General features: G+C 64.1%; 54 protein-coding genes, 1 pseudogene and 2 riboswitches (2 of these 57 running past the window's edge). Of the genes and pseudogenes, 17 read left to right on the top strand and 38 right to left on the bottom strand.

Annotated features, from left to right (window positions below; translation table 11 throughout):
- The 3 genes in view from dapC to AC25Z0_RS01845 are tightly spaced (at most 36 nt apart) and all read right to left on the bottom strand, a layout consistent with a single transcriptional unit that may run on beyond the window.
- Positions 1–886 carry the 5' portion of a succinyldiaminopimelate transaminase gene (gene dapC, locus AC25Z0_RS01855; protein WP_488132124.1) on the bottom strand. The gene continues 230 nt to the left of window position 1, outside the view, so 886 of the gene's 1,116 nt are visible here — the first part of the coding sequence; its start codon is at positions 884–886; its stop codon lies beyond the left edge, outside the window.
- Positions 887–894: 8 nt separating this feature from the next.
- A complete protein-coding gene (gene fdxA, locus AC25Z0_RS01850; RefSeq protein ID WP_488118561.1) occupies positions 895–1,218 on the bottom strand; it encodes a ferredoxin in 324 nt (107 codons plus the stop codon).
- Positions 1,219–1,254: 36 nt separating this feature from the next.
- A complete protein-coding gene (locus AC25Z0_RS01845; protein WP_488118560.1) occupies positions 1,255–1,686 on the bottom strand; it encodes a hypothetical protein in 432 nt (143 codons plus the stop codon).
- 176 nt (positions 1,687–1,862) lie between these two features.
- Between AC25Z0_RS01845 and efeU the strand changes: the two genes are divergently transcribed.
- From efeU to efeB, 3 genes are all read left to right on the top strand, one after another.
- A complete protein-coding gene (gene efeU, locus AC25Z0_RS01840; protein ID WP_488132123.1) occupies positions 1,863–2,720 on the top strand; it encodes an iron uptake transporter permease EfeU in 858 nt (285 codons plus the stop codon).
- A 61-nt stretch (positions 2,721–2,781) separates the two neighbouring features.
- Positions 2,782–3,963: an iron uptake system protein EfeO gene (efeO, locus tag AC25Z0_RS01835; RefSeq protein ID WP_488132122.1), complete on the top strand. Its 1,182-nt coding sequence runs from the start codon at positions 2,782–2,784 to the stop codon at positions 3,961–3,963.
- A 7-nt stretch (positions 3,964–3,970) separates the two neighbouring features.
- Positions 3,971–5,386 carry an iron uptake transporter deferrochelatase/peroxidase subunit gene (gene efeB / locus AC25Z0_RS01830; RefSeq protein ID WP_488132121.1) on the top strand — a complete coding sequence of 472 codons (1,416 nt, stop codon included), beginning with the start codon at positions 3,971–3,973 and terminating at the stop codon, positions 5,384–5,386.
- Between the two features lie 229 nt (positions 5,387–5,615).
- Here the strand turns inward: efeB and AC25Z0_RS01825 are convergent, their stop codons facing one another.
- From AC25Z0_RS01825 to AC25Z0_RS01775, 11 genes are all read right to left on the bottom strand, one after another.
- Positions 5,616–6,071: a hypothetical protein gene (locus AC25Z0_RS01825; protein WP_488132120.1), complete on the bottom strand. Its 456-nt coding sequence runs from the start codon at positions 6,069–6,071 to the stop codon at positions 5,616–5,618.
- Positions 6,072–6,225: 154 nt separating this feature from the next.
- Positions 6,226–8,136 (bottom strand): translational GTPase TypA, encoded by a 1,911-nt coding sequence (gene typA / locus AC25Z0_RS01820; RefSeq protein WP_488118556.1) that lies wholly within the window; start codon positions 8,134–8,136, stop codon positions 6,226–6,228.
- A 227-nt stretch (positions 8,137–8,363) separates the two neighbouring features.
- On the bottom strand, positions 8,364–10,046 hold the full coding sequence (locus tag AC25Z0_RS01815; RefSeq protein WP_488118555.1) for an ABC transporter family substrate-binding protein: 1,683 nt from the start codon (positions 10,044–10,046) through the stop codon (positions 8,364–8,366).
- Positions 10,047–10,075: 29 nt separating this feature from the next.
- Positions 10,076–12,292: an ABC transporter ATP-binding protein gene (locus AC25Z0_RS01810; protein WP_488132119.1), complete on the bottom strand. Its 2,217-nt coding sequence runs from the start codon at positions 12,290–12,292 to the stop codon at positions 10,076–10,078.
- Positions 12,285–13,220, bottom strand: coding sequence for an ABC transporter permease (locus AC25Z0_RS01805; RefSeq protein WP_488132118.1), 936 nt, complete (start codon positions 13,218–13,220; stop codon positions 12,285–12,287). Before AC25Z0_RS01805 ends, AC25Z0_RS01810 begins: the two co-directional genes overlap by 8 nt.
- Before the next feature lies 1 nt (position 13,221).
- Positions 13,222–14,205 carry an ABC transporter permease gene (locus AC25Z0_RS01800; RefSeq protein WP_488118553.1) on the bottom strand — a complete coding sequence of 328 codons (984 nt, stop codon included), beginning with the start codon at positions 14,203–14,205 and terminating at the stop codon, positions 13,222–13,224.
- 386 nt (positions 14,206–14,591) lie between these two features.
- Entirely contained in the window at positions 14,592–15,167 is a 576-nt protein-coding gene (locus AC25Z0_RS01795; protein ID WP_488132117.1) for a PH domain-containing protein, read from the bottom strand.
- Between the two features lie 111 nt (positions 15,168–15,278).
- Positions 15,279–17,024, bottom strand: a complete 1,746-nt coding sequence (locus AC25Z0_RS01790; protein ID WP_488132116.1) for a dipeptide ABC transporter ATP-binding protein — start codon at positions 17,022–17,024, stop codon at positions 15,279–15,281.
- Positions 17,021–18,007: an ABC transporter permease gene (locus AC25Z0_RS01785; protein ID WP_488132115.1), complete on the bottom strand. Its 987-nt coding sequence runs from the start codon at positions 18,005–18,007 to the stop codon at positions 17,021–17,023. The genes AC25Z0_RS01790 and AC25Z0_RS01785 overlap by 4 nt, the downstream gene beginning before the upstream one ends.
- The gene (locus AC25Z0_RS01780; RefSeq protein ID WP_488132114.1) at positions 17,997–18,926 is read right to left on the bottom strand and encodes an ABC transporter permease; all 930 of its coding nucleotides are present in this window, start codon (positions 18,924–18,926) and stop codon (positions 17,997–17,999) included. Before AC25Z0_RS01780 ends, AC25Z0_RS01785 begins: the two co-directional genes overlap by 11 nt.
- Positions 18,927–19,130: 204 nt before the next feature.
- The gene (locus AC25Z0_RS01775) at positions 19,131–20,747 is read right to left on the bottom strand and encodes a peptide ABC transporter substrate-binding protein (protein ID WP_488132113.1); all 1,617 of its coding nucleotides are present in this window, start codon (positions 20,745–20,747) and stop codon (positions 19,131–19,133) included.
- 268 nt (positions 20,748–21,015) lie between these two features.
- On the opposite strand from AC25Z0_RS01775, the gene AC25Z0_RS01770 reads away from it, so the two are divergent.
- Positions 21,016–21,423: a thiol-disulfide oxidoreductase DCC family protein gene (locus AC25Z0_RS01770; protein ID WP_488132112.1), complete on the top strand. Its 408-nt coding sequence runs from the start codon at positions 21,016–21,018 to the stop codon at positions 21,421–21,423.
- Complete coding sequence (locus AC25Z0_RS01765; protein ID WP_488132111.1) at positions 21,399–22,253, top strand: CPBP family intramembrane glutamic endopeptidase; 855 nt, start codon at positions 21,399–21,401, stop codon at positions 22,251–22,253. The genes AC25Z0_RS01770 and AC25Z0_RS01765 overlap by 25 nt, the downstream gene beginning before the upstream one ends.
- A 352-nt stretch (positions 22,254–22,605) precedes the next feature.
- Here the strand turns inward: AC25Z0_RS01765 and gcvP are convergent, their stop codons facing one another.
- The 7 genes from gcvP to AC25Z0_RS01730 all read right to left on the bottom strand — a co-directional run bounded on the left by gcvP (position 22,606) and on the right by AC25Z0_RS01730 (position 31,134).
- Complete coding sequence (gene gcvP / locus AC25Z0_RS01760; protein ID WP_488132110.1) at positions 22,606–25,536, bottom strand: aminomethyl-transferring glycine dehydrogenase; 2,931 nt, start codon at positions 25,534–25,536, stop codon at positions 22,606–22,608.
- 70 nt (positions 25,537–25,606) lie between these two features.
- Positions 25,607–25,984: a glycine cleavage system protein GcvH gene (gene gcvH / locus AC25Z0_RS01755; protein WP_488132109.1), complete on the bottom strand. Its 378-nt coding sequence runs from the start codon at positions 25,982–25,984 to the stop codon at positions 25,607–25,609.
- 45 nt (positions 25,985–26,029) lie between these two features.
- On the bottom strand, positions 26,030–27,181 hold the full coding sequence (gcvT, locus tag AC25Z0_RS01750) for a glycine cleavage system aminomethyltransferase GcvT (protein ID WP_488132108.1): 1,152 nt from the start codon (positions 27,179–27,181) through the stop codon (positions 26,030–26,032).
- 65 nt (positions 27,182–27,246) lie between these two features.
- A riboswitch (glycine riboswitch) is annotated at positions 27,247–27,354 on the bottom strand.
- Positions 27,355–27,452, bottom strand: a riboswitch (glycine riboswitch).
- A 182-nt stretch (positions 27,453–27,634) separates the two neighbouring features.
- Positions 27,635–28,510, bottom strand: coding sequence for a hypothetical protein (locus AC25Z0_RS01745; protein ID WP_488132107.1), 876 nt, complete (start codon positions 28,508–28,510; stop codon positions 27,635–27,637).
- Between the two features lie 144 nt (positions 28,511–28,654).
- Entirely contained in the window at positions 28,655–29,296 is a 642-nt protein-coding gene (locus AC25Z0_RS01740) for a response regulator (RefSeq protein ID WP_488132106.1), read from the bottom strand.
- A complete protein-coding gene (locus AC25Z0_RS01735) occupies positions 29,293–30,699 on the bottom strand; it encodes a sensor histidine kinase (RefSeq protein WP_488132105.1) in 1,407 nt (468 codons plus the stop codon). Before AC25Z0_RS01735 ends, AC25Z0_RS01740 begins: the two co-directional genes overlap by 4 nt.
- Positions 30,700–30,783: 84 nt before the next feature.
- Positions 30,784–31,134: a metallopeptidase family protein gene (locus AC25Z0_RS01730; RefSeq protein WP_488118539.1), complete on the bottom strand. Its 351-nt coding sequence runs from the start codon at positions 31,132–31,134 to the stop codon at positions 30,784–30,786.
- Between the two features lie 104 nt (positions 31,135–31,238).
- Between AC25Z0_RS01730 and AC25Z0_RS01725 the strand changes: the two genes are divergently transcribed.
- Positions 31,239–31,586: a LysR family transcriptional regulator gene (locus AC25Z0_RS01725; RefSeq protein ID WP_488118538.1), complete on the top strand. Its 348-nt coding sequence runs from the start codon at positions 31,239–31,241 to the stop codon at positions 31,584–31,586.
- Positions 31,587–31,722: 136 nt separating this feature from the next.
- Here the strand turns inward: AC25Z0_RS01725 and AC25Z0_RS01720 are convergent, their stop codons facing one another.
- Entirely contained in the window at positions 31,723–33,441 is a 1,719-nt protein-coding gene (locus tag AC25Z0_RS01720) for an ABC-F family ATP-binding cassette domain-containing protein (RefSeq protein WP_488132104.1), read from the bottom strand.
- A 246-nt stretch (positions 33,442–33,687) separates the two neighbouring features.
- Between AC25Z0_RS01720 and AC25Z0_RS01715 the strand changes: the two genes are divergently transcribed.
- Positions 33,688–35,421, top strand: coding sequence for an HNH endonuclease signature motif containing protein (locus tag AC25Z0_RS01715; RefSeq protein WP_488132103.1), 1,734 nt, complete (start codon positions 33,688–33,690; stop codon positions 35,419–35,421).
- 43 nt (positions 35,422–35,464) lie between these two features.
- Here the strand turns inward: AC25Z0_RS01715 and AC25Z0_RS01710 are convergent, their stop codons facing one another.
- Complete coding sequence (locus tag AC25Z0_RS01710; RefSeq protein WP_488119502.1) at positions 35,465–35,911, bottom strand: RidA family protein; 447 nt, start codon at positions 35,909–35,911, stop codon at positions 35,465–35,467.
- 198 nt (positions 35,912–36,109) lie between these two features.
- Positions 36,110–36,592: pseudogene (locus tag AC25Z0_RS01705) on the bottom strand (DJ-1/PfpI family protein); the annotation flags it as partial.
- Positions 36,593–36,725: 133 nt separating this feature from the next.
- On the opposite strand from AC25Z0_RS01705, the gene AC25Z0_RS01700 reads away from it, so the two are divergent.
- On the top strand, positions 36,726–37,058 hold the full coding sequence (locus AC25Z0_RS01700; RefSeq protein ID WP_488132102.1) for a metalloregulator ArsR/SmtB family transcription factor: 333 nt from the start codon (positions 36,726–36,728) through the stop codon (positions 37,056–37,058).
- A complete protein-coding gene (locus AC25Z0_RS01695) occupies positions 37,055–37,825 on the top strand; it encodes a DUF2071 domain-containing protein (RefSeq protein WP_488132101.1) in 771 nt (256 codons plus the stop codon). The genes AC25Z0_RS01700 and AC25Z0_RS01695 overlap by 4 nt, the downstream gene beginning before the upstream one ends.
- Here the strand turns inward: AC25Z0_RS01695 and AC25Z0_RS01690 are convergent.
- The 6 genes from AC25Z0_RS01690 to AC25Z0_RS01665 form a co-directional block, all read right to left on the bottom strand.
- Entirely contained in the window at positions 37,774–38,331 is a 558-nt protein-coding gene (locus AC25Z0_RS01690; protein ID WP_488132100.1) for a hypothetical protein, read from the bottom strand. The two genes, AC25Z0_RS01695 and AC25Z0_RS01690, sit on opposite strands and share 52 nt — an antisense overlap.
- An 86-nt stretch (positions 38,332–38,417) precedes the next feature.
- The gene (locus AC25Z0_RS01685; RefSeq protein WP_488132099.1) at positions 38,418–38,924 is read right to left on the bottom strand and encodes a GNAT family N-acetyltransferase; all 507 of its coding nucleotides are present in this window, start codon (positions 38,922–38,924) and stop codon (positions 38,418–38,420) included.
- Positions 38,925–38,993: 69 nt separating this feature from the next.
- The gene (locus tag AC25Z0_RS01680) at positions 38,994–40,256 is read right to left on the bottom strand and encodes an MFS transporter (protein WP_488132098.1); all 1,263 of its coding nucleotides are present in this window, start codon (positions 40,254–40,256) and stop codon (positions 38,994–38,996) included.
- Positions 40,257–40,263: 7 nt separating this feature from the next.
- Positions 40,264–40,860 (bottom strand): helix-turn-helix domain-containing protein, encoded by a 597-nt coding sequence (locus AC25Z0_RS01675; RefSeq protein WP_488132097.1) that lies wholly within the window; start codon positions 40,858–40,860, stop codon positions 40,264–40,266.
- 75 nt (positions 40,861–40,935) lie between these two features.
- Positions 40,936–41,337: a VOC family protein gene (locus AC25Z0_RS01670; RefSeq protein WP_488118529.1), complete on the bottom strand. Its 402-nt coding sequence runs from the start codon at positions 41,335–41,337 to the stop codon at positions 40,936–40,938.
- A 10-nt stretch (positions 41,338–41,347) separates the two neighbouring features.
- Positions 41,348–41,836, bottom strand: coding sequence for a helix-turn-helix transcriptional regulator (locus tag AC25Z0_RS01665; RefSeq protein ID WP_488118528.1), 489 nt, complete (start codon positions 41,834–41,836; stop codon positions 41,348–41,350).
- A gap of 135 nt (positions 41,837–41,971) precedes the next feature.
- Here AC25Z0_RS01665 and AC25Z0_RS01660 point away from each other — a divergent pair, with 135 nt between their 5' ends.
- The 4 genes from AC25Z0_RS01660 to AC25Z0_RS01645 all read left to right on the top strand — a co-directional run bounded on the left by AC25Z0_RS01660 (position 41,972) and on the right by AC25Z0_RS01645 (position 47,172).
- A complete protein-coding gene (locus tag AC25Z0_RS01660) occupies positions 41,972–43,663 on the top strand; it encodes an MFS transporter (protein ID WP_488132096.1) in 1,692 nt (563 codons plus the stop codon).
- Between the two features lie 3 nt (positions 43,664–43,666).
- On the top strand, positions 43,667–45,223 hold the full coding sequence (locus tag AC25Z0_RS01655) for an SLC13 family permease (RefSeq protein WP_488132095.1): 1,557 nt from the start codon (positions 43,667–43,669) through the stop codon (positions 45,221–45,223).
- A gap of 79 nt (positions 45,224–45,302) precedes the next feature.
- Positions 45,303–45,617 carry an SHOCT domain-containing protein gene (locus AC25Z0_RS01650; protein ID WP_488118525.1) on the top strand — a complete coding sequence of 105 codons (315 nt, stop codon included), beginning with the start codon at positions 45,303–45,305 and terminating at the stop codon, positions 45,615–45,617.
- Between the two features lie 4 nt (positions 45,618–45,621).
- A complete protein-coding gene (locus AC25Z0_RS01645) occupies positions 45,622–47,172 on the top strand; it encodes a leucyl aminopeptidase (RefSeq protein ID WP_488132094.1) in 1,551 nt (516 codons plus the stop codon).
- A 77-nt stretch (positions 47,173–47,249) separates the two neighbouring features.
- Here the strand turns inward: AC25Z0_RS01645 and AC25Z0_RS01640 are convergent, their stop codons facing one another.
- The 4 genes from AC25Z0_RS01640 to AC25Z0_RS01625 all read right to left on the bottom strand — a co-directional run bounded on the left by AC25Z0_RS01640 (position 47,250) and on the right by AC25Z0_RS01625 (position 50,086).
- Complete coding sequence (locus AC25Z0_RS01640) at positions 47,250–48,068, bottom strand: DUF1700 domain-containing protein (RefSeq protein ID WP_488132093.1); 819 nt, start codon at positions 48,066–48,068, stop codon at positions 47,250–47,252.
- Complete coding sequence (locus tag AC25Z0_RS01635) at positions 48,061–48,414, bottom strand: PadR family transcriptional regulator (RefSeq protein ID WP_488132092.1); 354 nt, start codon at positions 48,412–48,414, stop codon at positions 48,061–48,063. Before AC25Z0_RS01635 ends, AC25Z0_RS01640 begins: the two co-directional genes overlap by 8 nt.
- A gap of 58 nt (positions 48,415–48,472) precedes the next feature.
- On the bottom strand, positions 48,473–49,159 hold the full coding sequence (locus AC25Z0_RS01630; RefSeq protein WP_488132091.1) for a hypothetical protein: 687 nt from the start codon (positions 49,157–49,159) through the stop codon (positions 48,473–48,475).
- Between the two features lie 63 nt (positions 49,160–49,222).
- Positions 49,223–50,086: a serine hydrolase gene (locus AC25Z0_RS01625; protein ID WP_488132090.1), complete on the bottom strand. Its 864-nt coding sequence runs from the start codon at positions 50,084–50,086 to the stop codon at positions 49,223–49,225.
- A gap of 107 nt (positions 50,087–50,193) precedes the next feature.
- Between AC25Z0_RS01625 and AC25Z0_RS01620 the strand changes: the two genes are divergently transcribed.
- Positions 50,194–50,628, top strand: coding sequence for a hypothetical protein (locus tag AC25Z0_RS01620; protein WP_488132089.1), 435 nt, complete (start codon positions 50,194–50,196; stop codon positions 50,626–50,628).
- 12 nt (positions 50,629–50,640) lie between these two features.
- The gene (locus AC25Z0_RS01615) at positions 50,641–51,216 is read left to right on the top strand and encodes a GNAT family N-acetyltransferase (protein ID WP_488132088.1); all 576 of its coding nucleotides are present in this window, start codon (positions 50,641–50,643) and stop codon (positions 51,214–51,216) included.
- Between the two features lie 31 nt (positions 51,217–51,247).
- Here the strand turns inward: AC25Z0_RS01615 and AC25Z0_RS01610 are convergent, their stop codons facing one another.
- From AC25Z0_RS01610 to AC25Z0_RS01595, 4 genes are all read right to left on the bottom strand, one after another.
- On the bottom strand, positions 51,248–51,910 hold the full coding sequence (locus AC25Z0_RS01610) for a hypothetical protein (protein WP_488132087.1): 663 nt from the start codon (positions 51,908–51,910) through the stop codon (positions 51,248–51,250).
- 44 nt (positions 51,911–51,954) lie between these two features.
- Entirely contained in the window at positions 51,955–52,740 is a 786-nt protein-coding gene (locus AC25Z0_RS01605; RefSeq protein WP_488118519.1) for a Gmad2 immunoglobulin-like domain-containing protein, read from the bottom strand.
- Positions 52,741–52,971: 231 nt separating this feature from the next.
- Positions 52,972–53,451, bottom strand: a complete 480-nt coding sequence (locus AC25Z0_RS01600) for a DUF6194 family protein (RefSeq protein WP_488118518.1) — start codon at positions 53,449–53,451, stop codon at positions 52,972–52,974.
- 44 nt (positions 53,452–53,495) lie between these two features.
- Complete coding sequence (locus AC25Z0_RS01595; RefSeq protein WP_488118517.1) at positions 53,496–54,086, bottom strand: TetR/AcrR family transcriptional regulator; 591 nt, start codon at positions 54,084–54,086, stop codon at positions 53,496–53,498.
- Between the two features lie 98 nt (positions 54,087–54,184).
- Here AC25Z0_RS01595 and AC25Z0_RS01590 point away from each other — a divergent pair, with 98 nt between their 5' ends.
- The gene (locus AC25Z0_RS01590; RefSeq protein WP_488118516.1) at positions 54,185–55,042 is read left to right on the top strand and encodes an alpha/beta fold hydrolase; all 858 of its coding nucleotides are present in this window, start codon (positions 54,185–54,187) and stop codon (positions 55,040–55,042) included.
- Between the two features lie 130 nt (positions 55,043–55,172).
- Positions 55,173–56,783: the 5' portion of an FAD-dependent oxidoreductase gene (locus tag AC25Z0_RS01585; protein WP_488132086.1), read on the top strand. 501 nt of this gene lie beyond the right edge of the window; 1,611 of the gene's 2,112 nt are visible here — the first part of the coding sequence; it begins with the start codon at positions 55,173–55,175; its stop codon lies beyond the right edge, outside the window.

Here is a 56,783-nt window from a genome sequence, read left to right as displayed (position 1 = left end):
CGATGAGCGCGGGGCGCAACACGTCCCTGCGGGCGCGGTAGCGCTCCTTCTGCTCTGCCACATGCACGTCGTCGCCGAGCGCCGTCACCATGGCGTGCTGGAGAGGCGCTGGGAGCATGAGGCCGGCGTGCTTGCGAACGGTCAACACACGCTGCAGCACCTGGCTGCAGCCGGCCGCGAAAGCAGCGCGGTAGCCGGCGAGGTTCGACTGCTTGCTCAGCGAGTAGATCGCCAGCACGTTGTGACGGCTGCCCTCGATCACGCGAGGATCGAGGATGCTCGGGATCGGCTCGCTGGCCCACTGGCCGTCCCAGCCGAGCTCTGCGTAGCACTCGTCGCTCACGATCACGGCGTCGAGTTCGCGGGCGCGCCTGACAGCCGCGCGCAGGTAGTCGACGGTGAGCACGCGACCATCGGGGTTGCCTGGGCTGTTCAACCAGATCAGGGCAGTGGATGCCGGCCACTCAGCAGGGTCGTCTGAGGCCAGGGCATCCGCCCCAGCGATTGCGGCACCGATCGCGTAGGTGGGATAGGCGGCCTTCGGGTGCACGATCGTGTCGCCCTCGCCGATGCCGAGCATGAACGGCAGCAGCGCCACGAGCTCCTTTGAGCCGATGGTCGGCAGCACGTTCTTCTCGGTGAGCCCCGTCACTCCCCTGCGGCGGGCGTACCAGTCGATAATCGCCTGCTGCAGCTGCGGGGTTCCCGCCGTCTGTGGGTAGGCGTGGGCATCCGTTGCCTCGGCAAGCGAGCGACGGATGAGCTCTGGCGTCGCGTCGACTGGAGAACCGATCGAGAGATCGACGATGCCGTCGGCGTGGGCGCGTGCGCGCGTGGCAAACGGAACCATCTGGTCCCACGGGTAGTCAGGAAGAGCGGCGAGCACGTCGTGCTTTAGTGCTGGACCTGGGGCGGCAGAACCGCGATGACCGGGTGATCCTTCGGAATGACGCCAACCTTGGCGGCTCCACCTGGGGACCCAACGTCGTCGAAGAACTCGACGTTGGCCTTGTAGTAGTCGGCCCACTGTTCTGGCAGGTCATCTTCGTAGTAGATGGCCTCGACGGGGCAGACGGGTTCGCAGGCACCGCAGTCGACGCATTCGTCTGGGTGGATGTAGAGGGAACGCTCGCCCTCGTAGATGCAGTCAACCGGGCATTCATCGATGCAGGCGCGGTCTTTGACATCGACACAAGGAAGAGCGATGACGTACGTCACAGTGGTGTGGTTCCCTTCACGAGCTGGATAACCAGTCTAAGCCTTCTCTGAATGCGTGGCGGCCCTGTCAGCTCTCGGCGGCAGATTCGGCCAGGCCAGCGTGATGGCTGCAACCAGCGTCGGCACGATGGTCCAGATCGTGCCCGGCACACCGGCGGGAACGAGCACCGAACCGCCCGCGCTCTTGAGCGACAGAACGAAGATGGTGAGCAGCATCCCGAGGGCACATAGGCCGAGCAGGAGACGCCCCACCTGGATCAGGCGCAGGCCGATCAACAGCGCAGAGGCCCCAAGGACGGCCAGGATCAACCCGATCGGGAACGCCACGCCCGCAATCGACACCGTTGTCTGGTGCGCGATGGTGCCGAGGACGCCGTAGACGATGCCGACGAGGAGCACGATGGCAGCAGAGACCAGTCTGCTGGTGACCGTCGGCGGCTCAACGTCGAAAGTGCCCTGGTCAACCATCTGTGTTCCTCTGTTTCCTGACGCGCTGTTCCCTGGCGGGCTCGCGGTGGTGTGCCACCGCTGCGCGTATCTTCTTAGGGAAAATCTTAGCTGGACACCCCGGTCATCACGGGTTAGAGTCGTTTCCGCTTAGGATAGCCTTACCACTCTTCTCGTCGCCAAACCTGAAAGCTCCCGTGCTCGCAAATTACCTGATCGGCCTGCGTGAAGGTCTTGAAGCCGCACTCGTCGTAACGATTCTTATCGCGTACATCGTGAAGATCGACCGCCGAGACGTGTTGCCGCGCATCTGGGCAGGCGTCGGGCTTGCGGTCCTGCTCGCCCTCAGCCTCGGAGCGCTTCTCACGTTCGGCACCTACGGTCTGACTTTTGAGGCGCAGGAGACGATAGGCGGGCTGCTGTCAATCATCGCCACTGGCCTGGTGACCTGGATGGTCTTCTGGATGCTGCGCACGGCTCGTGACCTCAAGGGCCACCTGCACGGCAGCATCGACAAGCACATCGTCGGGTCTGGGCTCGGACTTGTCCTGGTGGCGTTCCTCGCCGTTGGCCGCGAGGGCATCGAGACAGCACTCTTCATCTGGGCCGCCGTGCAGGCGACCGGCGAGACCACGCTCCCCCTCCTTGGCGCAGGCCTCGGCATCCTGACCGCCGTCGTACTCGGCTGGTTCGTCTACAAGGGCATGCTGCGCATCAACCTGTCCCGCTTCTTCACCTGGACCGGTGTCTTCCTCATCATCGTGGCCGCCGGTGTGCTCTCGTACGGCGTGCACGACCTGCAGGAAGCAGGCGTCCTGCCCGGCCTGAACAGCCTCGCCTTTGACGTGAGCGGCGCTATCCCGCCTGGCAGCTGGTACGGAACCCTGCTGAAGGGCACCGTCAACTTCTCACCGGCCACCACCTGGCTCGAACTGATCGTGTGGACGCTGTACCTGGTTCCCACCCTGACCATCTTCATCGTGAAGAGCCGCTCAGGCGGTCCCGTGCCGCGCCAGTCGGCCACGCCGGAACTGAGAGTTCCGGCATCCGTCTGAAAATCGTTCCCACGCGCCACCGCATGCCGCGTGCTTCAGCCACAACCAGCAGGAGAATCCCTTGAGAAATCGCGCCATTTTGTTCGTTGCACCGCTTGCAGCGGCGACACTGCTGCTATCCGGCTGCGTCAAGAACGCCACAGCAGAGGGCGAAGGCTCGAGTCTCACGGTGTCATCGACGGCGAGCGACTGCGCCGTGTCTGCGAACACCGCCGCCAGCGGAACGGTGTCGTTCAGCGTGTCGAATGAAACGGATGAGGTCAGCGAGTTCTACCTGCTGGCTGACGACGGTCTTCGCATTGTCGGCGAGGTCGAGAACGTGGGCCCAGGCGTCACGCGGAACCTCGTCGTGCGAGCGCAGCCCGGCGACTACTTCACGGTCTGCAAGCCGGGCATGGTTGGCGATGGAGTCGGCAAGGCAGCGTTCACGGTGACCGGGTCTGACGTGTCACTCGCAGGCGACGAGCAGGAGCAGATCGACGCCGCAGCGGTCAACTACGTCGCGTACATCAAGGACCAGGTCGGCCAGCTGGTGCCAGGCACCCAGACGTTCCTCGACGCCTACCTGGCTGGGGATGACGAGACGGCACGCGCCCTGTACCCGACGACGCGCGCCAGCTACGAGCGCATCGAACCGGTCGCAGAGTCATTCGGCGACCTCGACCCGCAGATCGACTTCCGTGAGGCCGACGTCGCAGAAGGCGACGAATGGACCGGTTGGCACCGCATCGAGAAGGACCTCTTCCCGCCGACAGCCGCCGAGAACGGTGGCGCAGAGTACGTTGCCCTCACGCCAGAGGAACGCAGCTACTACGCAGACAAGCTCACCGCCAACACGCAGGAGCTCTACGACGCCGTGCACGCCGCCGACTACAGCGTGACGATCGACTCGATCTCCAACGGCGCGATCGGCCTGCTCGAAGAGGTCGCAAGCGGCAAGATCACCGGCGAAGAAGAGATCTGGTCGCACACTGACCTCTGGGACTTCCAGGCCAACCTCGAAGGCGCCCGGGTCGCATATGAAGGCGTTCGCGACATCCTGAAGGCGAAGGACGCAGACCTCGTCAGCACCCTCGACAGCCGGTTCGACAGCCTCGAGACGCAGCTCGCCGCCTACGGCAGCCTCGAGGGCGGTTTCACGTACTACGACGAATTGTCCGCCACGCAGGTGAAGGACCTCGCCGACGGTGTGAACGCCCTGAGCGAACCGCTCAGCACGCTCACCGCCGTTCTGGTTGGCTAGGCGTGAGATGACCGACGACACGACCGACGCCCCAGAGCCGACATCTCCGCATGTTGGCACTGAGGCGTCAGCGTCAGCGTCGGCGTCAGCGTCAGCGGATTCGACTGCAGCAGCTGATCAGCCGCACTCCCCCGCCCGGCAGGGCCACAACACGCAGAACCGCGGCCTGTCGCGACGCGGTCTGTTCGGGCTTGCCGGGATCGGCGTCGGCGCCGGCCTGGTCGGCGCTGCCGCAGGTGTGGCCGGCGACAGGGCGGTCATCGCGGCGACCAGCGCCCCGAACGGGTCAACGGTCTATCCGTTCTACGGTGCGCACCAGGCCGGCATCGTCACGCCGGCCCAGGACCGCCTGCATTTCGCCAGCTACGACGTCGGCAACATCAGCCGAGATGAGCTCATCGAACTCCTCACGGACTGGACCGTTGCCGCCGCACGCATGACGACGGGCGGCTCTGCGGGCACATACGGCCCGGCCACCGGCCCATACGACGCCCCGCCGGACGACACGGGCGAGGCGCTCGACCTGCCGGCATCCGGTCTCACCATCACGTTCGGGTTCGGCCCTGGCCTGTTCGCCACAGCGGATGGCGTCGACCGCTTCGGCCTGGCCTCCAGGCGGCCCGCCGCCCTGGTCGACCTGCCGCACTTCCAGGCCGATGCGCTTGTCCCTGCCCAAACGGGCGGCGACCTGTGCATCCAGGCCTGCAGCGACGACCCCCAGGTGGCCGTGCACGCCATCAGGAACCTGTCGCGAATCGCGTTCGGCCGGGCATCCATTCGCTGGTCGCAGCTGGGGTTCGGGCGCACGTCATCGACGAGCCGATCGCAGGTCACTGCTCGCAACCTCTTCGGGTTCAAGGACGGCACGGCGAACGTGAAGTCGGAGGACACCGCGGTGGTCGACGAACACATCTGGGCCAGCGGTTCTGACGGTGCAGCGTGGATGGCCGGTGGCTCGTATCTCGTTGCCCGTCGCATCCGCATGACGATCGAGACCTGGGATCGCACCTCGCTGCGTGACCAGGAGAACATCGTCGGGCGCACCAAGGGCGAGGGCGAGCCGCTTTCCGGCGGCACAGAGTTCACTGAGCCGGACTTCGCGATGGTCGGGCGCGGCGACGCCCCGATCATCCCTGTCGACTCCCACGTCGCGCTCTCGCACCCCGATCAGAATGACGGGGCGGTGCTGCTGCGTCGCGGCTACAACTTCGTCGACGGCAACGACGACCTCGGTCGGTTGAATGCCGGACTGTTCTTCATTGCGTTCCAGCGCGATCCACGCACGCAGTTCATTCCGATCCAGACCCGTCTGGCGGCCAACGACGCCATGAACGAGTACGTGAGACACGTGGGCTCCGGCATCTTCGCAGTGCCGGCAGGGGCGACGGAAGGCTCGTTCATCGGGGCTGAACTCTTCGCCTAGGCCGAGTTCCCTGTCGGGCCCGCGGACGGGCATCCGCTCAACTGTCGCCTCGAAACCACCCGCACACAGCTGGGCGCGCGAAAACGCCCCAGGCGCGCGATAAAACGCGCACCCACGGGGAAACCGCGCGCCAGGATTCGCCTGTGATGCGGCAGGGCGGTGATGCGGCAGGGCGGTGATGCGGCGGGGTGGGTGTGGCGCGCGCCGACGGCCTCGCCCGTCGCTGGGGCTACTTGTCGCCCTCAGCCACCGTGTAGAGCAAGCCGTCCGCGGTGCCAGCCACCACCACGGTGTAGTTCCCGTTGCTTGTGGTGAGAACTCCGGCTTCAGCGCCCTGGGCGGCAACGTCAACCGTGAAGCCGGCGTCCTCCAGCTGCGTGCGCGCGTCGGTGAGCGGATCACTGGCGCTCGACTTCACCGTGACGACCCACCCTGGTGACGCATCGGCTTTCGCTCCTGCGCCGAACATCAGTTCGCCGTCGATGACGGGCACCTCAGCCGGCCAGCCGCTGGGCAGTGAGCCGCCGAGGCTGACCTCTCCCCCTGATGCATCCTGGACGACACCGTTGACGAGTCCACCGACATCCGCCCCACAGCCCGTCAGTGCGCCGAGACCGGCACACGCAAGGACGGCGGCAATGGCGACGCTAGCTCCGCGGTGACGAGTGGTCTGTGTTCTGGTCATCCGTGTACTCATCTGTGTCCTCATTGGTCTGCGTTCCTCTGGCACCTGCATGATGGGGCACATGCGTACACCCAGCTTAACGAGTGAACGCGACCGCCCCAGCGAGATCGAGTCTCACCGGAACGGCCGCGTTCAGCCGATGCTAGGTACTGATTTACGCCTGGTCCTGCTTCTTCAGGCGTGAGGTGTTGCGTGCACGAGCCTGCGCTGCGAGCTCAACCTTGCGGATGCGCACGATCTCAGGGGTGACCTCAACACACTCGTCTTCACGAGCGAATTCGAGGCACTGCTCGAGGGTCAACTGGCGTGACGGGGTCATCGACTCGAAGGTGTCAGAAGTCGACTGACGCATGTTGGTCAGCTTCTTTTCCTTCGTGATGTTCACGTCCATGTCGTCTGCACGTGAGTTCTCACCGATGACCATGCCCTCGTAGACCTCTTCGGTGGGGTTCACGAAGAAGGTCATGCGCTCCTGCAGGGCGATGATGGCGAACGGGGTGACAACACCTGAACGGTCGGCAACGATCGAGCCGTTGTTGCGCGTGTTGATGGTGCCGGCCCAGGGCTCGTAGCCGTGCGAGATGGCGTTGGCGATACCGGTACCACGCGTGGTGGTGAGGAACTCGGTACGGAAGCCGATGAGGCCACGTGACGGAACGATGAACTCCATGCGAACCCAGCCGGTGCCGTGGTTCGCCATGTTCTCCATGCGACCCTTGCGAGCGGCGAGCAGCTGGGTGATGCCACCGAGGTACTCCTCAGGTGCGTCGATGGTCAGGTGCTCGAACGGCTCGTGAACCTTGCCGTCGATCTTCTTGACAACTACCTGCGGCTTGCCGACGGTGAGCTCGAAGCCCTCACGACGCATCTGCTCGACCAGGATGGCGAGAGCGAGCTCGCCACGACCCTGAACTTCCCAGGCGTCCGGGCGTCCGATGTCGACAACCTTGAGCGAAACGTTACCGACGAGCTCCTTGTCGAGACGGTCCTTGACCATACGAGCGGTGAGCTTGTGGCCCTTGACCTTGCCGATGAGCGGCGAGGTGTTGGTACCGATCGTCATCGAGATGGCGGGGTCGTCAACCGTGATGGTCGGCAGCGGACGGGGGTCGTCCGGGTCGGCCAGCGTCTCACCAATGGTGATGTCCGGGAATCCGGCGACGGCGACGATGTCACCGGGGCCGGCGCTCTCTGCGGGGTAACGGTCGAGTGCCTTGGTGATCATGAGCTCGGTCACGCGCACGTTGTGCACAGAACCATCGTGCTTGATCCACGCGACGGTCTGGCCCTTCTTGATGTTGCCCTGGAAGATGCGGAGCAGCGCGAGGCGGCCGAGGAACGGCGAGGAGTCGAGGTTGGTGACCCAGGCCTGCAGCGGGTGCTCGTCGTCGTAGACGGGAGCGGGGATGTGCTCGAGGATCGCTTCGAAGAGCGGCTCGAGGTCATCGTTGTCCGGCAGGGTGCCGTTTTCGGGCTTGTTCAGGCTGGCTGCACCGTTACGACCGGATGCGTAGACGACGGGAACGTCGAGGATCGCGTCGAGGTCGAGGTCTGGGACGTCATCGGCCATGTCGCTGGCGAGACCGAGGAGGAGGTCCTGGCTCTCTGCAACGACCTCGTCGATACGTGCGTCAGGGCGGTCGGTCTTGTTGACCAACAGGATGACGGGAAGCTTGGCCTCGAGCGCCTTACGGAGCACGAAACGGGTCTGCGGGAGCGGGCCCTCGCTGGCGTCAACCAGCAGGACGACGCCGTCGACCATGGACAGGCCGCGCTCGACCTCGCCACCGAAGTCGGCGTGGCCGGGGGTGTCGATCACGTTGATCGTGATGGGGCCATCGGTGGCGTGCTTGCCCTTGTACGAGATCGCCGTGTTCTTGGCGAGGATCGTGATGCCCTTTTCGCGCTCGAGCTCGTTCGAGTCCATGGCGCGCTCATCGACGTGCGAGTGGTCCGCGAAAGAGTTTGTCTGGTTGAGCATGGCGTCGACCAGGGTGGTCTTACCGTGGTCAACGTGGGCAACAATAGCTACGTTTCGAAGATTATTGCGCGTGGCAATCGCCATAGAAGAAATCCTTACAAAAGAATGGCTGCCGCAAAATGTCGCATGCGACGAAGAATGGAAGTGTGGTCAGAACTTGACCCAACGGAATATCTTACCGCACTCAATCTGTGCATTCGCGCCGAGACATAGTAGCCGCACTCTCGGCGGAAACAGAATCGGGATGACGCCTGCTGGCGCCATCCCGATTCTTACGTGCTTAGAGCGTGAGTTGTGCGTTGATCAACGAGCTATTTAGCCCAGCCGACGAGTGCCCAGTCGATGGTCTCGAACTGGGTGGCGCCGTAGTTCACGAGGCCGGACTTGACCGCGTACACGTTCGGCAGCGGTGCGATCGGCACGATGGGCACGTAAGCGGCAAGGACCTTGTCGATCTTGTCGGCGATCACGAGGCGCTTGGCCGGGTCGAGCTCCGCGTTGACCTCGTCGTACAGGTCGCCGAGGGACTCGTCGGTGATGCCGGTGAAGTTCGACTCAGAGTCGACGGGGTGGAAGAGCGCCTCGGACGAGGAAATCGGGTAGGCCGTACCCTGCCAGGAGAAACTGGTCATCTCGTAGTCGCCAGGGATGATGTAGTCGGAGAAGTACTTCGCAGACGGCACCTCGTCGAGCTTGACGGTGACGCCCACCTCCTTGAGGTCGGCCTGCACCTGGACCGCACGCTGCTTGTTCGTCGGCGTTTCGGCTGGAACGGTGATCGTGAGGGTCAACGGTTCGCCGTCCTTCTCGCGAAGCCCCTTGTCGCCTTCCGTGTATCCAGCCTCATCGAAGAGCTTCTTGGCGGCATCGACGTCGTACCCGATTGCTGCGTCGACGTTGTCTTCGTAGCCCTTCTGGCCCGGCATGAAGATGTAGCTGCCCTGGGTTGTGGCGTCGACACCGACCGGGGTATTCGCCGATTCAGAGAAGAGCTCGCGGTTGAGTGCGTGTCCGATGGCCTGGCGAACCTTGACATCAGCCAGGGGGCCCTTAGAGCCGTTCATGGTGAGGTGGGTCCACGTGAGTCCGCCTGACGCCTGAATTTCGGCGTCCTTGCGCTTCTTGGCCGTCTGGTACGCGTCGGCGTTCGACGTGATGGACAGAACATCGGTCTCGGAGTTGCCGAACGAGGTGGCCTGCGATTCACCGCTGACGACCTTCACGATCACCGTGTCGAGCTTCGGAGTTTCACCCCACCAGGCCGGGTTTCGTACGAGCGTGATGACCTGCCCGGTCTGGTCAATGTCCGAGATCTTGAACGGGCCGGACGACGGCACCGGGGTCGAGACATAGCCGGTGTTGAACGCGTCAGGGGTGGCTGCGACGGAAACCGGCAGGACGAGGCCAAAGATCGACTGCCAGTCGGCGCTTGCCTTGCTGAATGTGACGGTGAAGTCGAATTCGCTGTCGCCGGCGGGCTCGATGGCGGAGATGTCTTCATAGATGGCGGTCGACGCCGGTGAGTACGCTTCGTTGCTGCCGTTCAGGGCCTGCCAGGTCGCCACGTAATCCTTATACGTGATGGGGGTGCCGTCTTCCCAGACGGCCTTGGGGTTGAGCTTGATCTCGACAACCTGCGGGTCGCTGCTGACCACCTCAGCCGATGTCGCGTAGTTGGGATCGACGACGGAAGTGCCGTCCTCGGCGATCTTGATCGGCCCGCCGTAGGTCAACTGGACGGTGTTGTTCGTATCAACCTCGTTGCCGTCGACCTGCATGATGTTCAAGTTGGACGGCATCGAACCGATGGCGAGGTTGAGGGTGCCGCCATCCTGCACGTCTGCGGCGTCTGCCCTCACCCATGCTGTGGATGGAAGGTCACCGCCCGTCGACGTTTCTGTCTTTTCGGTATTGCCCGGCGCACATGCCGACAGCACGAGCGCAGCTGCGCTCAGTATTGTCACTGTCGCAAGAACGGTATTACGTCGTCGCATAGTGGTTCTCCATCTCTTGGTTGGAACTTCTACAGGTCGGGGGAAGCTGTGGGGAGCTGTGCCGTCTGGGCCACGGACACGTCAATCTCGTTCCGTTCAACGTGGTGGCAGGCGACGGTGACGTCGCCGTGGTGAGCCAACTCTGGGTCAACGCTCGCGCAGCGCTGCTGGGCCGTGGCATCGAGCAACGCGTAGAGCGGGCACCGGCTGCGGAAGTTGCAGCCGTCGATCACCGCGCTCGGGCTCGGGAGTTCGCCCTCGAGCAGGACGCGCTTTCGGTTGCGTTCGATCTCAGGGTCGGGGATCGGCGCCGCCGAGATCAGGGCCTGGGTATACGGATGCCGTGGGTTGGCAAATACCTCGGCCACCGGCCCGTACTCCACGATCCGGCCGAGATACATGACAGCAACCGTGTCGGCGATCTGGCGGATGATGGCCAGGTCGTGGGCGACGAACAGGTAGGACAGGCCGAGTTGCTCCTTGAGGTCTTCCAGCAGGTTGATGACACCGGCCTGGATGGAGACGTCAAGCGCAGACACCGGCTCGTCGAGGATCACCAGTTTGGGATTGGTTGCCAGGGCGCGGGCGATGCCGATGCGCTGGCGCTGGCCGCCGGAGAACTCGTGCGGGTAGCGGTCGGCCATCACCGGATCCATGCCGACGAGGTCGAGCAGCTCTGCGACGCGAGCGCGCCTGGCGTCTGGCTTGGTACCGTGCACGGTGAGCGGCTCACCGATCACATCACCGATCGGAAGCCGGGGGTCGATCGCTGCCATCGGGTCCTGGAAGACGATTTGCACATCGGTGCGCAGCTTCAGGCGTTCGGCCTTGGTCATCGTGGCGACATCGGCCCCGTTGACCAGGATCTGGCCGCCCTGTGGTGTCGCCATCTCCATGATCTCGAGGATGGTCGTCGACTTGCCGCAGCCGGATTCGCCGACGAGCCCCAACGTCTGGCCTGGCTGGATCGAGAACGACACCCCGTCGACCGCTCGCACTGTACCGACCTGCCGGCGGAAGATGCCACCCTGACTGACCGGGTAGTGCCGGATGAGATCAGTGACGGCGAGCACCGGCACAGCGAGCTCTTTCGCGTTTGGCGCAGGGGCGGCGAGCGGTTCTGGGCGCGGGAACACCTCTGCACGAGCCAGGCTGCCGTCGGCGATCTCGCCCGCGCGGTGGCAGGCGGCTGCGTGCGGTACTGCAACTGGGAGCAAGGGAAGCATTGGGCGCAGCTCACGTTCGAGGGTGTCCTCCGTCGTGTGCACCGCAAGCGCCGGCTCATCGGTGTGGCACACCGCCAGTGCGATCGGGCACCGCGGTGCGAACGGGCAGCCGGGAGCGAGCGCGGTCAGCGACGGCGGTCGACCTTCGAGCGGTACCAGCCGCTGCGTGCCTGCAGTCTGCATGTTCGGGACGGAGCGGAGCAGGCCAATGCTGTACGGCATGTGCGCTGCACTGAAGACATCAGCCGTTGTCCCGTACTCGACGAGCCGCCCGGCATACATGACGCCAATGCGATCGGCGTGACCTGCCACGACACCGAGGTCGTGGGTGATCAGGACGACAGCGGCACCCGTCAGCTCCTTGGCCTTCTCCAGCACCTCAAGGATCTGCGCCTGGATGGTGACGTCGAGCGCGGTGGTCGGTTCGTCGGCGATGATCAGGCGGGGGTCGTTCGCGATCGCCATCGCGATCATGGCTCGCTGTCGCATGCCGCCGGAGAACTCGAACGGATACGACATCGCCCGTCGTTCTGGCGACGGAATCCCGACGACCCCGAGCAGCTCGACGGCGCGAACGTGCGCGGCACGCTTACTGAGCGCCGAATCGTGCAGGAGCAGGGCCTCCGCAATCTGGGCGCCGACCGTGTACACCGGCGTGAGCGCAGACAGCGGGTCCTGGAAGACCATCGAGATGTCACGACCGCGGATGCCTGACAAGGCTTTGTCGTCCAGCTCCAGCAGCGATCGCCCGTCAAACGAGATCGAACCTGTTACCTCGGCCGAGCTCGGGAGCAGCCCCATGACAGCGAGGGAAGACACCGATTTGCCCGATCCTGACTCGCCGACAATGCCGAGGAACTCCCCCTCATTGACGTGATAGCTGATGCCGCGAACCGCGTTGACCGCAGGCCCTCCCCGCTGCGGGAAGCTGACCGAGAGGTTCTCGACCTCAAGAATCCGCTTCGAGGGACGCAGCAGCCCGGCCGGGCGCTGGCCGAGATCACGATCGAGATTAGTCACGGTTGACTCCAGAGGTCGGGTCGACGGCATCGCGCAGGGCATCGCCAACGAGGCTCACCGCGAACAGGGTCAGCACAAGCACACCGGCAGGGAACACGAACAGCCATGGACGGGTCACCGCTGCTGACGTGCCTTCTGCGAGCAGCGTGCCCAGCGAGACATCGGGGGCTCGAACTCCGAATCCGAAGTAGCTGAGGCTCGTCTCAGCCATGATCGAGGCCACAATGCCGAGGGTGGCGTCGATGATCAACAGCGAGGCGATGTTGGGGATGATGTGACGGCCCAGGATGGTGCGCGTCGGAACGCCCATGTACCTGGCCGCCTTCACGAAGTCCCTGTCACGAAGCGACTTGGTCTGCGACCTGACAACCTGCGCCATCACCATCCAGCTGAAGCCGGCGATGAACAGCGTCAGGAAGACCCACGACAGCGAGGTGAACAGCGGGCTCAGAATGACGAGCAGGATGAAGGATGGGAGCACGAGCAGCAGGTTGATGCACCACACAAACACGCTGTCAACGGCACCGCCGACGTAGCCGGCGATCGACCCGACGACGGCCGCGATCAGCGTCCCCAGCGGGCCGGCGATCAGCCCGATGATGAGCGACTTCTGCAGGCCATTCAACGTTTGTGCGTAGAGATCCTGGCCGATGTTGTTCGTGCCGAACCAGTGCAACTGGGTCGGTCCCATTCCCATGTTCAGCGGATCGCGCCCAGAGACATCGAACGGGTAGAACAGTGGGCCAAGGATCGCCCACAGGCAGATCAGGGCGATAGCGATAGCACCGACCCAGAATCGTGGCGTGTGGGACAGCCGCTGCCAGACGAGGCGTGACCGGGAGAGCGGCTTGCGGGATTGCACCACCTCCGTGGGGGTGGCCGGAGCTGGCCCTGGCAGCGTTGCGCTGGTTTCTTCCAACAGTGACATGTCAGCCCCTTACCCGTGGGTCGAGTGCGGCGTAAAGAATTTCGGACAGCGTCGACGAGAAGAGCACGAGTACCGCTAAGAAGAGCGTTGAGCCCGCGACGCCGTTGATGTCGTTCTGGGTGATGGATTGGAGGGTGAATTCGCCCATGCCGTGGAACGAGAAGACGATCTCGAGCATGATCGAGCCGGCAATCAGCGTGCCGAAACTGTAGGCAAAGAACGTCGACATCGGGATAAGGGCAACGCGCACGCCGTGGCGCACGAGCGCTGAGTTGCGGGATCGCCCCTTGGCCCGTGCCGTGCGGATGTAGTCAGCAGACAACACATCGAGCATCACGCTGCGCTGATATCGCGAGTAGCTTGCAGCGCCCATGAGGGTGAGCGCGATGGTTGGGAGCAGCAGGTGCCCTGCCCTGTCGGATGCCAGTACCCACCACGGTCCCGTCAATCCGGCGGTGTACTCCCCCGTGAAGTTGATCAGTTGCACACCACCGACCTGATTGACCAGCGTCGCGCCGATCATGAGCAGCACGCCGATCACAAAAGTCGGCATGGCGAAGATCAGGTAAGAGGAATACGTCACGAGCTGGTCGCTGAGGCTGTACTGCTTGACCGCTCCCCAGACGCCGAGCACCACGCCGAGGATGGCGCCGAGGAGCGAGCCGATGAGAAGGAGCCGCAGGCTCACCCCTGAGCGGGAGATCATTTCATCGATGACAGGCTTGCCGGCCACAGAGGTGCCGAGCGACCCGTGCAGGATGATGTTAGTCACCCAGTCCCAGAGGCGCTGCAACACCGGAACATCAGGATTGACACCCAGGCTGTTCAGGGTGTTGGTGATCGACTGCTCGCTCGGTCGCGGGTTCCGGCCGTAGTACTTGGCTGCCGGATCCAGCGCGATACTCGACACGATGTAGGCCAGGCAGGTCGCTAACGCCGAGAGGATGACGTAGTTGACGAACCGTTTGGAGATGTAGAGGAGCACGAACGGCTACGAGATTCGAATCATCCTGCCGGTTCTGACTTCCAGATTCGGTGGCGCCACGCGAACAACCTCGACAGACGAACCACGTCGGACAGTTCCACATGGGGCAAGTGACACAGGAGTCTCCTTTGCATTCCGCGTACGGAACGTCGGCGAACAAAACCGTGCAGTCGTGTAACTTCTTCGCACGTGACTGTGATTCTATGGCCGAAAAACTCGTCGTCTACCCCTGGTTAGGTGGCGTAACATAATCGACTCACAACCGTTACACATCTGGCGCTCATGAGCACAGGGACGCAACACTCTTGCGTCATTTTCTGAGAATTTGCACAGATATTGAGGATTCGGAGAAACGCACGCGTGTTCCGCCCTCCGCGCGAACTGCGTTACAGCCCGCCGATGGCCGACTGGATGGCCAGGATGACGACAATCACCACGCCGGTCACGATGGCCGTCCATTGCGGGTGCCATTCGATGGGTTCCACGTCGGCAGCACCGACCGGGTATCGCGCCATGAATCCGTCGACAACGTCCTGCACGGCGACCGAGTCCCGCTTCGTGCCGACCTGCTGCGGGCGTCCGCGTCCAGGCTTGGCCACCGGCGCGCCCCAGCTCTTGATCAGCCGGCCATCTCGCGTTTCGACGACGAGCTGGTAGCGAGTGGTGACATCGGCTACCTGGTCCCACGCGATGTGCGCGGTGCGCAGGATGTTCACCACGGTGATTCCCGAGGCGTCAAGCCGAACGGATGGCCGCAGGAACACCACAACGCCAATCCAGACGATGAGCGCCAAAGTGGGCAACGCGGCGAAGGCCACGTCGAGCCTCCCCCTGACGAGCGAGTCGCCGAGCAGCACAGCGCAGACGACCGCGAGAACGTAGAACGAGAGCTGCGCCGTGGTCGACTTCAACACCACCGGCTTGTCAGCGGATGCCATTGCCTGTGAATCGTCGGATTCCATCGAAATTCCCCTGTCGAGAGCCGGCGTTGCTGCTGGCGTGACTGATATGGAAAACGGGCGGGAAGAGCATCAGCCCCTCCCACCCGTTTCCGCGTGGTACTGCGTCGGCTGCTATACGCCGAGCATGATGTTCGCACCCGGGATTGCGTCGAGCAATGCCCGCGTGTAGTCCTGCTGCGGGTTGTCGAAGACGTCGTCGACAGACGCCTTTTCGACGATCTTGCCCCGCTGCATCACGCACACCTGGTCGGCGATCACGCGGACGACGGCGAGGTCGTGTGTGATGAAGAGGTAGGTCAGCCCCAGCTCAGCCTGCAGGTCAGACAGCAACCGCAGAATCTGGGCCTGAACGAGCACATCGAGAGCCGACACGGCCTCGTCGAGGATCACGATCTCGGGCTTCAACGCCAGCGCACGAGCGATGGCAACGCGCTGGCGCTGGCCACCTGAGAGCTCGTTCGGGTAGCGCGTGGCGAGCGATGTCGGCAGCGATACCTGGTCGAGCAGCTCGTTCACACGGGCGCGACGTGATGCCCTGTCGCCGACCCTGTGCACGTTGAGCGGCTCTGCGATCGTGTTGCCGATGTTGCGCAGCGGGTCGAGGGAGCCGTACGGGTCCTGGAACACCGGCTGCATGGTGCGGCGCAGTGACAACAGCTGGCGACGGTTCAGCGTCGACGAGTCGACACCCCCGATCTTGACGTGGCCTGCGGTGATGCCCTCAAGCTGGAGCAACAGCTTCGCAACGGTGGACTTGCCGGAGCCCGACTCGCCTACCAGCGCCATCGTCGTGCCACGTTCGACAGAGAATGACACATCGTCGACGGCCCTGAAGTTACGGCTCTCGCCCTTCTCCCCGCGGATCTTGTATTCCTTGACGAGCGAAACAACCTCAATGGCGGTGTCGCGGGGAACGCTCAGTGCGAGCTTCTCAGCACGAACTTCCGCGTTCTCAATGAGGTCAACCGTCTCGACGACGCTGGGCGCCGTGTAGTTCAGCTTGGCCAGCGGCGTGTGCGTCGACTGGATGCGACGAGACGCAAGGCTCGGCGCCGCAGCGACCAGGCGCTGCGTATACGGGTGCTGCGGGTTCTGCAGGATTTCCTTCGACGGCCCCGACTCGACGACGCGACCCTTGTACATCACGACGAGCTTCTCAGCACGCTCTGCAGCGAGGCCGAGGTCGTGCGTGATGAACAGCACAGCGGTGCCGAGGTCGCGGGTCAACGTCGCCATGTGGTCGAGGATGACGCGCTGCACCGTGACGTCGAGAGCGGATGTCGGCTCATCGGCGATCAGCAGGCGCGGGTTCGACGACAGGCCCATACCGATGAGCACGCGCTGGCGCATTCCACCGGAGAACTGGTGGGGGAACTGGCGCATGCGCTTGTCGGCGTCGGACAGGCCGGCTTCCTTCAGCACCTCGATAGCGCGCTTCTTGACGTCCTTGCCCTTGGCGATACCGTTCGCACGGATTGCCTCCTCGACCTGGAAGCCGATGCTCCACACCGGGTTGAGGTTCGACATCGGGTCCTGGGGTACGAAACCGATCTGGCGGCCGCGGACCTCTTCCATCTCCTTTTCGGAGAGTTTCGTGAGGTCGCGTCCTTCGAACAGGATCTCGCCACCCGTGATCCGGCCGGAGCCGGGGAGCAGGTTGATGATGCCGTGCGCGGTCGTCGACTTGCCTGAGCCCGACTCTCCGACGATGGCGAGGGTGTCGCCAGGCATCATCGTGATGTTCACGCCGTTGACCGCTGGAACGAGGCCGTTCTGCGTCTGGAACCCAACCTGCAGGTTCTTGATCTCGAGCAGCGGCTGCTGCCCGTGTACTGCTGCGTCTGGCGTCTGGCTCATCGCAGTGCCCTCGCCTTCGGGTCAAGTGCGTCGCGAACAACCTCGCCGAGCGAGATGAAAGCGAAAACGGTAATGGACAGGGCGATCGACGGGTAGATCAGCGTCTGCGGCGCGGTGCGCAGGTCCTTCTGGGCCTGGCTGATGTCGTTACCCCACGACATGACGTCGCCACCGAGGCCAACACCGAGGAACGACAGGGTCGCCTCTGCCACGATCGCGGCGGCCAGCGAGATGGTCGTGATCACGATCACGGGAGCGATCGAGTTCGGCAGCACGTGCTTCAGGAGAATCTTGAACCGGGAGAGTCCGAGAGCGGTCGACGCCATGACGTAATCGGCATTCTTGACCCTCAGGATCTCGGCCCGCAACACTCGCGCTGTAGACGGCCACGCGAAGATACCGATGGCCAATGAAATCGACCACACGCTCCGGTACTGGGACAGCACCGACATGATGACGACGGCAGCGAGGATGTAGGGAATCGAGAAGAAGATGTCACCGATGCGTGAGAGCGTCGCGTCGACCCATCCACCGTAGAAACCGGCGAATGCTCCGAACACAATGCCAAGCACCGTGGTGAGAACGATCACGATGATGCCGACGGCCACGGAGGTGGACGTACCGTGGATGATCCGCGAGTAGACGTCACAGCCCTGCTTGTTGAAGCCGAGCGGGTGTCCGGCAGTCGGTGCCCCGTTGCTGTTGCTCAGGAAGCAGTTGTTGTTCGGCAGGGTCTGCGTGAACAGGCCAGGAAGTAGCGCAACCAGCACCACAAGCACAATCAAGGCTGCGGAGATCCAGAACATCGGACGGCCCCTGAGGTCGCGCCAGGCGTCGATCCAGAGGTTGCTGGGCTTCTCAGCGACCTTGACGGCGTCGATGCTGACGAGAGGAGTTTCCTCCAGCGGAGCAACGAAGTGGGTAGGCGAAGGAACGTAGATCGGCTTGTCGTCGATCGTTCCTTCCGTGAAGTTACTTGACATAGCGAATCCTTGGGTCGAGCAGACCATAGAGCAGGTCAACGACGAGGTTGACGACGAGGTAGATCAGGACCATGACGGTGACGAAGGAAACCACGGTCGGTCCTTCACCGCGGATGATCGCCTGATACAGCGTGTTTCCGACACCGGGCACGTTGAAGATGCCCTCTGTGACGGTGGCACCCACGAGCAGCACACCGAAGTCGGTGGCGAGGTACGTCACAACCGGGATCAGCGAGTTACGCAGGATGTGCACAGGGATGATCCGCTTGCGGCTGAGGCCCTTGCTGTACGCGGTACGCACGAAGTCCGCACCAGAGGTCTCGATGACAGACGCGCGGGTCAATCGAACGATCTGCGCGAAGCTGATGCTTGCAAGCACGAGGGCCGGCATGATCAGGTCCTGGATCGGCGCACCGCTGCCCACCGTGGTTCTGGCCCACCCGAGCCACACACCAAAGACGTACTGCGCAACGAAGGCAATGACGAAGATCGGGAGCGAGATCAGCACGAGGCTGACGGCGAGCGAGCTGCCATCGAAGAACTTGCCCTTGCGGATACCGGAGATGAGGCCGACCAGGATGCCGAAGACTGTCTCGAAGAACAGTGCGAGAACGGCAAGACGGATCGTGACGGGGAACGTGCGGGCGAGAATCTCGGTGACCGGCTCTCCGGAGAAGGAGATACCGAAGTCGCCGCGGAAGATTCCACCGATGTAGATGAAGTACTGCACGATGAACGGCTGGTCCAGGTGATACTGCGCGCGAAGCTGCTCGACAACTGCCGGGTTGGGCGTCTTGTCGCCGAACATCGCGAGGATCGGGTCACCCGGCATGGCAAAGACCATGAAGTAGATGAGGAAGGTCGTGCCAAAGAACACGGGTATTGCCTGCAGGACGCGGCGGAAAATGTATCCGGTCATGAGGCGGCTATGCCTGCGGAGTGGGGTAAGTGGGCATGCGAGAAATGAAACCTAACTGTTATCGGGTAACCAACACCCATACAGGTTACCTGCGCTAATGCAATGTTTTTTACATGAGCCCAGGCAGGCACTGAGGGGCGCCCCCTGACCGACGAACGGGGATGATGACTGTTGTCACCACCCCCGGTCGCAAATGAGCTGAAATTAGCCCTTGGTGATTTCGTTGTAGAGCGGAACGGAGTTCCAGCCGAACGTGACGTTGTCGACGTCTTCGCCGAAGCCGCCGGTTACGTTGGCGTACCACAGCGGGATCGCTGGGAGTTCCTTCAGGAGGATCTCCTGTGCTGCCTGGAAGTCCTTGTTCGCAGACTCGACGTCAGTTGCCGTCGAACCTGATGCAAGGAGGTCGTCGAAGTCAGCGTTCGAGTAGTCACCGTCGTTCGAGCCAGCGTCGGTCGCGTATAGCGGGCCGAGGAAGTTGAACAGACCCGGGTAGTCGGCCTGCCATCCAGTGCGGAAGGCGGTCTCGATGGTGCGGTTGGTGATGAGGGTACGTGCCTCAGCAAACGTCGGGTACGGAGCACCCGATGCGTCGATACCGAGAACGTTCTTCACGCTGTTGGTGACTGCGTCAACCCAGCCCTGGTGTCCACCATCTGCGTTGTACGCAATCTGGAAGGTACCGGTCCACGGGGAGATCTTGTCGGCCTTGGCCCACAGTTCCTTGGCCTTCTTCTCGTTGAACGCCAGAACATCGGCGCCCTTCAGGGAGTCTGACCAGCCGTCGATGACCGGTGACGTGAAGTCGGAGGCCGGCGTGCGGGTTCCTTCGAAGATCACGTCGGTGATCTCTTCACGGTTGATGGCCATGGAGATGGCCTGACGGCGCAGCTCGCCTTCTTCGCCACTGAAGTGTGCGAGGCGTGCCGGGATCGTGAACGACTGGAACACAGCAGCAGGCTGGTTCACTGCACGCTCGCCGAGGTCGCCCTCGAACGTTGCGTACTGGGCGTCGGGGATAGCGTCGAGAACGTCGAGGTTGCCACCGAGGAGGTCGGAGTATGCGGCATCCGTGCTGGCGTAGAAGACGATGTCGATTCCGCCGTTGGCTGCCTTGCGGCCGCCTTCGTACTCGTCGTTGACGACGAGGCTGATGCGCTCGTTGTGCTTCCAAGCGTCATCGGTGGCCAGCTTGTACGGGCCGTTGCCGACCGGTGACTCACCGAATGCAGCCATGTCATCGAATGCCGAAGCGGGCAGCGGCAGGAACGCCGAGTAGCCGAGACGCAGCGGGAAGTCAGCCAGTGCCGACGTGAGCTTCACGGTGAACGTGGTGTCGTCAACGACGTTCAGACCGGTGAGGGGGCTGTCCTCGTCGTAGCTGAAGCCTTCGATGTTCTCGAAGAAGTAGCTGGAGAGCTGCGCGTTGCTGAGCAGCGCGCCGTACTGCCATGCGTTGACAAAGCTCGCGGCGTCGACGGCTTCACCGTTGGTGAACGTCAGGTCGGGCTTGATCTTGACGGTGAAGTTGATGTTGTCTTCGGTCGTAATCGACTCTGCGACGTCGTTGTGGGCTGCGCCCTTTCCGTCGTAGTAGACCAGGCCAGCGAAGACGAGGTCGATGATCTTTCCGCCGCCAACTTCGTTGGTGTTGGTCGGGATCAACGGGTTCTGCGGCTCAGAGCCGTTCGCCGAGATGATTGACGTTGCGTTGCCTGTGGCACCCGATGAGGACGAGTCCCCATTGGCGCAGCCGGAGAGCGTGAGCGCTCCTACCGCAGCCAAAGCAATGGCTGTGATGCCAAGCTTCTTGATTTTCAATTTTCCTCCAGTGCAAAGGGTTGCGAGGCAGCACAGTACGAACCTGGCCGACGCGCTAGTTATCAATGAGACTAAAACTGCACGCCTGCATGCACCAAATTGAGCGAGGAAACGTTACATAGAAGTAACGCAAACGAGGCATTTTCGGCTTTTACACAAGAAAATTGCGCTCATTTGCGCGAAAGCGACGGTTTGGAGCGTCCTCGGTCAAAAATGTGATACGCAAGCCATCCCTGTGCACGTCCCCATCGCCTGTCATGATTGAGCCATGTCAGCCTTCACTCTGTCCTCTCGGCCTGCCCCGATTGGCGCCGTGCTCATCTTCGATGGCGATTGCGGATTCTGTACCACGGCCGTTGAGTGGATGAAACGATCGCTGCCCGTCATGCCGGAAGCGGTTCCGTTTCAGTGGGCTGATCTGGACTCTTATGGCCTCAGTCTTACCGACGCACAAGCGCGGGTGTGGCTGGTGAGTGCCAACAGGCAGTACTCAGGGGCCGGTGCCGTCGCGGCGATACTGCGGCAGCAACCGATTGGGGTCCTCCGTTTTCTGGGCTGGCTGGCGATCGCCCCGCTCTGGGCAAATCTGGCCGATGTGGCGTATGCACTCGTGGCAAAATATCGCTATCGCCTCCCCGGCGGCACTCCAGCATGTCGCATGCCGAGCGCATCGTGAGCGAGCCGGCGGCCGCCGCCGGAGGCACGGCAGGTACGGCGGGCACGGCAAGCACTCCCCCGCTGCCCCGTGTTGCTCGCATCCGGCTGTGGTGGGAAATCGCCATTGTGCTCGGACTGTCGCTCGGGGCATCCGCTGTCTATTCGATCGTGTCGATCATCGCCATGCTCACGAAGAAGGTTCCGCTTTCCAATCAGTCTGCGACGCTCAATGCCTCGCAGTCGACGAGGGAATGGCTCGACTTCACGTATCAATTCCTGGGGATCTTCTTCGCCCTGTTCCCCGTCGCCCTGGTGCTGTACCTGCTGTGGCGCCCTGCGCAGAGTTCGTTCACCCGGCTGGGGTTCGACTTCACCCGCTCTGGCCGGGATCTGGCATCCGGCGTCGGCCTGCTGCTCGTGATTGGAATCCCTGGCCTCGGGCTCTATCTGGCCGGGCGGGCACTCGGGTTCACCGTGGCCGTTGTGCCCTCTCCCCTTGATACGTTCTGGTGGACGATTCCGGTTCTGATCTTCTCTGCGCTGCGTTCTGCACTGAGCGAGGAAATCATCGTGGTTGGCTACCTCTTCACCCGGTTGGCCGAGCTTGGCTGGTCACGGTGGAGCATCATCATCAGTTCGGCGTTGCTGCGCGGGAGCTATCACCTGTACCAGGGCATCGGACCGTTCTTCGGCAACGTGGCCATGGGAGTGGTGTTCGGTTGGTGCTACGCCCGCTGGGGCAGAGTGATGCCGCTGGTGATCGCGCACTGGATCCTGGACATCGTCTCGTTCGTGGGCTACCCGCTGGCATTGGCGTGGTGGCCGGACCTCCTGGCGCCAGCTAGCTAGCATTCGCCGAGTAGCGCCTTCCGTTGGTCGAGGAGGCCGTTCACGGCCGTTTCGAGACCCACGCGGGCCAGCTGCGTCGAGCTGCGCGGTCCAGGCGCAGCTGCGCGGTCCAGGCGCAGCTGCGCGGTAACTGCAGTGTGCGCATTGCTGCGTTCGATGAGCGCGACGCGTTGTGGGCTGGGCCTTGGGTCCGATTCGTAGATCGGCTCGCCGGATTTCGAGACGCGGCCGACTTCGTCGGGCGCTCCTCAATCACCGGGAAACGCGAAAGCGCACAATGTGTCGTTCAGCGAAGAGCTGAAGCGACCAATTGTGCGCTTTCGCGGCAGGGCTGCGTGGTGCGGGTGCGAGGTTACTCGAACGCCTCCGGCGGCGGGCAGGCGCACACCAGGTTGCGGTCACCGTATGCCTGGTCGATGCGACGCACCGGCGGCCAGTACTTGTTGCGGATCAGCGCACGCACCGGGTAGACGGCGGTCTCGCGGTCGTAGGCGTGTGCCCACTCCCCCTCGATCACTGACCGCGCGGTGTGCGGAGCGTTCCGCAACGGGTTGTCGTCGGCGGGCCAGGTGCCGGCGGCGACGGCATCCGCTTCACCCTTGATGGCGATCATCGCGTCGATGAAACGGTCGATCTCGCCGAGGTCTTCGCTCTCTGTGGGCTCGACCATCAGGGTACCGGCGACCGGGAAGCTCATGGTCGGCGAGTGGAAACCGTAGTCGATGAGGCGCTTGGCCACATCGTCAACGGTGACGCCGGTTGCCTCGGTGAGCGGGCGCAGATCGAGGATGCACTCGTGAGCGACGAGCCCGTTGTCGCCCGCGTAGAGCACGGGGAAGTGTGCGGACAAACGCGTTGCCACGTAGTTGGCAGCCAGCACAGCGGATGCCGTCGCCTGCTTGAGTCCGTCGGCTCCCATCATGCGCACGTAGGCCCACGAGATCGGCAGGATGCTCGGGCTGCCGTATGGCGCGGCCGACACCGGACCACCCGCGTGTTCGACGGTGCTCGCGGTCTGGTCTGCGCCCAGCAGGTAGTGCTCGCTCGACTGCGCGAGCGGGTGGCCGGGCAGGAAGGGAGCGAGGTGCGCCTTCGCTGCGACCGGGCCGACGCCTGGGCCGCCACCGCCGTGCGGGATGCAGAACGTCTTGTGCAGGTTGAGGTGCGACACGTCGCCGCCGAAGTCGCCGAAGCGGGCGAATCCGAGCAGCGCGTTGAGGTTTGCGCCGTCAACGTAGACCTGGCCACCGGCATCGTGCACGGCCTGCGTAATGGCAGGCACCTCGTGCTCGTACACGCCGTGGGTCGAGGGGTAGGTGATCATGAGCGCTGCGAGGTTCTCTGCGTGCTCTGCGATCTTGGCCTTGAGGTCGTCGAGGTCGACGTTGCCGAGGTCATCGCAGGCGACAACGACGACGCGCATGCCGGCGAGCACAGCTGAGGCCGCGTTCGTGCCGTGCGCGCTCGACGGGATCAGGCACACCGTGCGGTGCGTGTTGCCCTGCGACAGGTGGTAGCCGCGGATGGCGAGGAGCCCGGCGAGTTCGCCCTGGCTGCCGGCGTTCGGCTGCAGCGAGACGGATGCGTAGCCCGTGACATCCGTCAGCCAGGTTTCGAGCTGGCTGACCAGTTCGAGGTAGCCGGCCACGTCGTCCTTGGGCGCGAACGGGTGGATGCCGCCGAACTCAGGCCAGGTGACGGCTTCCATCTCGGTGGCAGCGTTCAGCTTCATGGTGCAGGAGCCCAGCGGGATCATGCCGCGGTCGAGTGCGTAGTCGTAGTCGGCGAGGCGCTTGAGGTAGCGCATCATGCTGGTCTCTGAGCGGTGCGTGTTGAACACGGCGTGCGTGAGGTACTCGCTGGTGCGCGCCAGGCTCGTGGGAATGCTGGTCGCTGCGCTCGTGGCTGCCGCGCCCTCGAGGGCGTCGAAGTCAACGGCGCCGAAGGCGTTGCGCCCGCCGAATGCGCCGATGACGCGGGTGAGGTCTGAGCGCGTCGTCGTCTCGTCCACCGAGATGCCGACGGTGTCGCCGTCGACGAGGTAGAGGTTGACGCCGTCGACCGCTGCGCGGGAGACGATCTCTGCCGCGCGACCGGGAACAGACACGCGAACCGTGTCGAAGTAGGTGTCACTCTCGACGCTCACACCGGATGCGCTGAGTGCGGCCACGAGTTCGCTCGCGCTCTCGTGCACCTGGGTTGCGATCGCCTTCAGGCCAGCCGGCCCGTGGTAGACCGCGTACATGCCGGCCATCACGGCGAGCAGCACCTGGGCTGTACAGATGTTCGAGGTGGCCTTGTCGCGGCGGATGTGCTGCTCGCGCACCTGCAGGGACAGTCGGTATGCCGGGTGGCCTGCGGCGTCGACGCTCACGCCGACGAGGCGGCCTGGCAGCTGACGCTCCAGTCCCTTGCGCACGGCCATGTAGCCGGCGTGCGGGCCACCGAAGCCCATGGGAACGCCGAAGCGCTGGCTGGTGCCGACCGCGACATCCGCTCCGAGGTCGCCAGGTGAGGCGATGAGGGTGAGCGCGAGCAGGTCGGCCGCGACGACAGCGAGGCCGCCCTGTGCCTGGGTCGCCGCGATGAGTGCCTGCGGGTTCCAGACACGACCGGATGCGCCCGGGTACTGCACGAAGATGCCGAAGTGGTCGCCGAGAGCGGCTTCGACTGACTCACCCAGCGCGGCGAGATCGAGCTCGACGAGCTCGATGCCGACGGCCGCTGCGCGGTTGACGAGCAGCGCCTTGGTCTGCGGCAGTGCGTCTGCGTCGACGATGAACCGCGGCGACGTGAGCTTGGACGCTCGACGGGCCAGCATCATGCCCTCAACGACGGCGGTGCCCTCGTCGAGCATCGAGGCGTTGGCGGTGGCGAGGCCAGTGAGGTCGGTGACCATGGTCTGGAAGTTGATCAGTGCCTCGAGGCGGCCCTGCGAGATCTCGGGCTGGTACGGCGTGTATGCCGTGTACCAGCTCGGGTTCTCGAGCACGTTGCGCTTGATCACAGCTGGCGTGATCGTGTCGTAGTAGCCGAGTCCGATCATGCTGCGCTTCACCGTGTTGCGGTTTGCCAGCTCCCGCAGCTCGGTGATGGCCTCACGCTCAGTCGCGGCGGGCGGCAGCGTGCTGTCGCCGTCGACGCGGAACTGGTCAACGTGGATCGACGCCGGAATAGCTGCTTCGACCAGCGCATCGACAGAGTCATAGCCGAGTGAGGCGAGCATGTGTGATTGGGCTGCGGCATCCGTACCGATGTGACGCCCTGCAAAAGCCTGAGACATGTGTGTACTAAACCTGCGCGTTCCTGGTGTGTAGAACTGGTTTGGGGAGGGGTGCTGGTGGCTGAGTGCGCTACTCGCCGACGATGGCGGAGTACTCGTCGAAGCTCAGCAGCGTGGGCAGCTCGGTGAAGCTGACCTTGATGAGCCAGCCTTCGCCGAACGGGTCGCTGTTGACGAGCTCAGGGCTGGCCACGACCGCGTCGTTGATCTCGACGACGGTGCCGTTGACCGGTGCGAAGAGTTCGCCGACCGACTTCGTCGATTCGATCTCGCCGACGACCGTGCCGTTGGCGACGCTGGATCCGACGGCGGGCAGCTCGACGAAGACGACGTCTCCGAGCTTGTCAGCGGCGTACGCGGTGATTCCAACGGTCGCGGTCTTCGCCTCTGCATCAATGCGGAGCCACTCGTGCTCTGCGGTGTACTGGAGTGCTGTCGTGTCAGTCATGGTGTCCTCTGAGGTAGTGGGGTGTGCTGGCGGGGAGTGAGCGAGTTACTTCTGGCGCTTGTAGAACGGGAGCTTTGTGACGGATGCCGGGATGCGCGTTCCGCGCACGTCGACGAACAGCTCGGTGCCGACGTCGGCCAGGTCAGGGCTGACGTAGGCCATCATGACCGGGTGTCCGAGGGTCGGTGAGAGGGCGCCGCTGGTGACGATGCCCACCGGCTCAGCGGATGCCGCTGCGTCTGCCGCTGCGAACACCGGGTAGTCGGCGCGGCCGGCGCGCTTGCCCTCTGAGACCAGGCCGACCAGCACGCGGGCGTCCGCTGCCGGACCGGCTTCGCTGGCGGCACGCCCGACGAAGTCGTTCTCCTTGGCCAGGGCGACGACGCGGCCGAGTCCTGCCTGGGCGGGGAAGGTGTCCAGGCCGAGTTCGTGGCCGTACAGCGGCATTCCGGCTTCCAGGCGCAGGGTGTCGCGGCTGGCAAGTCCTGCTGGGACCAGGTTGTGATCTGCGCCGGCGACGACGATGGCGTCCCAGAGGGCGCGGGCGGCATCCGCTTGGATGTAGAGCTCAAAGCCGTCTTCGCCGGTGTAGCCGGTGCGGGCGACCAGGAGTGGGAGGCCGGCGAAGGTGGCATCCGTTGACCAGTAGTACTTGAGTTCGTCGAGCGGGATGCCGAGATCGGCGATGCCTGCCGTTGCCTCGAGGATGGCGCGGGCGGCGGGACCCTGCACGGCGATGAGGGCGATGTCGTCGCTCTGGTCGGTGACGGTCACGTCGAAGCCGTCTGCACGGGCGCTGAGCGCTTCAGCGGCGGGGAAACGGTTACCGGCGTTGGCGACGACGAGGAAGGTGGTGTCGCCGAGGCGGTAGACGACGAGGTCGTCGATGATGCCGCCGGCCTCGTTCAGGAGCAGGCTGTACTTCGCCTGGCCGTACACGGTGGCCGAGATCTTTCCGGCGAGCGCGTAGTCGAGGAAGGCTGGGGCGTCGGGGCCGTCGACCAGGATCTCTGCCATGTGCGACAGGTCGAACAGGCCGGCATTGCTGCGCACGGCGTGGTGCTCTGCGAGGTCGCTGGTGTAGCGCACCGGCATCTGCCAGCCGGCGAAGTCAGTGAAGCTGGCGCCGGCGGCGACGTGAGCGTCGTGCAGGGGCGAGAGCCGCTCGTCGGTCTGGTTTTCTGATGCAGAGGTCATGAGTTCTCCGGTCGTCACCAGCCGCGAGGATGGCGAGAGTCGCGGGTTCGATTGAACCCGGTGGGAACTCCCCCTCTGTCGTCAGGCCTGAGAGCTTCGCCACACCCATTGCTGGGGCGTGACTTTCACCGTGGGCGAGTCGCGTTGGTGCCGCAACTACTTTTCAGAGTGGCCAATTCGATGCGGTACGCGTACCTGAGAGATTGTCGGGGAGGATTGCTCCTTCGGTGTTCGCTCGTCTTGCGACGTCGAATTCTCCCGCATCGACCATGATGGCCAGTTGTTCAGTTATGGGTGCAACCGGTTCTCTGAGTGCGCGAAAACCCTGTGCGATCACAGCCTAGCGGCTCGGCAGCCCGCGACCCGAAACTCGTCGTGTATGCAGACCTGTCACCCAGAATCGCCGACCTGTGTGACAGGTCGGCGATTCTCGCTGTGGCCGGATACTGCGGGTCAGCGTCCGATCGGCGTGGGGTCGACCGGGTTCGGTGGCACCTCGACCGAACCACGGATCTGATTCTGCGCCTGGCACTGGCTGGTGCAGTTCGTTGCACCCTGTGAGAGCTCGATCGCGTCCTCACCGAGCACGCCGCCCAGCCGACCACCGGGCTGCACGACCCACTTGGTGACGGTGCCGGTCTGCAACGTTTTCGTCGCCACCTGCGGGCTGTCCTTGCCGAGCAGCATCTGATGGGCGTTCGCCGGGTCTTGCGCCGTGGTCACTGCGTCGACGCCAGAGCCGAAGTTGATCTTCCCTGTAAAGCTGTTCACGAAGTAGAACAGGCCGGCGCCGAGGGTGTGGGTGAACTCGACCGGTCCGGCGAATTCGGTCTCCATCTGGAAGATGCCGCCCTGCGCACCGTCCTTCGCCTGGATCTTGAACTTGCCCTGCGAGGTGGTGAACTTCACCGTGAGCGTGTCGTCCTTGATCTCGAGCTCGGCGATCCTCGCGCCGGAGAGCTGTGCGGGAGTCAACGTCGGCACCTTCGACGCGAAGATCACGGTGGGCGCGGTGACCATGCGCTGCGCGTCAGGGGCACCGGTGAGCGTGTAGTTGTAGACGCCCAACGTCGACGGATTGATATCAAAGCCCACGTGGCGGCCGCGCACAGCAATCGTGCCGCTGGCCACGAGGTCTTTGAGGTCGACCGACTTCCCCACGGCGGGGTTGTATGACTGGCCGTTGACAGTCACGCCGAAGTCACCGCCCGTTGAGGTTTTACCTGAGGCGGATGCCGGAGCGGCGATGGCGAGCGAGCCAGTGATCGCGACGGCGGCGATGAGAATGCTCGCCCGTCCGATGCTGATTAGTGAACGCGTGCGGGACATAACGAGGTCCTCCTGGGTGGGCTGCGCGGGGACGAGCTGAGGTGAGCAGCTCTGGACGGGCACCCGGTGAGTGCCCACCTCCACTCTCAGCGACGCCTGGATCGCCGGCAATCAGACCATGGGACTAGTACCATCGCACGCTGGCTAGGCGGTGTCTCCCGCCGAGCGCTTATCGGGCAGGTTGTCCCTCGCCCACATCGCCGCGCTCGTGCGGTCACCTACCCCGATGCGGCGGAACAGGTGACCGACGTGCACCTTGACCGTGCGCTCTGCGATTCCGAGCTCCACGCCGATCTGCTTGTTCGACAGCCCGCGGGTGATCAGCCGGAGCACTTGCTCTTCCCGTGTGCTCACGATCTCTCGTTGGGTCTGCGCCGGAGCGGGCAGCAACGCCAGGGCCGCTCGCGGGTCGAACGGAGCCTCCCCCCGAGCAGCTGAGCGGATGGCGGCCAACAGCATGGCGGGCTCTCCGTCTTTCAGCTGGTAACCGATGGCGCCGGCACGCAGGGCGTCTTCGACGTGATCACGGTCCTGGAAGCTGGTGAGAATCACGACCCGCGTTCCCGGCCGTGCAGCGAGGAGTCTGCGGGTTGCCTCGACTCCGTCCATGAGCGGCATTGAGAGATCCATCAGCACCACGTCTGGATGGTGTTCAACGGCCAGCTCCACCGCCTGCGCGCCGCCAGAGGCCTCCGCGACCACGCTCAAGTCCGTGGTCGCGCCGATGAGAACGCCGAGCCCCGCCCGAACCAGCGGGTGGTCGTCGACAATCAGCACTGACGTCATGTCGATGCCACCGTCAGTCGCCACGTCGTGCCGTGACCCGGTGCGGTGCGGAGCTCCAGCCGGCCACCGGCATCCGCTACCGCGTCGGCGAGCACTCGCAATCCAAAATGACCGTCCTCTGGGCGTGCGAGCTTCGCCGCGGCGTCGAAACCCGTGCCATCATCCTCGATGACCAGCGCAACGCCGTCGCCGCCTGAGCGGGTGAGGCGCAGGAAGACCCGCGTTGCCGCGGAGTGCTTCGCGGCGTTGCGGAGGCACTCCTGTGCGACCCGGAAGATGAGTCGCTCGTGCTCGGTACCCAGCGGCTTTCCGCTGTCGAGGTAATCATCGAGGTCGACAACCACAACGATGCCCCTGGCACGGATGCTCGCGGCGAGATCATCGAGAGCCGCCGGAAGGCCATCGGCGGCGAGGCTCGGCGGGTAAATGTCCACGAGTAGCGACCGGAGGCCGCCGATACTACCGCGCACGGTGGACTCCGCGAGGTGCAGGTCGGACGACAGCGCGGAGTCGCCCAGCTGTGACGCTCGCAGGGCCGAGCCGGCGATCGAATATGAGGTGGCGGCAAGTTCCTGAACGACACCGTCGTGCAGAGCGCCGGCGATGCGACGGCATTCGTCCCCTGATGCGTCGAGTGCGTGCTGAAGGAGTGCCTCGCGGTGCGCCTGTGAGGCGCGGAGAACCCTCAGCAGCCGCACCAGCACAGGAATCAGTAGTGCGAGAAGCAGCAGGATGCTCGCGGTCACGACCGCGAAGTTCCGCCAGAGATCCCAGCCACGCGCGGTGACCGTGTCGTACCGAAAGTAGACCTCGAACAGCAGGGCTTCACCTGATGGCGTCTCGACCGCGCGGTAGACCTCAAGCAACTTGCCGGAGTCGGCCTCGTAGCGGTTCTCTGGGGCCTGCACGTCGGAGACCTCCGCATCCGTTCTGCTGGATTCAAGTGCCTCACGGTCTTCATCCCCGAGTGTGAAGGTTGATCCGATGAGCCGAGGCTCGTCGGAGTACAGCACGCGACCTGTCGCATCCCACAGCTTGACCCGCACGACCGACTCGCTGAGATCGGAGTCACTGAAAACAGAGTTCCTGATAGCGGTGTCGAGTGCGGCAATGGCCGCTGGATCACCGGTGAGCAGTCCGTCGGTCAGGACCGGCTGGACTATTCCATCTGCCAGCACAGTGGTTGTGCGTGAGGCTTCGCGGACGGCTTCGTCCTCTGCGAGGCGGCTCGCAGCGAACACCGCCGCAACAGCGACAGCGATGATCACGAGGGCGGAGATGATGCCCACCTCGACGAAGACCCGCCACGGAGGCCCTGGCCGGGCGCCGTGGGCCGTGCGCGCCTCGGTCAACACCACCCAATCGGGCCTGGCGCCCACTTCCGTCACACCGACATCGTTCACATCGCTCCCCTCGCGATTGGAGAGCCTAGCGCTGCGGACCGCCGTGAACTCCGCGAAACCCCATCTCACTCCTCACTGCGGCGGCTATGCCCAGCCGAGCTCGTGCAGCCGTGCGTCGTCGAGGCCGTAGTAGTGACCGATCTCGTGCACGAGGGTGATCCGCACGCGGGCACGCAGTTCGTCGAGAGTGTTGCAGTGCTCCTGCATGTTGTTCTTGTACAGGGTGATGCGGTCTGGCAGCTCGCCGAACCCGTACATGCCCCGTGTCGTCAGCGGATGCCCGACGTACAGTCCGAACAGGCGCGGCCGCTCCCCCGGCGGTTGATTGGCCACCACGATCCCCACGTTCTGGAGATCGCCCACCATGTCATCAGGCAGCGAGTCGAAGACATCACCAACCAGGTTCTCGAAGTCTTCATCCGATATCTCGACCATGGGGTCATCCTGCCACTGTGTTCTGTGGGGTGCAGCGGACGCGGTGCGGACGCGTAACCTAGAAGCGGGCCGCGAACTGCGCGGTTCGAACGAAAGGCTCCCTCGTGAACATCACCCTGCTGCGGCAATTCGTCGCCGTCGCCGAGGAGCTGCACTTTCCAAGAGCCGCAGACAGACTGAACATTCCGCTTGCCTCGCTGTACTCATCGATTGAGAAGCTCGAGACCGAGGTCGGGCATCCGCTCTTCACGCGTACGGCCGAGGGCACGAAGCTGACGAAGGTCGGCTCGCTCTTCCTCGCGGAGGCAAAGCAAGAGATCGCTTCGGCGCCGGAGCCGGTCAAGCCGCCGAAGGTCCCGGCAGGTGGCAAGGCCAAGGCGTCAAAGGGCAAGGGCCGCACCCCGGCGGTCAAGGGCCAGCCCAAGCCGTTCAAGAAGCGTCAGGGCCGCTAACCTCCCCTCCAAGCGCTCCCCTCCAAGCGGAGATTTTGCAACTCGCCGACTGAAAACGCCACGTTCACACGGCGTTTCGCAATTACTCCGCTTGAACGCACGGCGAATGGCAGCGGATGACGGCGGGTCAGGGCGCCTACAGCTCGGTGACCTGACCGGCCTCCACCCGCCAGTGCCGGTCTGTGTGCACGTTTTCGAGCATCCGTCTGTCGTGCGTCACGAGCAGCAGGGTGCCCTCGTAGGATTCGAGCGCCTGCTCCAGCTGTTCGATGGCGGCCAGGTCGAGGTGGTTGGTGGGCTCGTCGAGTACGAGCAGGTTGATGCCGCGGGCCTGCAACAGCGCGAGGCCGGCGCGGGTTCGCTCGCCCGGTGAGAGCTCATCGACCGGACGGTTGACGTGGTCGGCCTTCAGCCCGAACTTGGCCAGCAGCGTGCGCACCTCTCCGCTGGCCAGGTCTGGCACGAGTTCCTCAAAGCTCAGCGCGAGCGGACGCTCACCGGCGAGCAACGACCTGGCCTGGTCGATCTCACCGATGCGCACGCTGGTGCCGAGGCTCGCCGTGCCGCTGTCTGGCGCCTGCCGGTCGAGCAGGGCGCGCAGCAGCGTGGACTTTCCGGCGCCGTTCGGCCCTGTGATGCCGATGCGCTCTCCAGCGTTCACCTGCAGCGAGACGGGTCCGAGGGTGAAGTCGCCCTGCCGGAACTCCGCGTTGCTGAGCGTCGACACCACCGTGCTCGATCGCGGAGCTGCGCCGATGGTGAACTCGAGCTGCCATTCCTTGCGCGGCTCCTCCACCTCGTCGAGCCTGGCGATGCGGCTTTCCATCTGGCGCACCTTCTGCGCCTGCTTCTCGCTTGATTCAGCGGATGCCTTGCGCCTGATCTTGTCGTTGTCCGGCGCCTTCTTCATAGCGTTTCGCACACCCTGGCTCGACCATTCGCGCTGAGTGCGTGCACGACCGACCAGGTCTGCCTTCTTGTCGGCGAACTCGTCATACTTCTCACGCTTGTGGCGCCTGGCCGTCTCGCGCTCCTCGAGGTAGGCGTCGTAACCGCCGCCGAAGACCCGGTTGGCGCCCTGGGCGAGGTCGAGTTCGAGCACGCGGGTGACGCAGCGCGCCAGGAATTCGCGGTCGTGGCTGACCAGCACCACTCCGCCGCGAAGTCCCTGCACGAACGACTCCAGCCTGTCGAGGCCATCGAGGTCGAGGTCGTTGGTCGGCTCGTCGAGCAGCACGATGTCGAAGCGGGACAGCAGCAGCGCGGCCAAGCCCACTCGCGCCGCCTGTCCCCCAGACAATGAGGTCATCAGGGTGTCTTCTGAGACCCCGGCAGTGCTGGTTGCACCGCTTGCGATTGTTGCGCTGTCGGCTGTGCTCGCGTCCAGGCGCAGCCCGAGATCGGCGAGCACGATGGGGAGCCGTTCATCGAGGTCGGCCGCCCCGCTCGCGAGCCAGCGGTCGAGGGCGAGGGAATAGGCATCCGCTGTGTCAAGACCGTCTGGCCGTGGCGCCGGATTCGGGTCGCCGAGTGCGGCAGCAGCCTCGTCCATCTCGCGCGTCGCCTCTGCGCAGCCGGTGCGGCGGGCGATGTATCCCGCGATGGTCTCCCCCGCCACCCGCTCGTGCTCTTGGGGAAGCCAGCCGACGAAGGCATCCGCTGGTGAGAGTGTGACCGTGCCAGCTTGCGGCTGCTCGACACCCGCGAGGATCTTTAGCAGGGTCGACTTGCCGGCGCCATTGACGCCGACCACCCCAACCACGTCACCGGGGGCGACGGTGAGGTCGAGCGATTCGAACAGTGTGCGGTGGGCGTAGCCGCCGGCGAGGCCCTGGGCTACGAGTGTTGCGGTCATCCATCAAGGTTAGCGACGGCGTGAGGCGATGCGGCACCGCCTCAATCGCCCAGGCATAGTCGCGGGTGCGCATGATGCGAGAGAGACAGCAGCAAACAAGCAAGCCGCTGGTTGAGGAGACAGCGACAAAGGAGCCGTCGTCTCGAAACCGTCAAGCCGACGCCCTAAAAATCGACTGCGACGCGCATCCGTTGAGCCGGGTTCGCCCCCGGTAGGAATGTCAGTGGTCGGGTGTTGACTAGACCTATGAACCAGGCAACGTTCATCACCACCGAGACAGGGACCGAGCTCGACACCGACGTCGATCTTGGCCTCGATCTCTCACGGTTCACCCTCGCCGAACGTGCGTCGTTGCACTACTCCCACGGCACCCCGCTCGAGGGCATGACCGACGCCGAGGTGCTCACAGCCTTCGAGGCCGACGGATACGACGATCCGGAATTCCTGCACGACCATCTCTACCCGACGCTGCCGACGTCCGCCGAGGAGCTCCCGCCCGGCTACGCCGATCGCACCCAGCTTTACCTTGACGACGTCGCGCAGGACAACGCCGAAATCACGTTGCTCCTCGCGCGCCGCGCCCGACACGTGGAGATCGCCCGCGCCTGGTCGGAACTCTCCGACGATTTCGTCCTCAAAAACCCGAAGATGTCCGACGGGGAACGCAACAGCTGGATTGCCGCCGTGTTCACCTCGCTCGTTGCCGCGCAAGAGAACGAGTCGCAGATCTCCGCCGGGAAACTCATCTCCGAAAGCCAGACGCTCGTCAACGATCTGCCGGCCACGCTCGCCGCGCTGGAAAGCACCACCATCTCCTACAGGCATGCCGCGGTGATCATCAATCAGGTCGGCGCCCTGCCCGCCTCGGTCAGAGCAGCCTTCGAACTCGCCGTGCTGCCCCTGGCACCCCACATACCCGTGCACATATTCCGAAAGAAAGTCATCCAGGCCCGGGAACGCCTGCACCCGGAGTCCATCGTGACCCGCACCGTCGATGCCCGGTCCACGCGGCGCATCGTGTTCGAGCCCGACCTCGACGGCATGGCCTGGCTCCACGCCTACCTACCCACCCCGAAAGCGAAGGGCATCTTCGACCGTCTCACCGACCTGGCCGCCGCCGAACAAGGCGACGGTGAAACCCGCACCCTCACCCAACTCCGCGCCGATGTCGCCGCCGCCCTGCTACTCGAGGGCGTCGTGCTCGACGACATGGAAATCGTGCCGTGGGAGGAACGCTCGACGCGCACCGGCAAGTCCGCGGGCACCGGCAAGTCCACGCGCACCGGGAAGAAGGCCGGTGCCGCAGCACCGCTTCCCACCGGTCGCATGACGCTGCGGGCCAGGAAGGGCGCGCCGAACTGGGGTATCCGCCCCACCGTCATCGTCACCGTTTCCGCGATGACGCTCCTCGGCCACAGCGACGAACCCGGATTCCTGCAGGGCTACGGCCCCATAGACCCCGACACCGCCAGAGAACTCACCCTGCGGGCGCCGTCATTCCTCCGGGTACTCACCGACCCAGACACCGGCGAATACCTGTCGATGAATCAACACAAGTACAAGATCGGCAAAGACCTCCGCACCTGGCTGCAAATCCGCGACGGAACCTGCCGCAGCCCCGGCTGCGACAGACCCGCCACCCACACCGAGGCTGACCACACCAAAGAATGGCCAGCCGGACTCAGCACACCCCAAAACCTCGCCTGCCTCTGCAAACGCTGCCACCGGATGAAACACGCCACCACCTGGACCGTCACCCAAAACGCCGGCGGAATCCTCACCTGGCGATCCCCGACCGGCACACTGCACACCACCAGGCCCGACCACCGCGATGTGGGGATGACTCTGCCCATCGACGGCCGCCACGAGTCATCGTGGCAACCACCGCCATCGCAGCCACAACCGCCGCAGCCCCAACCATCCGCTGGAACCGTTTCCGTTATCCAACAGCCGGACGAGAACGACCCGCCACCGTTCTGACCCGCGCCGCATCAGCGTTCTCGACTAGCGCGAATGCTCCAGCTCAGTCCCTGACGACCGCGACACACTCAATCTCAACGAGCTGATCGTCGTAACCCAAAACCGTCACACCCAGCAGAGTGCTCGGCACGTCATGGTCGCCAAACGCCGCACGAACCACGTTCCAGGCGGTTCCCAGATCGGACTGATGAGAAGACGCGACAAGCACCCGGGTGCTGATGACATCGTCGATTCCGGCGCCCGCCGCATCCAGCGCAATAAGCATGTTCTCCACGGCCTTTCGTGCCTGCGCCGCATAGTCACCTACACCGGCGGTGCTGCCATCACTGCCCAGAGGACAAGCACCGGCAAGATAAACAATTCGCGCATCCGCGGGCGCGGTCGCCGCATACGCATACTCGGCCCGATCGGATAACAGCGCCGAGCGGATGAGGGTCACCACGCTGTCATCCGTTCTTTTCGGTGCAGCCGACGTCTCGCGCCCACTGATCTGGTTGAGGCGGGCCACCGCAGCTGCCACGCGCGGCATCCGCTTCTTGGCAACCGCTGCCCTGAAGGAGTCGACAACGGACGGGTCTGCGTCGTCAGGAGATCCGGCGTTGAAAGGGGGCGCAGGGTCATACTCCAGCGCGAGTTGAATGCGCCGTGCTTCCTCCTCGCCTGCGATGAGCCCGGCGAGCGTGAACGCAAAATCAATGCCGGATGTGACCCCAGCCCCGGTCATGAGGTTGCCGTCTACGACGACTCGTTCCCGCACCGGAATCGCGCCGAATTCGCTCAGCATCGGCAGCGATGCCCAATGACTCGTTGCCCGTTTGCCCGCCAGAAGCCCCGCCGCCGCAAGAGCAAACGAACCGGTACAAACCGAGGTAACCCACTGGGCACCTGCTGCCTGCCGCCGCAAGAAGTCGAGCACAACGGCATCGTCAAAGCACTCGAATGCGCCGTCTCCCCCCGGCACGAACAGCACATCGGCTTGAGGCGCATCATCAAATGTTGTGGTCGGCACGATGCTCCAGCCGCAGTCGGTCGCGACCGGGGCGAGATCGTGCCAGACGAGATGCACCTCGGCATTAGGGATGCGCGCCAACACCTGGGCAGGACCCGTCAGGTCGAGTTGGGTCACGTTCGGAAAGAGCAGACAGACAATTCGGAGTGGTGTGGCAACCATGGCCAGAGCCTAGCGGGGCCCCGCGGTAGGCACGACGATCTTGAGCCCCTTCGCTGCTGGCTCACCGACCTACCCCCGAAGCCCCATGACAATTGCCTCTTGCGCAATTTAGCACTAGTGCTAAATTACTAACATGCAGGACACCTCGACGGACGTATTCACCGCACTGGCCCACCCCACTCGGCGGCAGATCCTGCAGGATCTGAAGGACGGCGAGATGGCCGCTGGCGAGATTGCGGCTCGCTTTCCCAGTTCTGGTCCCACCATCTCCCGACACCTCGGCGTGCTCAGGGCGGCCGGCCTGGTGACAGAGCGTCGCGACTCGAACCGTATCCTGTACTCCCTCGTCGGCGACCGGCTTGCCCTGTCGGTCGGCGACTTCCTCTCCACTGTCTGCCCGGAACAAATAGTGCTGCGCGGCATCCGTAAGAACGCACCCCAGACAGAGAGCGAGTCCCCCGCATGAGAGTTCCCACGCCCCAACTTGCCGCCACGATCGAGCGTCGGTTGCTCATCAACTATCGCGTCGATCCGGACGTCGCCCAGTCGCTCCTGCCCGATTCCCTTCGTCCGCAACTCGTCGACGGAAGCGCTGTTGCGGGAATCTGCCTGATCCGACTAGGTGCCGTACGCCCAACATGGGTCCGCCCCGAAATCGGGTGGAGCGCCGAGAACGCGGCGCATCGCATCGCCGTCGAATGGGACGACGAATCCGGCACTCACGCCGGCGTCTACATCCCAGAGCGCCACAGCGCATCCTGGCTGCCTGTTGCCGCCGGCGGCCGACTCTTTCCCGGCGTGCACAGGCACGCGCGGTTCACCGGCTCCGAAACAGACAACCGAGTGCAGGTCGCCATGACCGCCGCCCAGACGAGCGTCCTGGCCGATGTTGAGATCACCGACAGGTGGTCAAGTTCACTCTTCGACACCCTGGCGGATGCCTCAGCCTTCTTCCAGAATGGCGCCGTCGGTTGGTCTCCGTCCCGCGACGGGCGCACGCTCGAGGGGCTTCAACTGGCGACGACACAGTGGCGCGTGGAGGCCGGCCGCCCCGTCACCGTCGATTCCACGTTCTTCTCCGCATTGCCTGCTGGGTCAGCAGCACTCGACAGCGTTCTGGTGATGCGGAACGTGCCTGTCGAGTGGCGGGCCCCAGAGGCTGCGTCAGCAGCGGCTCCCGCTCAGGCGCCGCCGGGCGGGTCGAGCAGGAAGCTCACGCGTTCGGAGAGATAGCTGTCAAAGTCGATGGCCGTCGAGTCGTCTGCCGCGCTGTTCCAGCGCACCAGTGCGCGGCCGTCCGCGAGAAACAGCGGGCCCGTCGAGGAACGAAGGTGGTCGGCATCCACAACGATCTCTGCGGTGTCGAAGTTGACCGTCTCTCCCTTCCTGAACGGTCCCCTCATCGCGGCCGCGCGATAGCCGCGACGCTCCTCGGCCGAGTTCGACTGGTAGCCGGCCCGGCCCGGCTCCACCGCCCTGGTCGTTGCGCCCGTTGCAAACAGGGTGCCGTCATGCCCAAGCAGAAAGACACCAAGGCGCCAGACACGACCTTTCGGCACCAGCGCCGCAGCCTTGGTGAACAACAACACCTTGCGCGGAGCGACAAAGGTGGCATGCCATTCATCGCGCGCGCCGGCACGGGTCAGCGCGTCGACGGCACGGTCCAGTCTCTGGCGGATGCCTGCTGCCAACTGCTCGTCACGTGCACCCTCGTCAGGGCGGGAGTCGCTGTGATTCATGCGATGCCGTTCATATGCCATGCCATTCAGGTACCGTGCCGTTCACGTGCCGTGCCGTGCAAGTGCCGTGCCGCTCAGGCGCAGCGCTAGAGCGGCTTGATCATTTCCAGCTCGCTCTGCGTGGCATCCAGCACGTACGGAATCACCGCTCCGGTCGCTACGAAGCCCCTGTGCTCATACGCGGTACGGGCCCGTACATTGTCTTCGTGCACATGCAGGGTCAGCCGATCGCTTTCCGTTCGCGCCCAGTCCTCGATGCCGGTGAGGAGAGCATCCGTCACGCCGGCGTGCCGCCCGCGAAACTCGGGAGTGACGTAGACGCCGACTAGCATCGGGCCCGTCACCGCCGTTGAGTAGCCGCCCATAGCGCCGATCCAGCGCCCGGATTCGTCGATGGCCGCGAGCGCGGTGCCGCGGCCATCTGTTCCCCGACGACCTCGCATCCGCCACTCTGCCTCATCGTGACCAAGCGCATCGGCCAGCGTTTCGGCATAAGCGTGCGGCGTGTCAGCGATCATCTCAAGCCGAAGCGCCCTGACGTTCTGCCAGTCGTCTTCGGTCGTCGCTCGAATTTCGAAGTGTGAGGTCCCCATCGCTCGACTCTAGTGGTATGCAATTCATGCCAGGCGGGTCAAAGAGTCAGACGTCAGACGGGCAGATGTTCAGGAGGCGCGCGTCTCCCGCTCCTGTCGCAGGGCGGGAAGGTAGAGAGCGGCGCCGATGATGCTGAACGCGCCGGCAACGATGACGGCGATACCGGCAGTTGTCGCGTCGACCAGCCCGGTCAAGGCGAGCAATCCGAGACTGTACGCGCCTCCGCCCACCATGGAGTTGATCGAGAGAACGGTGCCTCGATTAGCGGATGTCGCCTGCCGATGCAGCAACGTGTTGTGCATCGGGCCCGCTGCGCCATGCGCCACGTACGCGAGCCAGTAGCCGGCGACCAGGCCGACCACCCCACCGGCGATTCCCATCGCGACCACGAACAGCCCGTTGAAGATTCGGGCCAGGATCGCCGCCCACGCCACACCGATTGTCCGACTGGCGATGCCGGCGAGCACAGACCCGGCCGCAAAGAGTCCCCACGCAACAGCCGAGACCGGCCCAAAAATCACGCCAGCCGACTGCTCGCTCCCCAGAACATCTGCCAGCTCCACCGGCGCCAGCGTCTCGAACGCAACCATCGCGACGCTCCAGAACACTTCAACGAGCACGAGACAGCGCAGTACGGGCGAGTCCCGCACCAGCTTCACCCCAGCCCGGACGACGCCAGGAACATCACGGAGCGCGCCAAGCCCGACGCCGCCGGTCCGCCCCGCAGCACGCATGCGCCGCGGCTCCTTCACGAGCACAGCGAGCAGAACCGTATGAACGACGAACAGCGCGGTGGCCACGATGAACGGCAGCGCGAGGGCCGACATCCCCTGAAACGGATGCCACGCCACCAGACCGCCACCCATAACGGCGCCGACCGAGATCCCGACACCGAGCAGCGCCGTAGCTCGACTCAGCCCGCGGCTGATCGGCGCAGCCGCATCCACGGCTTCGGCGACATCGACGAACCAGGCCTCGAGGCTGCCGGAGTCCAGCGCACGAAAGACGCCCTGCAGAACGATTGCCACAGCGAACACCCAGAACGAGTCAGCGGCGAGGAACAATGCCGTGGACAGCACCGCCAGGACCCCGGATGCGATGAGCACCGGCCGCCGGCCCCTCGCATCGCCCAGTCCGCCGGTCGGCAGCTCAAGTCCGAGCACAACGAATCCCTGCACAGACAGCAGTAACCCGACCTGCACCAGGGTCAACCCTCGCTCCAACGGCAACAGCACGGTCAGCCCGAAAACCATCCCGACCGGAAGCCAGCGCGTCAGCGTCAGGAGCAGCAATCGATGCTCGGCTTCCCTGACGGACAGTTGCGTCGTCACCGCCGACTCACTCGCCTGGCTGCGGCGGTTGGTCAGGCTCGGCGGGACTCAGGTGAGTCACAACGAGCAGCCGCTTCGCGCGCGGGTCATCGTTGCCGGCGCCTCGGTAGCGGTTCAGGACGGCATCGAGGTCAGCCGCCAGAGACTTCGCCTGCTCAGGGGTGACCACCACGAGGCTGTCGCTCAGCCCAACGTGGTCCACCCACTCCGCCGGCCACTCGCTCTCGACATCGAGCCAGTGCTCTGCACGCGCCGCGAACTGCCGCACGTAGTCACGTCGCAGCCACCCGAGAGCCGTTTGCGCGTCCTCATCGCCAGCAAAGTCAGAGGTCGTCCAGGAGTGGTAGTCCGTCGCCGCACGCCATTCGCGTCGCTTGCCGACGCCCTCTCCCGTATCAGCCACGAGTCCGACGGATTCCAGCGAGCGAAGGTGGTAGCTCGTCGCCCCGGTGTTCGTGCTGAGGGCTGCGGCAAGCATGGTCGCCGTTGCCGGACCATGCAGGCGCAGCTCGCTCAAGATCCTCGACCGCAGCGGATGCGCGAGAACACGCACCGCTCGCTCGTCGAGTCGCATCCCTACATAGGCCTGATCGTCATCCGTCACGGCACCATAGTGTCAGGCGCCGCGACTATGCACAATATCTATGCACAAGAAATATGCACGAAGCTTGACGGTCGGTTATGCCTGCAGGATCCGAACCATATTCCCCGACGGATCGCGGAACGCAGAGTCCCGTGGACCCCACGGCTGATCGATGGGTTCCTGCAGCACCTCTGCGCCACTTGAGCGGATGCGCTCGAACGTAGCGTCGAGATCATCGGTGCGGAACACGATGTTCGGCAGCGATCCCTTGGTCAGGAGTTCCTGCAGGGCATCGCCGTCGGCCTGCGACCGACCGGCGTGCGGTTCGGAGAGCACGATCTCCACACCCGGCTGGGTTGGGCTGCCGAGCGTGACCCATCGAAACCCACCAGACGCAACGTCGTTCCGAACCTCGAGCCCGAGAGCGTCGCGATAGAACGGCAGCGATTCGTCTGTGTCATTGACGGTGATGTGTGAGTACTGGAGTGCGATTGTCATAGCACCAACGCTAGGCAGCCGCGGTCCCTGTGGCTTCTCGAATCCTGCTCGATTCGCCGACCGGTGCCGACTCTGCTGCCGGTGCCGACTCTGCTGGCCGTGCCGCCCTCGCCGGCCTCGTGTGCGTCTTCGCAACACAGGCGGGCATCGCTTCCACTGCGCTGTGCTCACGCAGGCTGTACGCGCTCGGCGACTCCCCCACGAGCTCGGAGAACCGTGAGCTGAACGAACCGAGGGATGTGCTGCCGACCGCCATGCAGGCATCCGTCACACTCATTCCCGCCCGAAGCAGCTGCATGGCCCGCTCGATCCGACGCGTCATGAGGTAGCTGTACGGCGTTTCGCCGTAGGCGGCCTTGAACTGCCGCGAGAAATGCGCTGGCGACATGAGCGCGCGCCTGGCCATGGTCGGCACGTCGAGCGGACGCGCATACTCACGATCGATCAGGTCTCGCGCCCGGCGCAACTGCACCAGATTCGCCAGCTTCTCAGGCGTCATAATTCGAGGCTACACCGGAGGAATTTTCATGTCTCGTAGACACTTTGCAAAACACTTCGTTAATGGTTTCAGAAGTTGAGGCCCGCTCCCGTAACCTGACTCCTAATCGCAGCACAACGACCGGGGAGCAGAACGATGTCACAGAGCGTTTCAAAGGATGCAGCAACGAAAGTGGCCAACGCATCCTGGCTTCCCTTGATTGTCGTCGTCCTCACGCAGATCCAGGCATCCTTCGCGGTGAACGCGTTGACGGTCTCGATGGAGGGCATCACCACCGACCTCAACACCCCGGCGACCAGCGTTGGCACGGCCATCACCGCCGGCACATTCGCCATGGCCGCGTTCATCCTGCTCGGCGCGAAGGTCGGCGCAAAGTTCGGCTCCCGTCGGGTCTTCCAGATCGCCGTTGCCGTGCATGGCCTGGCCATGGCCGGTGTCGCGCTCAGCGTCAGCCCCGCGATGCTCTTCATCGCCCAGGCAGCATCCGGAGCGGTGATCGCCCTGATCGCCCCTGCGCTCGTGGTGTTCATCGCCGCCAACTTCAAGGGCGAACAGCAGGCGAAGTCCATCGGCTTCCTCGCCGCCGCTATTCCCGCCGCCGGCGTGCTCGCCCTGCTCATTGCAGGCACCTTCGCCTCAACGATCGGCTGGCGCTACTCCTTCGCACTCATCGTCGTGCTCGCCATTGTGAACCTCGCGCTGAGCTTCAAGCTCAAGGTGGTTCCACCGCAGTCCGACGTCGTGATCGACTGGGTGGGAGCCTTGCTTGCTGCCGGCTCGATCATCCTGCTCAGCTTCGGCTTCAGCGGACTCAACTCGTGGGGCGTCGTACTCGCAACACCGAACGCGCCGTTCGAGATCCTCGGCCTCTCCCCCGCCCCCGTTCTCATCGTGCTGGGCATCATCGGCGGCCAGGCCTTCTTCGTCTGGCTGCGAAAGCGCAAGGCGCAGGGCAAGCCGCAGATCTTCGATCTCGCCGTGCTCAAGTCAGGCTCAGAGAAGGCCACGACGTTCGCCATGGCCGCGATGCTCTTCGTCGGAACGGCGGCGAACTTCCTGATCCCGCTCTACATCCAGATCGTTCAGGGCCGCACGAGCTTCGAAACGTCAATCGCCGTCATCCCGTACACCCTCTCGATCTTCGTGGCGAGTTCCGTCGTGGCCAACCTGTACAAGCGATTCCCCCCGCGGCAGATTGCGCGCGTCGGCTTCGTGATTGTTGCCTTCGGCCTCGTCATTCTGGCGTTCACCATTCGCAACGAGTGGGAGCAGATCTTCGTCATTGCCGGACTGATCATCCTCGGCCTCGGTCAGGGCGCCATCGTCGCACTGGTGTTCAACACCCTGCTCTCCGCCGCTCCGAAAAAGCTGGCCGGCGACGTCGGCGCCTGGCGCGGTCTCGTGCACAACATTTCGGGCAGCATCGGAATCGCAGTCGCCAGCGTCTTCGCGGTAAGTCTCCTGGGCTCCATCATTGCCACAGAGGCCGACGCCCACCCCGAGATTCCAGCCTCCCTCATCGAACAGGTCCCGCTTGACAACGCCAACTTCGTGACCAATGACCATCTGAAGGATGTGCTGTCGCAGACGGATGCCACCGCAGCCCAGGTGGATGCCGCCGTCGCGATCAACGAAGACGCGCGCTTGCGAGCACTGAACGTCTCGCTCCTCGCCCTCGCCGGAGTTGCCCTACTCGCCATCATCCCCGCCGGACGCATGCCGAACTACCGTCCGGGCGACATCCCTGTTGAGCTGTCCTCTGGCAAGCCAGACGACGATGAAGCGGATGCCGACAGGGAAGACACGGAGCCGGAAAAGGTTCTGTAGCCCATGAACCCCATCGTCGTCACACTGGTCATCCTGGCGCTGGCCATCGCTGCCTTTGTCTGGAACAAGATCCCGGTGGGCATTGTCGCTATCGGCGTTGCGCTCGCGCTGTACGCGACGGGAATCCTGACGTTCCAACAGACCCTTGCCGGTTTTGGCGACCCTGTCATCGTCTTCATTGCGGCCCTGTTCGTGGTCAGCGAAGGCCTCGATGCCACGGGTGTCACCACGTGGGCCGGCCAGAAGCTGGTGGCAGGAGCCGGCGACAACAAGCGCCGACTGGTCACCCTGGTCATGATGCTGGTGGCCGTTGTGACGGCGCTTATCAGCGTGAATGGCGCTGTGGCCGCGCTCGTGCCGATGGTCGTTGTGCTCGCCATCCGCATCAAGCAACCGCCGTCGCAAATGCTGATGCCCCTCGCCTTCGGGGCCCATGCAGGGTCGTTGCTGGTTCTCACCGGCACCCCGGTGAACGTGCTGATCTCCGAACTCGCAGCTGACGCCACCGGACGGCCGATTGGGTTCTTCGCTTTCGGACTCGTCGGCATTCCCCTGGTGATCGGCACCATCCTGATCACGGTGTTCCTCGGCCCACGCCTGTTGCCGAAGCGGAACGCCAAGGTCGCGCCCCGCGACCTGAGCGCGCACGCCGACACGCTCGCCCAGCAGTATTCGCTGTTCGATGATGGCACTCTCCTCAGCAAGGAGAAGGGTGTCACAGAGGTCGTGGTGCCGCCACGTTCGTCATTCATCGGCGAGAACGTGTTCACCGGCATGGTGACCGACAGCGGCGACCTCGTGGTCATCGCCATCCAGCGTTCTGGAGAAGACCTCACCGAAACGGTTCTCGCCGAGGGTGACGTCATGCTCCTCCGTGGCACCTGGGAGGCGCTCGATGCGCGAACCATCGACCCGAACGTGGTCGTCGTCGACGCTCCGCAGAGCATACGGCGCCAGGCCGTGCCGATGGGCCCGCGGGCAAAATCTGCAATCGGCGTGCTGGCCGGCATGGTCATCCTGCTGGCGACCGGCGTCGTTCCGCCGGCCATCGCGGCCCTCCTGGCCGCGTGCGCGATGGTGCTGTTGCGCGTGCTGTCCGTGAATCAGGCGCACCGCTCCATCTCCTGGACCACCCTCATCCTGGTCGGCGGCATGATCCCGCTGTCAACGGCCATCCAGGTCAGCGGAACGGCTGATCTGATCGCCAACGGCCTGGTCTCGTTCGTGGGCAACTCCAGTCCGTACCTGCTCGTGTTCGGTATCGCGGTGGTCACCGTGATCCTCGGCCAGCTCATCAGCAACATGGCCACCGCGCTCATCGTCGCGCCGATCGCCATCGCCATCGCGACGGAGACCGGCATCTCGCCCCTCCCGCTGCTGATGGCGGTCACCGTCGCCGCGGCCGCCTCATTCCTCACGCCGGTCGCCACGCCAGCCAACACGATGGTGATGGGCCCAGGCGGCTACGCGTTCGGCGACTACTGGAAGCTCGGTCTTCCCCTCGTTGTGCTCTTCCTGGCCGTCGCGACATTCGTCGTCCCCATTTTCTGGTCGTTCTAGGAACGACCCGCCACTTCATACCCGTACAGAACTCAGGCTCAGCCCACAGGCTCAGCACCCACCACAGAAGGAGAACAACATGGCTTTCGGACGACGAACCCGCAGCCTCGCGAGGACCGCGGCGCGCACCGCGGTAATCACGGGAACCGCAGCGGCAACGGCCAACGCCGTACACGGACGCGCGGCCCAGAATCAGGCCGTAGCCCAGCCTGTCGCAGTAGCTCCTGTGGCGCTTGTCGCAGCAGCTCCTGTAGCTCCTGTCGCAGTAGCGCCTGCAGCGCCGCAGACCACGGAAGAGCTGATCGCCAAGCTTGAGCGACTGGCCGCACTCCACACATCCGGTGCCCTTACCGACGCCGAGTTCGCGTTGCTCAAGGCACAGGCGATTGCGTAGCACCATGACAGACAACAGCTACAAACTCATCCCCGCGTCCTTCACCGCAATCCCGTCGCAGTCGCCGGACCTTTCGGTCGGTATCCAGGTCGTCAGCGAACTCTCCGACGCCCTTGACGCCTTCGGATTCGTCGTCGGCCAGGATGGCGACCTGCCAGAGAGCCTGAACGTCGACCGGGCGGCACTCAGCCGCGCCGGGTTTGACGCAGAACCCGGCCAGACACTCCTGCTCCCGCAGCCGTCAGGGCCGGCTTTCTTCGTCGTCGGCGCCGGCCCTGTGGCCAAGCAGACGCCGGCCGGCCTGCGTGACGTTGCCGCCGCGTTCGCTCGCGCCGCGCACCGCTACACGCAGATCGGCATCACCCTCGGCGATACCTTCGCGTTGCCGGCAGAAGACCTCGGCCAGCTGATCACGGAGGGCGTTCTGCTCGCCAGGTACCGCTACGTCGAATTGCAGAAGACGTCGAAGCACGTTCCACTCGCCGCTCTCGACATCCTGGTTGCCCCTGAACTGGTTGCCTCGGTCACCGAGGGCGTCGAGGCCGGCGAGATCCTCGCCCGCGCGGCCAACCTCGCCCGAGACCTGGCCAACACCCCGCCAGGGCACCTCACGGCAACCGACCTGGGCAATGTCTCCCTGCAGTTGGGCGACCAGTACGGTTTCGGCGTCGAGGTCTTCGACAAAGCCCAGATCATTGACATGGGCTGTGGCGGACTGCTCGGCGTCAACGCCGGATCTGTCGAAGAACCCCGCATCATCAAGCTGACGTACACCCCGACACCAGCCGGCAGCGGCGCGGCATCCGCTCCCCACCTCTTCTTGGTGGGCAAGGGCATCATGTACGACTCCGGCGGAATCTCGCTGAAGCCCTCTGACCCCATGCACCTGGCCATGAAGATGGATATGGCCGGTGCCGCAGCGGTGCTCGGCAGCATGACGGCCCTCGCGCAGCTGGGGTGCGAGACCGCCGTGTCCGCCTACCTGATGTGCACGGACAACATGCCGTCGGGCTCGGCGATGAAGCTCGGCGATGTGCTCACCATTCGTGGCGGCACCACCGTCGAGGTCAAGAACACGGATGCCGAGGGTCGCCTCGTCATGGCGGATGCGCTGGTCATGGCCGTTGAGGAATCACCGGACGCCATCGTCGACATCGCCACCCTCACGGGAGCGGCCATGATGGCGCTCGGCACGCACACCGCTGCCGTGCTCGGCAACAACCAGGCCTTGGTTGATCAGGCGACGGCTGCGTCACGCAACACCGACGAGTCGATCTGGCAGCTGCCGCTTGAGCACCGCTACCGTCCGCAGCTGAAGTCAGATATCGCCGACATCGCGAACATGGCGGGCAAGTATGCGGGGGCGACGACGGCCGCATTGTTCCTGAACGACTTCGTGGGCGACATCCCGTGGGTGCACCTCGACATCGCGGGCACCATGCAAGCGGATGCCGACGACTCCTGGCGCACCCAGGGTGCGACGGGGTTCGGCACACGCCTGCTCGTCGACCTGGCGCTGAACTTCACGCCGGACACGCTGGCGGCGTCGAGCTAGTCACGCACCTGCACGGATTGAAGTGGCGCCCGAGACTCACGCCTCGGGCGCCCCTTCTGCGTCTGGCGTGGAGTCGATCACGACGTTGCGTTGTAGATCCCCGCTTGATTGCAGATTCCAATGTAATCGCGCCTCATCGCACTGAAATTGTCAAATTCGGTTGGCGCGAACACGTTGTGACGCCATCCACCGTCGGGTGACAAATTGAGAGCGAAGTCTGTGGTGAGCCAGTCTTCGATTGCGGCTGCGGCGACAGCGACAGCCTGCCCGTCGTCAGCCTGGTGCGCCGCGAGCATTTCCCCCTCCCAGGCGCAGAGCCAGGTGAATTGGGCGATCACCGCGCCACCTCCAGCCTGCATGAGGCCTCCCTCGCTCGTGGCCCCCGCGTCCAGTCCCACGGGAATACCCGTTGGCCATTCGGCGCCGGCCGGGAGCTCGGGCAGGGTTTTGATCGTTAGCGTGTATTCGCCGAACGCCCGTCCTTTCGATGTTCGCTCCGGCCCTTTCGGTATAGCCACGACGCTCGAGCCGTAATGCGGCCCAGCGTTCGATGCTCGGCTCGGGCTGCCAGTGAGTGCGAAAATCCCCGTCGCGAGTGCGCCGATGACGATGAGGGCAAGCGCCGCGACACCCACGCGCGCAGTTCGGTGCGTCCTCGTCGTGCCGTCTATTGGCTGATGCGCCTCGAGTTCCTGCTCGATGATCTCTTCCGGCGACCCGAACTCCAGGATCGCGAGGGTGGCATCCGCCTCACTTGAATTCGGCGTGAGGGCGTCAAGGAGGTGCTGCTCAATCTCCGCGCGAAGGGCGCGGCGGCGCGGGAGGGGCAGGACGCCGGCCAGAGCGTCGAAATGGGCCAGATACTCCTGAACGTGGGTCAAACGGATGTCACTCATGAACCGCGGCCCGTTCATATGTGCCATCGAGAAGTGCGTCGACAGCACCGGAGAACTGTGCCCACTCGTCGCGGAAGGTCGCCAGCTCAGCGGTGCCTGCTGCCGTGATCTCGTAGTAGCGACGACGACGTTCGGCGTCACTTACTTCCCAGTGGCTGTCCACAAGCCCAGCCTCAAAAAGCCTGTTCAGCAGCGGGTACAGAGTGCCCTGGCTGGAGAGCAGCTGGCCAGCAGCATCCAGTTCGCGCACGATTTCGAGGCCATATCGCGGGCCGGCACTCAGCAGTGCCAGAATGCACGGGCCGACGACGCCCCGACGGAGTTGCGCGGCAGCGGAAGTATCCATGCGTCACAAGTTATCTTGCGCCGCAAGGTATGTAAAGACCCTCAGCGAATGTGCACTTTCACGCACCCCAGTTGGAACTCGGAGCGATGATTCGATTCACGGCACCGTCGGCGTCATCGTCAACGATCCCGACAGAAATGGCTGGTGTGCTGGCATCGGAGAACGGCGGAAGCTCGGTCCAATCGACCTGGAGGAAGTTGGCCGACGGGAGCGCGTGGTCAGGATCCACCGCCGTCGCTTCAGCGAATGAGTCGCCAATCTCGATGCCACCAACAGCAGCCAGGCTCACATCCCCGACGGTCTTGCCCTCAACAAAAACTTGAAACTCTGGGTAGTACGGGGCTTGTATCGTCAGGTCGAGATCCTTGAGCATGAACCCCTCCCATTCGTATGTCGTTCCCCACCAGTTGTCGCCGTGACCCTCATACCGCTCAACGATCGGCTCGCTACCGAATGCATCCGACAGAACGGCCACGACACCTGCAGTGGGGTCGAAGTAGCTGTTTTCGCTCAACACAGCGCCGGAGTCGTCCAATATCTGGATCGACGTCGCCGAGATCACGATCGATGCGGAAACCGCCGGCTCCGCACTCGGCGTCGGGGTCTGCTCGGTCGCAGCGGGTGGCGTTGAGCTGTGAGTAGGCGTCGGTGTGGCACCGTTGTCAGGCACCGCGGAGCATCCGGACAGCGCCAGGAGGCAGGCGGCGACGACCCCGATCTCGAGATTGCGCATTCGAGTGAGCATGGACTCAGGCTAGCTGTGGCGTGGATCGCTTGTGATCACGACGCGCGCAGCATACGAACGGGGTCAGCCGCGTTCCAGTTCCGTTCGCACCCAGGTTCCGATCGCGGCCATCCGCTCCAGAACGGCATCGCGGGGATCGTCGCCTGCTTCAGCGTCGCCCCAGTTCGCGAGCACAGCCCACGCGAGCGTGCGACCGGTCGCCCCAGCTGCCACCCCGACGTCGATTCTCGCCGTGCTGATGGTGCCGGTCTTGTTCCACAGACGGATGCCACGGTCGACCTCGGCGTGCGCCAGCGGGTCAAGCGCAAATGCAGCGGCCACCATCGAGAGGTCGGTGTTGAGAGCGAGCCAGTCGAGTACTCGCCGGGAGACCACTGACGAGACAATGTCGCCGGCGTGCAGGCGTGCCATCAGCTGTACGAGCTCTCCGGCGTTGCCTTCCGACAGGGTCGGCGGGTGTTCAGGCAGGCGTTCATCTCGTATGCGGTCGAGCAGCGCAGAACCGACGAAGCCGAGGGACTCAGAGGTCTCCCTGACCCGGTCAAGTCCGATGCGCCGAAGGAGGACGTTGGTGGCGAGGTTGTCGCTCACCGCTCCAATGAGGGCACAGGCATCCCTGATGCTCAGCGTGTCTGCAGACAGCACGTGCCAGATCCCGGAGTCAGCCACCATTTCCGACGCCGTGCGGGTGACGGGCTCGTCAAGATCAAGCTCACCGAGCGCGGCCTGCCGCGCGATCTCTACCAGCAAGAACAGTTTGCCGACGCTCGCGGTCTTCAGCGTCACCGTCGGGGCGTGCGCCCACAGCGTCTCCCCCGTGTCGGCGTCAACAATCGCGGCCGACCACCGAACAGCGGTGATCGGTGCGTTCCCGAGAGTCCGTTCGAGCGGATGTTCGGCGCGGGTGTCTGTCGCTGAAGCGTTCATGGTCCTCCGGGGCGTATCGTCGACGTACTCGGCGAGGTTAGCACCGGCGGTCGGCCGCGTCGGCCTGTCGGCCTGCCGACACCGGATGGCACTAGAACGGATGCTCCGTGAACGATCCAGATATCGACGCAATGCTTGCCAGCGATGTCTGGCAGATTCGCGCCCAGGCCGCGCTGCGCGGGGACCTGACGCTCGCGCAGATCGAGCAGCTCCTCGATGACCCCAATGACGATGTACGAACGATGACCGCAGACCTCCACCGCGACATTCCAACGGAAGTCATTCAGTCGGCCATCACACGTCATCCGGGTGATGCTGCGAACTTTGCGTACAACGCAACCGCTCCGGGAATTGCTCTCGGCCACAAGCTTGTCGGCATTGCGACGAGCGGCGACGTGGCGCGCTACCTCTCGTACCAGAACGCGACTCCGCCCAACATCGTCCGATTCGTCGCCGCCTCCGACGACGGCAGAACGGAGCTGACTACCCTGAATCAGCTCTGGGCGCGTCTTTTCAACACGCAGCCAACAGCAGATGGGTAAGGAGCACTCGCGATGACGATCACGATTAAGCCCGCACACGACTTCGACGACATGACGACGATGTTCGGTCCGAAGAACCCGGAGTCGTCGGTGTGCTGGTGCCTCTCGTGGCGGCTGAGTTCGAAGGAGAACCGGGCGCTTATGGGTAGCGATCGTGCCGACACCGTGCGGGAGTTGTGTTCGCGTCCACTCGCGCCGGGCGTGCTCGCCTATCTCGACGGGGACGTCGTTGGCTGGGCGGGCGTGGCCCCACGCTCCGAACTGCACCCCATCGAGAACTCACGGAAGATCCCACATATCGATGATCTGCCGGTCTGGTCGATCTGGTGCATCCGCGTGCGCCCTGGCTTTCGCAAACGGGGCGTCACACACGCGCTCATCGACGGAGCCATCGACTACGCACGGGCCTCCGGCGCCCCAGCGGTCGAAAGCTACCCGGTCGACAATGCAGGGCAGCGGGTCGACCAGACGATGGCGTTCGTGGGCACCCGCGGCATGTTCGAAAAGGCGGGCTTCACGAAAGCCGCCGACACGACATCCGTTTCAGGAGGCATTCCGCGAATCCTGATGCGGCGGATGCTGAGCTGATCGAGCGCTCCATCACGCGATCGTCGCGAGGCTAACTGCAGTACTCCTTGGACACAACGGGGCTGTCGCGCACGACAATGTTGTTGACCAGGCCCTCATAAATTGAGAAGTTGATCCAGTGCCCGCTGCCATCCGGCAATGCGTAGTGCGGGGTGCTGTGGTCATCCTGAAACGTGATGTCGGGATACGCGGCTGTGAGCTCGTCGAGTGTGGCGCCGATTCCAATGCCGCTCTGCGTTCGCGGCGAATCGGAGCTGACCTCTGCAGACGTCGCGCCTCCCTGCAAAACGATCTGCTCAACGAGGCCTGTTCCCAATCTGTCGGGAATGACAACACTCGGGAACCCTGACTTGTCGAAGGACACAACCGACGGGCATCCGTCGTAAACGGTGCGGGTGAATGCAGCCATTGACTGCTCCGTCGCGCTGATCTCGCCATTGAGCTCAAGGGGGCCGATGCTGTCGAAGTCGATGATCCACGAACGCGGGTCGTTCAGGTCGACGTCGGTCGGCGCCGGCGTCTGATCGATCGCGGCGGCGGTCGGATCACCGGAACTGGTCTGAGTTGGGCTCGGCGCCACTGTCGGCGATTCCGCCGGTTGACTCGCACATGCCGACAGCAGCAACACACAGGTTGCGGCAGCGACGGTGACAGTGACGGGCAAGCGCTTGTGCTTCAGTACGCGGTCGAACATCCGGTCTACCCCCAACGGCTTCGTTCACGTGAGCCTAGTCGGAACTATGACTGCACCTGAATCTGCACCGCGAATTCGTTCTGAATGCTGCCATCCACCGCGCTGGTATTGAACGCCACGAGGTCATACATCCCGGCTGCAAGACCGGCTGGAACGACGAGCATGGCACTGAAATTGGACTCCACACAGCAGGCATCGGCCACGATGTTTTGTGTGAGCACTGCCGTGCCCGATGCGTCGCGCAACTCGAGCGTGAGCGCGGCTTCGAAGAGGGCCGCCCGACCTGTGACCGCGAGGGGTTGGCCGGGGGCAACGACGTCACCGCACGCTGGCGTGGTCAGAAAGATATCCGGACGCTCCGCCGACACCGTGATCGACCGTTCGACGAGGTCGGTCATGCTTCCATCCTTCGGGCTGTGGGCGTAGGCGCGCAGCGTCACGGGCTCCGCGGCATCCGGTGGAGGAAAGGCAAGCGACCCCTTCCACGTACCGGGAGTTCCCGTGCCGGATGTGGCCTGAATGTCGCGCACACAGAGCTGGTCGCCGCCGGCATCCAGCGCATCGACGGTCAGCGCCGCCTCGAAGGTGTTGGCTGTGCCCGCAACGAGAAATGGCACCGAGACGGTTGCTCCATCGCCCGGGCTGTCGAACGTGATGAGTGGGGTCGCATCCCCTGTGGGCGACTGGGTGGGCGACTGGGGAGGCGTTTGGCCAGGCGCCTGCGAGGGCGTTTCGGTGGGTACCTGGGTGGGTGCCTGCGTGGGTGATTGTGACGGTGCTTGGGTGGGTGCCTGCGAACTCGTCGCTGTTGACGAGGTGGCTGGGCTCACGCCATTCCCCGTCGAGCATCCGGCCAGAAGGCCGACCACACTGAACAAGGCCGCACAAGCAAGAAAACGCCGAGCGATCATGGCTGAACTCATCTCCCAACCGCTGTGCCAATTTTACCACCGGCGATCGATTGAAGCCCTGGCAAACTTGCCCCGGTCGGGTTGTGGCTACGGGAAATATGCGTCTGCGATCGCCACGCCACGAGCGCGGGTGGTGAGGATCACGCGTGTTCAACGCTCGCTTGCCCGGCGCTCTGCGCGTCGCCGTTCGTCGTCGTGGGCCTCACGAAGGAGCGTCAAAGCCGTCGACATGGTGTGGTTGCCTGGGTTCACAATGGCTACCCAGCCGAGTGCCCCATAGACCGGATGCGGCATGATTTCATCGACCCCGCTGAAGTCACGGGATGCAAAGTCCCTGGAGGCAAAGTCACGTGGACTTTCGCCGATGAGGTGCGTGAATTCCGCAGAACCGACATGGATGTTCAGCCGCCACCGGTCAGCAGAATCAAGGTTGGACAGGGTGTCGTCTGGATAGTCTTTCGTCACGATCGTCGCGTACGGCTGGGTGTTCTCTGGGATCGTGCCATCTGGGGCGTAATAGAAGAAATGGTCGCCCCACGCGATCTGCGGAAACTCGCTTCCTTCGCCAGGAGCCAGCTCCAGCACACCGTCGAAAGACCTGATTTCGTCGAGAACCTGTTCCATGCTCATGGTTCAAGTGTGACCCCGTTTGGGCAAGTGTGACCCCGTTTGGGCTAGTGCTCAATCGGATCCGGCATTGAGGGCAGGCGGAGCCCAGCATCGATGAGAACCTCGGCCGCGGCCCGCGCTTGCATGGCGACGCTGGGATCCGACGAGATCGCGGCCGTGGTCTGTGCACCCTCGGCGAGGATCGACAGCTGCGCACCAAGCGTCTCGGATGCGCCGAGTTCGCTCACCATGCCGGTCATGAAGCGTTGGAACGATTTCTTGTGCTCACGCACGAGCGTTGCGACTTCAGGATGTGTTCCGCCAAGCTCTCCGAACGCATTGATGAACGCGCACCCCCGAAAGTCGCCCGTGCAGAACCAGTCCTGAAGGAAGTCGTAGACGGCGAGCAGCCGACTCCGAGGGCTCTCGCCCGCTGCGGCAACGCGCTCCGTGAGTCCTGATTCCCATTCGTCATGCTTGTGGCGCAGCACGGCCACGACGATGTCGTCTTTCGAGGGGAACAGCGAGTACAGGCGTCGAAGTGACACGCCAGCAGCTGTGCGCAATTCGTCCATGCCAACGGCTGCGTATCCCTTGCTGTAGTACAGGCTCTCTGCTGCGGCGATTACGCGTTCGCGAGCGTCATCTTTCGTCATTCCTCGAGTGTACTTGACATGAGAACGAACGTTCTCTAGATTGTAGATATCACCAGCGAGAACGACCGTTCTCACTGGGGCTTCGAAAGGACAGAATCATGGGATTCATCACTGTTGGCAACGAGAACAGCACATCGATCGAGCTCTACTACGAAGACCAGGGCGAGGGGCAGCCCGTCGTGCTGATCCACGGCTACCCGCTCGACGGACGCAGCTGGGAACGCCAGACACGTGAACTGCTCGCCGCCGGCTACCGCGTCATCACATACGACCGCCGCGGTTTCGGCCAGTCAAGCAAGACCGCCGCCGGCTATGACTACAACACATTCGCTGCCGACCTGAACACGGTTCTCGAGACGCTTGACCTGCGCGACGTGATCCTCGTTGGGTTCTCCATGGGAACCGGCGAGCTCGCGCGGTACGTATCCAACTATGGCCACGAGCGCGTGGCGAAGCTCGCGTTCCTCGCTTCGCTCGAACCCTTCCTTGTGGCACGTGATGACAACCCCGATGGTGTTCCGCAGGAGGTTTTCGACGGCATTGCCGCGCAGGCCAAGGGCGACCGCTTCGCATGGTTTACGAACTTCTTCTCCGACTTCTACAACCTCGACGACACACTCGGCTCGCGCATCAGCGAGGAGGCCGTGACAGCGAGCTGGAACACCGCTGCCGCGAGCGCACCTGTCGCCGCGTACGCCGTCGTACCGGCGTGGATTGAGGACTTCCGTGACGATGTCGAGGCTGTCCGCGCAAGCGGGAAGCCGGCACTCATCCTGCACGGCACGGCCGACAACATCCTGCCCATCGATGCAACGGCCCGTCGATTCCACAACGCCCTGCCAGAGGCCGAGTATGTCGAGGTCGAAGGCGCACCTCACGGCCTGCTGTGGACCCACGCCGACGAGGTGAACGCGGCCCTGCTGTCCTTCGCCAGCAAGACGAGCGTCAGCATCTAACCTGCCCAGGCTGCTCACCCACCGCACCCACTCACCGCAGCGCTCCAGGGATCGTTGATCTCTGGAGCGCTGCGGCGTTGCGGCGTCGCGATAGTGAAGAATAGTGTCGCGGGGCAAGTATTCTTTAGTTATGAGCACCAAGACATTCCCGCATCTGATGAGCCCCGGACGCATCGGGTCCATGCAGACACCCAACCGCATCGTCCTCCCGGCTATGGACATGAACGTCTCAGAGCATGGCGAGATCGAACAGACCGAGATCGACCACTACGTTGCGCGCGCTGCGGGCGGGGCCGGCCTGATCATCACGGGCGCGTGCGCCATCGCCTTCCCTTACGGTGCAGCATCCATGAAGGAGCCGGGACTGTCAGAAGACAAGTTCATCCCCGGACTGAAGGCATTGGCCGACGCCATCCACGCAGCGGGCAGCAAGCTCTGCGTCCAGTCCACGCACCACGGCAAGGTCGCCCGCGTCGACACCGCCAACGACCGCGCGGTTCTGGCGCCCAACACGCCGGACTACAGCTACAACATGTCGGCCCTGGCCGACAGCACCCCCGACGAGCTGCGCAGGATGGGCGCGGCCACCGCCGGCAAGCAGACTTCGTACCACGAGATGACGTCCGAGGACATCACCTGGCTGATCGACACCTGGGCGGATGCCGCGGAGCGCGTCGCCAAGGCCGACGCCGACGCCATCGAGATCCACGTCGCCCACGGCTACATCCTCGGCGTGTTCCTGAACCAGCGTGACAACAAGCGCACCGACGAGTATGGCGGCACCCTGGCCAACCGGGCACGCCTGGCTTGCGAGGTCATCAGCGCTGTGAAGCAGCGGGTGGGCGACCGCCTCGCCATCCTCGTGCGGGTATCCGGCGAAGAGTACGGACAAGAGGGCGGTCTCACGCTCGAAGAATCGATCGAAGCCTCGGCGCTGTTCGAAAAGGCTGGCGCCGACGCGATCCACGTCACCGGTTGGGGACGCAACCCCTTCGACAACTTCACGGATGGCCCGCTCCCCAGCAAGGTGGGCGCCTACATCTCAAACGCCGCCGAGATCAAGAAGCACGTCAGCATCCCGGTCATCGCGGTTGGTCGCATGCTTCCTGAGGTCTCGGAGAAGGCCCTCGCGGCCGGCCAGATTGACTTCGCCGCCATGGGACGTCAGCTGCTCGCCGACCCTGACCTGCCGAACAAGCTCCGCGACGGCAAGTTCGACCAGGTGCGCCCGTGCATCAACTGCTACCTGTGTGTCGCAGAGAACTTCTTCGACGACACCCCCTTCTGTGCGGTGAACCCCGCGCTGGGTAATGAAGCGGTGCTGCCACTCAAGCCGGCGTCGGCATCCAAGCATGTGGTGGTCATCGGTGCAGGCCCAGCCGGCCTGGAGAGCGCCAGGGTGCTCACCGAGCGCGGTCACCGCGTCACCGTGATCGACAAGTCCGACCGTCTGGGCGGGACGATGTGGTTCTCCACCATGACCACCCCAGACAACGAGCGCCTGTTGCGCTGGTTCAAGTCGGAGATCAAGCGACTGCGCATCGCCGTCAAGCTCAACACCCCGGCGACCGTCGAATCGATTCAGGCCCTGCGCCCCGACCACGTCATCGTGGCCACGGGAGCCGTGCGCCCCAAGCCGGACTTCCCCGGCGGCGACCTGCCCAACGTGCAGACCGGCGACACCCTGCGCGCGATGATGCTCGGCACTGCAACGGCTGACGAGGCCGGCCTGGTGCTGAGC

This window comes from Leifsonia sp. Y862, from assembly GCF_057669585.1.
The sequence above is the reverse complement of the archived record's forward strand: the minus strand, read 5'-3'. Positions and strand labels throughout refer to the sequence as shown.

What these genes read in the sequence shown, in the direction of transcription:
- AC25Z0_RS01655 (WP_488132095.1), top strand. Translation starts at nt 43,667, where the DNA reads ATGAACCCCATCGTCGTCACACTGGTCATCCTGGCGCTGGCCATCGCT.
- AC25Z0_RS01845 (WP_488118560.1), bottom strand. Translation starts at nt 1,686, where the DNA reads ATGGTTGACCAGGGCACTTTCGACGTTGAGCCGCCGACGGTCACCAGC.
- AC25Z0_RS01790 (WP_488132116.1), bottom strand. Translation starts at nt 17,024, where the DNA reads ATGAGCCAGACGCCAGACGCAGCAGTACACGGGCAGCAGCCGCTGCTC.
- AC25Z0_RS01700 (WP_488132102.1), top strand. Translation starts at nt 36,726, where the DNA reads ATGCAGGACACCTCGACGGACGTATTCACCGCACTGGCCCACCCCACT.
- AC25Z0_RS01795 (WP_488132117.1), bottom strand. Translation starts at nt 15,167, where the DNA reads ATGGAATCCGACGATTCACAGGCAATGGCATCCGCTGACAAGCCGGTG.
- AC25Z0_RS01785 (WP_488132115.1), bottom strand. Translation starts at nt 18,007, where the DNA reads ATGTCAAGTAACTTCACGGAAGGAACGATCGACGACAAGCCGATCTAC.
- AC25Z0_RS01770 (WP_488132112.1), top strand. Translation starts at nt 21,016, where the DNA reads ATGTCAGCCTTCACTCTGTCCTCTCGGCCTGCCCCGATTGGCGCCGTG.
- AC25Z0_RS01630 (WP_488132091.1), bottom strand. Translation starts at nt 49,159, where the DNA reads ATGCTCACTCGAATGCGCAATCTCGAGATCGGGGTCGTCGCCGCCTGC.
- AC25Z0_RS01695 (WP_488132101.1), top strand. Translation starts at nt 37,055, where the DNA reads ATGAGAGTTCCCACGCCCCAACTTGCCGCCACGATCGAGCGTCGGTTG.
- AC25Z0_RS01730 (WP_488118539.1), bottom strand. Translation starts at nt 31,134, where the DNA reads ATGGTCGAGATATCGGATGAAGACTTCGAGAACCTGGTTGGTGATGTC.
- AC25Z0_RS01590 (WP_488118516.1), top strand. Translation starts at nt 54,185, where the DNA reads ATGGGATTCATCACTGTTGGCAACGAGAACAGCACATCGATCGAGCTC.
- AC25Z0_RS01665 (WP_488118528.1), bottom strand. Translation starts at nt 41,836, where the DNA reads ATGACGCCTGAGAAGCTGGCGAATCTGGTGCAGTTGCGCCGGGCGCGA.
- AC25Z0_RS01645 (WP_488132094.1), top strand. Translation starts at nt 45,622, where the DNA reads ATGACAGACAACAGCTACAAACTCATCCCCGCGTCCTTCACCGCAATC.
- AC25Z0_RS01765 (WP_488132111.1), top strand. Translation starts at nt 21,399, where the DNA reads ATGTCGCATGCCGAGCGCATCGTGAGCGAGCCGGCGGCCGCCGCCGGA.
- AC25Z0_RS01650 (WP_488118525.1), top strand. Translation starts at nt 45,303, where the DNA reads ATGGCTTTCGGACGACGAACCCGCAGCCTCGCGAGGACCGCGGCGCGC.
- AC25Z0_RS01815 (WP_488118555.1), bottom strand. Translation starts at nt 10,046, where the DNA reads ATGCGACGACGTAATACCGTTCTTGCGACAGTGACAATACTGAGCGCA.
- AC25Z0_RS01685 (WP_488132099.1), bottom strand. Translation starts at nt 38,924, where the DNA reads ATGGGGACCTCACACTTCGAAATTCGAGCGACGACCGAAGACGACTGG.
- AC25Z0_RS01625 (WP_488132090.1), bottom strand. Translation starts at nt 50,086, where the DNA reads ATGAACGCTTCAGCGACAGACACCCGCGCCGAACATCCGCTCGAACGG.
- AC25Z0_RS01595 (WP_488118517.1), bottom strand. Translation starts at nt 54,086, where the DNA reads ATGACGAAAGATGACGCTCGCGAACGCGTAATCGCCGCAGCAGAGAGC.
- AC25Z0_RS01805 (WP_488132118.1), bottom strand. Translation starts at nt 13,220, where the DNA reads ATGTCACTGTTGGAAGAAACCAGCGCAACGCTGCCAGGGCCAGCTCCG.
- AC25Z0_RS01720 (WP_488132104.1), bottom strand. Translation starts at nt 33,441, where the DNA reads ATGACCGCAACACTCGTAGCCCAGGGCCTCGCCGGCGGCTACGCCCAC.
- AC25Z0_RS01615 (WP_488132088.1), top strand. Translation starts at nt 50,641, where the DNA reads ATGACGATCACGATTAAGCCCGCACACGACTTCGACGACATGACGACG.
- gcvT (WP_488132108.1), bottom strand. Translation starts at nt 27,181, where the DNA reads ATGACCTCTGCATCAGAAAACCAGACCGACGAGCGGCTCTCGCCCCTG.
- AC25Z0_RS01670 (WP_488118529.1), bottom strand. Translation starts at nt 41,337, where the DNA reads ATGACAATCGCACTCCAGTACTCACACATCACCGTCAATGACACAGAC.
- AC25Z0_RS01690 (WP_488132100.1), bottom strand. Translation starts at nt 38,331, where the DNA reads ATGAATCACAGCGACTCCCGCCCTGACGAGGGTGCACGTGACGAGCAG.
- AC25Z0_RS01640 (WP_488132093.1), bottom strand. Translation starts at nt 48,068, where the DNA reads ATGAGTGACATCCGTTTGACCCACGTTCAGGAGTATCTGGCCCATTTC.
- AC25Z0_RS01745 (WP_488132107.1), bottom strand. Translation starts at nt 28,510, where the DNA reads ATGTCCCGCACGCGTTCACTAATCAGCATCGGACGGGCGAGCATTCTC.
- AC25Z0_RS01780 (WP_488132114.1), bottom strand. Translation starts at nt 18,926, where the DNA reads ATGACCGGATACATTTTCCGCCGCGTCCTGCAGGCAATACCCGTGTTC.
- AC25Z0_RS01660 (WP_488132096.1), top strand. Translation starts at nt 41,972, where the DNA reads ATGTCACAGAGCGTTTCAAAGGATGCAGCAACGAAAGTGGCCAACGCA.
- AC25Z0_RS01715 (WP_488132103.1), top strand. Translation starts at nt 33,688, where the DNA reads ATGAACCAGGCAACGTTCATCACCACCGAGACAGGGACCGAGCTCGAC.
- AC25Z0_RS01740 (WP_488132106.1), bottom strand. Translation starts at nt 29,296, where the DNA reads ATGACGTCAGTGCTGATTGTCGACGACCACCCGCTGGTTCGGGCGGGG.
- efeB (WP_488132121.1), top strand. Translation starts at nt 3,971, where the DNA reads ATGACCGACGACACGACCGACGCCCCAGAGCCGACATCTCCGCATGTT.
- AC25Z0_RS01825 (WP_488132120.1), bottom strand. Translation starts at nt 6,071, where the DNA reads ATGACCAGAACACAGACCACTCGTCACCGCGGAGCTAGCGTCGCCATT.
- gcvH (WP_488132109.1), bottom strand. Translation starts at nt 25,984, where the DNA reads ATGACTGACACGACAGCACTCCAGTACACCGCAGAGCACGAGTGGCTC.
- AC25Z0_RS01635 (WP_488132092.1), bottom strand. Translation starts at nt 48,414, where the DNA reads ATGGATACTTCCGCTGCCGCGCAACTCCGTCGGGGCGTCGTCGGCCCG.
- AC25Z0_RS01600 (WP_488118518.1), bottom strand. Translation starts at nt 53,451, where the DNA reads ATGAGCATGGAACAGGTTCTCGACGAAATCAGGTCTTTCGACGGTGTG.
- AC25Z0_RS01610 (WP_488132087.1), bottom strand. Translation starts at nt 51,910, where the DNA reads ATGTTCGACCGCGTACTGAAGCACAAGCGCTTGCCCGTCACTGTCACC.
- gcvP (WP_488132110.1), bottom strand. Translation starts at nt 25,536, where the DNA reads ATGTCTCAGGCTTTTGCAGGGCGTCACATCGGTACGGATGCCGCAGCC.
- typA (WP_488118556.1), bottom strand. Translation starts at nt 8,136, where the DNA reads ATGGCGATTGCCACGCGCAATAATCTTCGAAACGTAGCTATTGTTGCC.